General features: G+C 72.2%; 39 protein-coding genes (1 of these 39 only partly in view). 33 read left to right on the forward strand and 6 right to left on the reverse strand.

The features are described from left to right. From AB0D10_RS29890 to AB0D10_RS29960, 15 genes are all read left to right on the forward strand, one after another. Window positions 1–6, forward strand: the 3' portion of a protein-coding gene (locus tag AB0D10_RS29890) for an RNA-binding protein (protein ID WP_030056773.1). It extends 234 nt beyond the left edge of the window; only the last 6 of its 240 coding nucleotides appear in the window; the start codon falls outside the window, past its left edge; its stop codon occupies window positions 4–6. Between the two features lie 267 nt (window positions 7–273). Further along, window positions 274–918: a ribosome maturation factor RimM gene (gene rimM / locus AB0D10_RS29895; RefSeq protein WP_360262062.1), complete on the forward strand. Its 645-nt coding sequence runs from the start codon at window positions 274–276 to the stop codon at window positions 916–918. Window positions 919–956: 38 nt separating this feature from the next. Further along, window positions 957–1,775, forward strand: coding sequence for a tRNA (guanosine(37)-N1)-methyltransferase TrmD (trmD, locus tag AB0D10_RS29900; RefSeq protein ID WP_360262094.1), 819 nt, complete (start codon window positions 957–959; stop codon window positions 1,773–1,775). 154 nt (window positions 1,776–1,929) lie between these two features. Continuing rightward, window positions 1,930–2,280 carry a 50S ribosomal protein L19 gene (rplS, locus tag AB0D10_RS29905; protein WP_030306736.1) on the forward strand — a complete coding sequence of 117 codons (351 nt, stop codon included), beginning with the start codon at window positions 1,930–1,932 and terminating at the stop codon, window positions 2,278–2,280. A 323-nt stretch (window positions 2,281–2,603) separates the two neighbouring features. After that, entirely contained in the window at window positions 2,604–3,326 is a 723-nt protein-coding gene (lepB, locus tag AB0D10_RS29910; RefSeq protein WP_360262063.1) for a signal peptidase I, read from the forward strand. Next, window positions 3,310–4,266 carry a signal peptidase I gene (gene lepB / locus AB0D10_RS29915; protein WP_360262064.1) on the forward strand — a complete coding sequence of 319 codons (957 nt, stop codon included), beginning with the start codon at window positions 3,310–3,312 and terminating at the stop codon, window positions 4,264–4,266. Before lepB (AB0D10_RS29910) ends, lepB (AB0D10_RS29915) begins: the two co-directional genes overlap by 17 nt. A 242-nt stretch (window positions 4,267–4,508) precedes the next feature. After that, the gene (lepB, locus tag AB0D10_RS29920) at window positions 4,509–5,504 is read left to right on the forward strand and encodes a signal peptidase I (protein ID WP_360262065.1); all 996 of its coding nucleotides are present in this window, start codon (window positions 4,509–4,511) and stop codon (window positions 5,502–5,504) included. A gap of 154 nt (window positions 5,505–5,658) precedes the next feature. Further along, complete coding sequence (lepB, locus tag AB0D10_RS29925; protein WP_360262066.1) at window positions 5,659–6,417, forward strand: signal peptidase I; 759 nt, start codon at window positions 5,659–5,661, stop codon at window positions 6,415–6,417. A 112-nt stretch (window positions 6,418–6,529) separates the two neighbouring features. Beyond that, on the forward strand, window positions 6,530–7,009 hold the full coding sequence (locus AB0D10_RS29930; RefSeq protein WP_360262067.1) for an NUDIX domain-containing protein: 480 nt from the start codon (window positions 6,530–6,532) through the stop codon (window positions 7,007–7,009). A gap of 55 nt (window positions 7,010–7,064) precedes the next feature. Next, complete coding sequence (locus AB0D10_RS29935; protein ID WP_030056781.1) at window positions 7,065–7,391, forward strand: DUF2469 domain-containing protein; 327 nt, start codon at window positions 7,065–7,067, stop codon at window positions 7,389–7,391. A gap of 168 nt (window positions 7,392–7,559) precedes the next feature. After that, window positions 7,560–8,078: a YraN family protein gene (locus tag AB0D10_RS29940; protein ID WP_360262068.1), complete on the forward strand. Its 519-nt coding sequence runs from the start codon at window positions 7,560–7,562 to the stop codon at window positions 8,076–8,078. Window position 8,079: 1 nt separating this feature from the next. After that, a complete protein-coding gene (locus AB0D10_RS29945) occupies window positions 8,080–9,789 on the forward strand; it encodes a YifB family Mg chelatase-like AAA ATPase (RefSeq protein WP_360262069.1) in 1,710 nt (569 codons plus the stop codon). Beyond that, window positions 9,786–11,042 (forward strand): DNA-processing protein DprA, encoded by a 1,257-nt coding sequence (gene dprA / locus AB0D10_RS29950; RefSeq protein ID WP_360262070.1) that lies wholly within the window; start codon window positions 9,786–9,788, stop codon window positions 11,040–11,042. The genes AB0D10_RS29945 and dprA overlap by 4 nt, the downstream gene beginning before the upstream one ends. Before the next feature lie 336 nt (window positions 11,043–11,378). Continuing rightward, the gene (gene whiG / locus AB0D10_RS29955; RefSeq protein ID WP_360262071.1) at window positions 11,379–12,317 is read left to right on the forward strand and encodes an RNA polymerase sigma factor WhiG; all 939 of its coding nucleotides are present in this window, start codon (window positions 11,379–11,381) and stop codon (window positions 12,315–12,317) included. Between the two features lie 266 nt (window positions 12,318–12,583). Beyond that, window positions 12,584–13,168 (forward strand): helix-turn-helix domain-containing protein, encoded by a 585-nt coding sequence (locus tag AB0D10_RS29960; protein ID WP_360262095.1) that lies wholly within the window; start codon window positions 12,584–12,586, stop codon window positions 13,166–13,168. A gap of 169 nt (window positions 13,169–13,337) precedes the next feature. Here the strand turns inward: AB0D10_RS29960 and AB0D10_RS29965 are convergent, their stop codons facing one another. Then, a complete protein-coding gene (locus tag AB0D10_RS29965) occupies window positions 13,338–13,778 on the reverse strand; it encodes a M23 family metallopeptidase (RefSeq protein ID WP_360262072.1) in 441 nt (146 codons plus the stop codon). Between the two features lie 860 nt (window positions 13,779–14,638). Between AB0D10_RS29965 and rpsB the strand changes: the two genes are divergently transcribed. From rpsB to rlmN, 6 genes are all read left to right on the forward strand, one after another. Beyond that, window positions 14,639–15,541: a 30S ribosomal protein S2 gene (gene rpsB, locus AB0D10_RS29970; protein ID WP_360262073.1), complete on the forward strand. Its 903-nt coding sequence runs from the start codon at window positions 14,639–14,641 to the stop codon at window positions 15,539–15,541. Between the two features lie 129 nt (window positions 15,542–15,670). After that, window positions 15,671–16,510, forward strand: a complete 840-nt coding sequence (tsf, locus tag AB0D10_RS29975) for a translation elongation factor Ts (protein WP_360262074.1) — start codon at window positions 15,671–15,673, stop codon at window positions 16,508–16,510. A 261-nt stretch (window positions 16,511–16,771) separates the two neighbouring features. Then, entirely contained in the window at window positions 16,772–17,536 is a 765-nt protein-coding gene (pyrH, locus tag AB0D10_RS29980; RefSeq protein ID WP_189923573.1) for a UMP kinase, read from the forward strand. A gap of 98 nt (window positions 17,537–17,634) precedes the next feature. Further along, entirely contained in the window at window positions 17,635–18,192 is a 558-nt protein-coding gene (gene frr, locus AB0D10_RS29985) for a ribosome recycling factor (protein ID WP_360262075.1), read from the forward strand. Window positions 18,193–18,644: 452 nt separating this feature from the next. Continuing rightward, window positions 18,645–19,733, forward strand: a complete 1,089-nt coding sequence (locus AB0D10_RS29990; protein ID WP_360262096.1) for a phosphatidate cytidylyltransferase — start codon at window positions 18,645–18,647, stop codon at window positions 19,731–19,733. A gap of 78 nt (window positions 19,734–19,811) precedes the next feature. Beyond that, window positions 19,812–20,912 carry a 23S rRNA (adenine(2503)-C(2))-methyltransferase RlmN gene (gene rlmN, locus AB0D10_RS29995; protein ID WP_360262076.1) on the forward strand — a complete coding sequence of 367 codons (1,101 nt, stop codon included), beginning with the start codon at window positions 19,812–19,814 and terminating at the stop codon, window positions 20,910–20,912. An 8-nt stretch (window positions 20,913–20,920) separates the two neighbouring features. On the opposite strand, the gene AB0D10_RS30000 is transcribed toward rlmN, so the two are convergent. The 4 genes from AB0D10_RS30000 to AB0D10_RS30015 all read right to left on the reverse strand — a co-directional run bounded on the left by AB0D10_RS30000 (window position 20,921) and on the right by AB0D10_RS30015 (window position 24,967). Further along, window positions 20,921–22,072: a hypothetical protein gene (locus AB0D10_RS30000; RefSeq protein WP_360262077.1), complete on the reverse strand. Its 1,152-nt coding sequence runs from the start codon at window positions 22,070–22,072 to the stop codon at window positions 20,921–20,923. Between the two features lie 27 nt (window positions 22,073–22,099). Continuing rightward, complete coding sequence (locus tag AB0D10_RS30005) at window positions 22,100–22,855, reverse strand: ATP-binding cassette domain-containing protein (protein WP_360262078.1); 756 nt, start codon at window positions 22,853–22,855, stop codon at window positions 22,100–22,102. 247 nt (window positions 22,856–23,102) lie between these two features. Continuing rightward, complete coding sequence (locus AB0D10_RS30010; RefSeq protein WP_360262079.1) at window positions 23,103–24,497, reverse strand: aspartate aminotransferase family protein; 1,395 nt, start codon at window positions 24,495–24,497, stop codon at window positions 23,103–23,105. Then, window positions 24,494–24,967, reverse strand: a complete 474-nt coding sequence (locus AB0D10_RS30015) for an Lrp/AsnC family transcriptional regulator (protein ID WP_030243538.1) — start codon at window positions 24,965–24,967, stop codon at window positions 24,494–24,496. The genes AB0D10_RS30010 and AB0D10_RS30015 overlap by 4 nt, the downstream gene beginning before the upstream one ends. 268 nt (window positions 24,968–25,235) lie before the next feature. On the opposite strand from AB0D10_RS30015, the gene AB0D10_RS30020 reads away from it, so the two are divergent. The 3 genes from AB0D10_RS30020 (at window position 25,236) to AB0D10_RS30030 (ending at window position 29,616) form a co-directional block, all read left to right on the forward strand. Then, window positions 25,236–26,711, forward strand: a complete 1,476-nt coding sequence (locus AB0D10_RS30020; protein WP_360262080.1) for a gamma-aminobutyraldehyde dehydrogenase — start codon at window positions 25,236–25,238, stop codon at window positions 26,709–26,711. A gap of 272 nt (window positions 26,712–26,983) precedes the next feature. Then, a complete protein-coding gene (locus AB0D10_RS30025) occupies window positions 26,984–28,342 on the forward strand; it encodes an aspartate aminotransferase family protein (RefSeq protein ID WP_360262081.1) in 1,359 nt (452 codons plus the stop codon). Window positions 28,343–28,413: 71 nt separating this feature from the next. Continuing rightward, complete coding sequence (locus AB0D10_RS30030) at window positions 28,414–29,616, forward strand: spermidine/putrescine ABC transporter substrate-binding protein (RefSeq protein WP_360262082.1); 1,203 nt, start codon at window positions 28,414–28,416, stop codon at window positions 29,614–29,616. A gap of 52 nt (window positions 29,617–29,668) precedes the next feature. On the opposite strand, the gene AB0D10_RS30035 is transcribed toward AB0D10_RS30030, so the two are convergent. Continuing rightward, a complete protein-coding gene (locus AB0D10_RS30035) occupies window positions 29,669–31,324 on the reverse strand; it encodes a PucR family transcriptional regulator ligand-binding domain-containing protein (RefSeq protein ID WP_360262083.1) in 1,656 nt (551 codons plus the stop codon). Between the two features lie 387 nt (window positions 31,325–31,711). Here AB0D10_RS30035 and AB0D10_RS30040 point away from each other — a divergent pair, with 387 nt between their 5' ends. From AB0D10_RS30040 to AB0D10_RS30080, 9 genes are all read left to right on the forward strand, one after another. After that, window positions 31,712–33,223 (forward strand): gamma-aminobutyraldehyde dehydrogenase, encoded by a 1,512-nt coding sequence (locus AB0D10_RS30040; RefSeq protein WP_360262084.1) that lies wholly within the window; start codon window positions 31,712–31,714, stop codon window positions 33,221–33,223. Between the two features lie 57 nt (window positions 33,224–33,280). Next, window positions 33,281–34,531, forward strand: coding sequence for a spermidine/putrescine ABC transporter substrate-binding protein (locus tag AB0D10_RS30045; RefSeq protein ID WP_360262085.1), 1,251 nt, complete (start codon window positions 33,281–33,283; stop codon window positions 34,529–34,531). A 40-nt stretch (window positions 34,532–34,571) separates the two neighbouring features. Then, the gene (locus AB0D10_RS30050; protein ID WP_360262086.1) at window positions 34,572–35,714 is read left to right on the forward strand and encodes an ABC transporter ATP-binding protein; all 1,143 of its coding nucleotides are present in this window, start codon (window positions 34,572–34,574) and stop codon (window positions 35,712–35,714) included. Continuing rightward, the gene (locus AB0D10_RS30055; protein ID WP_360262087.1) at window positions 35,711–36,637 is read left to right on the forward strand and encodes an ABC transporter permease; all 927 of its coding nucleotides are present in this window, start codon (window positions 35,711–35,713) and stop codon (window positions 36,635–36,637) included. The genes AB0D10_RS30050 and AB0D10_RS30055 overlap by 4 nt, the downstream gene beginning before the upstream one ends. Beyond that, window positions 36,637–37,440 (forward strand): ABC transporter permease, encoded by an 804-nt coding sequence (locus AB0D10_RS30060; protein WP_360262088.1) that lies wholly within the window; start codon window positions 36,637–36,639, stop codon window positions 37,438–37,440. The genes AB0D10_RS30055 and AB0D10_RS30060 overlap by 1 nt, the downstream gene beginning before the upstream one ends. A gap of 61 nt (window positions 37,441–37,501) precedes the next feature. Beyond that, the gene (locus tag AB0D10_RS30065) at window positions 37,502–38,896 is read left to right on the forward strand and encodes an FAD-dependent oxidoreductase (RefSeq protein WP_360262089.1); all 1,395 of its coding nucleotides are present in this window, start codon (window positions 37,502–37,504) and stop codon (window positions 38,894–38,896) included. 214 nt (window positions 38,897–39,110) lie between these two features. After that, window positions 39,111–39,542, forward strand: coding sequence for a bifunctional DNA primase/polymerase (locus tag AB0D10_RS30070; RefSeq protein ID WP_360262090.1), 432 nt, complete (start codon window positions 39,111–39,113; stop codon window positions 39,540–39,542). Window positions 39,543–39,591: 49 nt separating this feature from the next. After that, window positions 39,592–40,488 carry a nucleotidyl transferase AbiEii/AbiGii toxin family protein gene (locus AB0D10_RS30075; protein ID WP_360262091.1) on the forward strand — a complete coding sequence of 299 codons (897 nt, stop codon included), beginning with the start codon at window positions 39,592–39,594 and terminating at the stop codon, window positions 40,486–40,488. A 228-nt stretch (window positions 40,489–40,716) separates the two neighbouring features. Beyond that, a complete protein-coding gene (locus AB0D10_RS30080) occupies window positions 40,717–42,240 on the forward strand; it encodes a CoA-acylating methylmalonate-semialdehyde dehydrogenase (RefSeq protein WP_360262092.1) in 1,524 nt (507 codons plus the stop codon). Window positions 42,241–42,503: the final 263 nt, after the last annotated feature.

Consider the following 42,503-nt stretch of genomic DNA (forward strand, 5'->3'; position numbering starts at 1 on the left):
CGCTGACGCAGCTGCTCGTTCAGCCGTCAGGGCTTGGGGCCGACCGGGACGCATGTCGTCCCGGTCGGCCTTTTCTCGTTTCCCGAACCACCCCGGCGCGGCACCACTGCGTGCCGCGCTCCGCGGCAACGATGGTCGCTGCACCACCCAGCTCCACCCAGCTCCACCCCAGCTCCACCTCGTACCACCCGACCGCACCAGCCCTTCGCACCGGCCCTACGCATTCCGTCGGGCTCTTCGTTTCGGCTCAGGAACTCCAGGAGAACGATCACCGTGCAGCTCGTCGTCGGCAGGATCGGCCGTGCCCACGGCATCAGGGGGGACGTCAGCGTCGAGGTCCGCACCGACGAGCCGGAGCTCCGGCTCGGCCCGGGTGCCGTCCTGCTCACCGACCCCGCGTCGGCCGGGCCGCTGACCATCGAGTCCGGCCGGGTGCACAGCGGGCGGCTGCTGCTGCGCTTCGCCGGCGTGAAGGACCGCAACGCGGCCGAGGCCCTCCGGGGCACACTGCTCATCGCCGAGGTCGACCCGGAGGAGCGCCCAGACGATCCCGAGGAGTTCTACGACCACCAGCTGATCGGCCTGGACGTGGTCCTGCTCGACGGCACCCCGGTCGGCGAGCTGACCGAGGTCGTCCACCTCCCGTACCACGACCTGCTCATGGTGAAGAAGGCCGATGGGACGGAGGTGCTGGTGCCCTTCGTCAGCCAGATCGTGCCGACCATCGACCTGGAGAACCAGCGAGCGGTGATCACCCCGCCCGCCGGGCTGATCGACCCCGACCTGGCCGAGGTCGCCGGTACGTCCGCGGCCGAGGACGCCGACGGTCCGGAGGACGCCGACGCCCCGGATGGCTCCGAGGGGCCGGCGGGCGCCGAGGGTGCCGATCGCGCCGAGGGTCCGGAGGCGTCGCAGTGACCGTCGGTGTCGAGGAGGACGGCGGCGTCCGGAGCGGCATGCGGATCGACGTCGTCACGATCTTCCCGGAGTACCTGGAGCCGCTGGACATCTCGCTGGTCGGCAAGGCCCGTGCGCGCGGCCAGCTGGACGTGCACGTCCACGACCTGCGCGAGTGGACCCACGACGTGCACCGCACGGTGGACGACAGCCCGTACGGCGGCGGCCCCGGCATGGTGATGAAGCCCGAGCCGTGGGGCGAGGCCCTGGACGCGGTGGTCGCCGGCGGGCCCGCTGGCGAGGTGCCCACCCTCGTCGTGCCGACGCCGAGCGGGCGCCCGTTCACCCAGGAACTCGCCCAGGAGCTGGCCGGCCGCCCCTGGCTGGCCTTCACCCCGGCGCGGTACGAGGGCATCGACCGCCGGGTGATCGAGGAGGCGGCCACCCGGATGCCGGTGGTCGAGGCCTCGATCGGCGACTACGTGCTGGCCGGCGGCGAGGTCGCGGTGCTGGTGATGGTCGAGGCGATCGCCCGGCTGCTGCCCGGGGTGCTCGGCAACGCCGAGTCCCACCGCGATGACTCGTTCGCACCGGGCGCGATGGCCGACCTGCTGGAGGGCCCGGTCTACACCAAGCCCGCCGAGTGGCGCGGCCGCACCGTGCCGGACGTGCTGCTCAGCGGCAACCACGGCAAGATCGCCCGCTGGCGGCGCGAGCAGGCCTTCGCCCGCACCCTGGCGAACCGTTCCGACCTGGTCGAGCGCTGGCAGCACGGCGCCTTCGACAAGAAGGACCGGGAGGCGCTCGGCATCCTCGGCCTGGCCTGGGACGAGCGGCTCGGCCGATTTCGGTCCACGGCCGTCGATGTGGAAGAATAGGCCGCTGCTGTCTGTCGCTGGTCCCCTCCCGTAGGGGGCACGTGGACCGGCGCCCTCGCCACGGGGGGATCGCCGTCAGCCGATGCGGCCCGCAGCGAACCCCATTGTGACGATTTTCCGTGGGCGGCCCGTGGCGCCTGCGATGGAGAGCAACATGAGCAACAAGCTCGCTGCTGTCGACGCGGCCTCGCTGCGTAGCGACATCCCGGCCTTCCGCGCCGGTGACACCCTGAAGGTCCACGTCCGGGTCATCGAGGGCAACCGCTCCCGTGTCCAGGTCTTCCAGGGCGTCGTCATCCGCCGCCACGGCGCCGGCATCGGTGAGACCTTCACCGTTCGCAAGGTCAGCTTCAACGTCGGCGTTGAGCGCACCTTCCCGGTGCACACCCCGGTCGTCGAGAAGATCGAGGTCGTGACCCGCGGTGCGGTTCGCCGCGCCAAGCTGTACTACCTGCGTGACCTCCGCGGCAAGGCCGCGAAGATCAAGGAGAAGCGCGACCGCTGATCCACCGGCCCCCGGCCTCGCCGGGGGATCGGAGCGCTCACGGGAGGCGAACGACCGCAAGGTAGGCTCACCCCCCGATGAGCACGCACGAACCACCCGCGGACCGCGACAGCAGTCCCGCACCCACCGGTGCGGACTCGCTGTCGCGGTCCGCGGTCGTTTCCGCTTCCGGGCCCGCTTCCGAGGCCGTTTCCGGGCCCGCTTCCCGGCCCGCGGCGGACGGCCCCGGGGCTCCCGGAGGCGCTCGCGCGGGTGTTCTCGCAGGTGTTCCCGCAGGTACCTCCGAGGGCGTTCCCGAGGAGGCGGCGACCGGTACCCCCGCCGTGCCCGGGGACGCCGCCGAGGGCTCGGAGGAGGACGAGGAGTCCGGCCACTCGCGCTCGCGCGACCTGCTGCTGTTGGCGGGGATCTGCCTGACGGCCTTGCTCCTCGTGAACGCCTTCGTCGCGCGTCCGTTCGCGGTGCCCTCCGGATCGATGGAGAACACCCTGCGCCCGGGTGACCGGCTGGTCGCGAACCAGCTCGCGTACGCCTTCGGCGGTCACCCCCGGCGGGGCGACGTGGTGGTCTTCGACGGGACGGGCTCCTTCCTGCGGGAGTCGGCGAAGCCGCAGGGCTTCTGGGACGGCGCGCGTTCGCTCGCCAAGGACCTCGGGCTGGCCCCGGCCGGGGACACCGTGTACGTCAAGCGCGTGATCGGCGTCGGCGGCGACCGGGTGACGAGCACCGGCCCGGGCACGCCGATCACGGTCAACGGCGTGCCGGTGGACGAGACCTCCTACCTGGCGCCGGGGGACGACCCGTCGAGCGTGGCCTTCGACGTGGTGGTGCCGGCCGGCGAACTGTGGGTGATGGGCGACCACCGCAGCGCCTCCCGTGACTCCCGCGACCACCTCGGCGAGCCCGGCGGTGGCTTCGTGCCCGAGGACAAGGTGATCGGCCGGGCGGACTGGGTGGTCTACCCGTTCTCGCGCTGGACCGGTCTCGACCGGCCCGCGGCCTTCGCCGCGACTGCGGGGACGGGTGGTCATGGGAACCAGGGGTAGGGGCCGGACCGCCGACCGCCCGACCCGCGAGCCGGACGACCGCGAGCCGGACGACCGGGGGCCGGAGGATGCCGGGCCGGCGGGTGCCCCGGCGGTGCGCGGCCGGGCCGAGCGCCGCCGCAGCGCCCGGCGGGCGGCCCGTCGGCGCAAGCGGTCGCTGGTCCGCGAAGTCCCGATGATCATCCTGGTGGCCCTGCTGGTTGCGCTGGTGATGAAGACCTTCCTGATCCAGGTGTTCGTGATCCCCTCGGGTTCGATGGAGCAGACCATCCGGATCGGGGACCGGGTACTGGTGGACAAGCTGACCCCCTGGTTCGGCAGCGAGCCGCAGCGCGGCGACGTGGTGGTGTTCAAGGACCCGGGCGGCTGGCTGGAGAACGACCACAAGCCCTCCGACGACGGCCCGGTACTGGGCGGGGCCAAGCAGGTGCTGACCTTCGTCGGACTGCTGCCGTCCGACAACGAGCAGGACCTGATCAAGCGGGTGATCGGTGTCGGCGGGGACACCGTCGAGTGCTGCGACGCGCAGGGGCGGTTGAGCGTCAACGGACACCCGGTGGACGAGACCTACCTCGCGCCCGGCAATCCGCCGTCTCGGCAGCCCTTCAAGGTGAAGGTGCCCCAGGGGCGGCTGTGGGTCATGGGCGACCACCGGGACGTCTCCGCCGACTCCCGCTTCCACATGGGCAATCCGGGCCAGGGCACCATCCCGCTGAGCGGCGTGGTCGGTCGAGCGTTCGTGATCGCCTGGCCGCTGGACCGCTTCCATCAACTCGACGTGCCGGGTTCACTCTCCTCTCTCGACCGGGCTCCCCAGGCCGGTGGAACTGCCGCGGAATCCGTGGGCGTTGGGCCGGTTCCTGTGGAACCTCCGCTCGTTATGGGTGTGTTGGGCATCCTTCCGTTCCTCGGCCGTAGGCCTGGGCGGCCTCCGGAGTGAGTCGTGCCGGCCGCCGAGCGGCCGTGCCTCGCGTGTGGGACCGCGAGCCGGATGCCCCGGAGTGATAGAGAAGTGCAGGTGCGGCCGGGAGTGCTCCCGGCCGCGAGTCGAGGCCGTGCTGGTGTCAGGGGAGCCCCCGGTGGGCAGCCCTGAGGCGTTCATGGTCGTGGCGAGCGTGGTGCCCGCTGTGCGGCACTCTGAGCGCGGGCGCGCGGGCGTCCGCACAGCAGGGAGGAGACGTTGTGGGGGATTTGGTGATCGGCGCCCGCTCGGGTGCCGGAGAGCCCGAAGGCCAGGGCCGTCGGGCGGCCCGGTCCGCCGAGCCGTCGGCACCCTCGGCCGCGGTCGACGACGCCGCGGCCCAGACCGCCGACGAACAGGGCGCCGGGGCCGAGGACTCGCCGGAACCCTCGCAGCCGGAGACCGGGTCGGTGGACGGGTCGGAGTCGGAGGCTGCGGGCAAGCCGCGCAAGCCGCGCTCCTTCTGGAAGGAACTGCCGATCCTGGTCGGGATCGCGCTGATCCTCGCGCTCGTGATCAAGACCTTCTTCGTCCAGGCGTTCTCCATTCCGTCGGAGTCGATGCAGGACACGCTGCAGGTCGGCGACCGCGTCCTGGTCGACAAGCTGACCCCCTGGTTCGGGGCCGAACCCGAGCGCGGCGAGGTCGTGGTCTTCCACGACCCGGGCGGCTGGCTGAGCGACGAGCCGACCTCGCAGAGCAGCAACTCCTTCCTGCGCGGCGTCCAGGACGTGCTCGGCTTCGTCGGTCTGATGCCGTCCGCCAACGAGAAGGACCTGATCAAGCGGGTCATCGCGGTCGGCGGGGACACCGTCGAGTGCGAGGGTGACGGGCCGGTCAAGGTCAACGGCGTCGCGCTCAACGAGCCGTACATCTACCCGGGCAACACCCCCTGTGGTGACCACCCCTTCGGGCCGGTCAAGGTGCCCAAGGGGCGGATCTGGGTGATGGGCGACCACCGCGCCAACTCGCTGGACTCCCGCTTCCACATGGACCAGCCGGGTGGCGGCACCGTCCCGGTGGACAACGTGATCGGGCGCGCCTTCGTGGTGGCCTGGCCGATCAACCACTGGGCGACGCTGCCGGTGCCGGCCACCTTCGACCAGAAGGGCCTGGCTGCGGCCGCGCCGATGGCGCCCCCCGTGGCCGGTGCGGTGGGGGCCGTCGCCCTGCTCCCGCTGGTGCGTCGGGTGCGGGGCCGGGTGGAGCGCCGGTAGGAGTCCTGAGCCCCACCGGGTTGCCCCCGGCTCTTGCGCGGGCCGTGGTACCGACGAGTAATCTGCTCGGACGTGCCACGGCCCGTCGGCGTTCCCGCCGGTGCCTCCGGCGTGCCAGTGGTGTTCTCCGGTCGGCCAGAGGTGGACGGTGTCGATGACCAGTGTCGTGGAGCAGTCGGCCGACCGCGCGCCCGCGCCCGCCCGTGAGCGCCGCCGGCCCGCCGCAGTGCTGCAGGGCGTCGCGCTGGCGCTCGGGCTGGTGCTGATGATCGGCGGCTTCGCCCTCATCGCGGTCGACTACCGGCCGTACAACATCCCCACCGCCTCGATGCACCCGACGCTCCAGATCGGGGACACCGTGCTTGCCCGCAAGGTCGGCGGCGGGGCCGTCGGCCGGGGCGACGTGGTGGTCTTCCGGGACCAGTCCTGGGGCGGCAACGAGCTCATGGTCAAGCGGGTGGTCGCGGTCGGCGGGGACACCGTCGCCACCAGCGGGGACAACCGCCGCCTGACGGTCAACGGACAGCCGGTGGACGAGCCCTACCTCGCGGCCCAGGGCCGCCAGGGCGAGTCGTTCAGCGTGACGGTGCCGCAGGGCCGGCTGTTCCTGCTCGGCGACAACCGGGTCGGCTCGCTCGACTCCCGCACCCACCTGGAGGTCGACGGCGGGACCGTCCCGGCCGAGGCCGTCGAGGCCAGGGTCGAGGCCACCCTGAAGCCCTTCGGCCGGACGGGCCTGCTCGCCCGGACCACCGCCTTCGACGGCTTCGCGGGGCCGGGGGCGTCGAAGCCCGGCCCGCTGGAGCCCGCCGCCTACGCCACCGTCGCCGGCGCGGCACTGATCCTGCTGACGTCGGCGGTGGGCGGGGTGGCCGGCCTGGCCCGCCGGCTCCGCCGGGGGAGCGGCTCCTGAGCGGGGCCGTCGCGGTGCGGGCCGCTCTGCCGAACATCGCCCCGGACGGGGGCGCCGGGTGGCAGGATCGGTAGTGCCACCGATGCGAACGGAAGGAGCGTGGAGCGCCGCCATGACAGCACAGCGCCGCAGGGCGGCGCGGATCCTGTTGCTGGACGGGCTGGACCGCATCCTCCTCTTCCTGGGCACCGACCCGGCGGTCCCCGGGGAGACGTGGTGGTTCACGCCCGGAGGCGGCTTGGAAGCCGGAGAGGACGTGCGCGAGGCCGCCGAGCGCGAGCTCGCGGAGGAGACCGGCTTGCGGGGCGTGGACCTGGGGCCCTTGGTGGCGTACGGCACGGTGTCGTTCTCCTTTCGGGGACAGCGCTACGAGCAGGAGCAGTGGTTCCACCTGGCCCGGACCACGGAGACGGACCCGGCCCTGGACCACTCCGACACGGGCGCGGACGAGCACGCCCAGCTGCTCGCGGCGCGCTGGTGGACTGTCGAGGAACTGAGGGGGACCGGCGAGACGGTGTATCCGGCCGGCCTGGCGGACTTCCTGGAACGGCTGCTGGTCGAGGGCCCGCCGGTGGATCCGGTACGGCTCTGACCGTGGGTGCGGTGGTCCACAATGGGTGGACGTGACAAGTTGAGGGGACGCCTGGATGAGTGCCGAAGATCTCGAGAAGTACGAGACCGAGATGGAGCTCAAGCTCTACCGGGAGTACCGGGACGTCGTCGGCCTGTTCAAGTACGTGATCGAGACCGAGCGACGGTTCTACCTCACCAACGACTACGAGCTGCAGGTGCACTCGGTCCAGGGCGAGGTGTTCTTCGAGGTGTCGATGGCGGATGCGTGGGTCTGGGACATGTACCGGCCGGCCCGGTTCGTCCGCAAGGTCCGGGTGCTGACCTTCAAGGACGTGAACATCGAGGAACTCGCGAAGAGCGACCTGGAGCTGCCCTCGGACGAGTCCGGCTTCGGGAACTGACGTTGGACGACTCCGTCCCGTGTTGTCCAGCCGAATTTCGCGGGATCGGGGCTTCTCACCCCTGCGGGTGACAGGAGTTGTCCACAGGCCCGGGTTATCCACAGGGAAACGGAAAGTCCGGGCCCGGACGGGCGCGGTGGTGCAGCCTCCTCGGCGGAGGTGGTCACCATGCAGCACACCGTCGTGCAGGACCAGGCCGTACCGGACACGGCCGCAGCCGGGAAGGAGTCGCCCGGTACCCCGGACCGCGGCAACCCGGCCCGCAGCACCAGGACCGGGCTCGGCCGCTACGGGGAACGGGTCGCCGCCCGCCGCCTCACCGAGGCCGGGCTCCGCATCCTGGACCGCAACTGGCGCTGCGTCGAGGGCGAGCTGGACATCGTCGCCCTCGACGGCGACACCGTGGCGGTCTGCGAGGTGAAGACCCGCTCCGAGCGGAGCTTCCAACAGCCCACCGAAGCCATCGACCGGGCCAAGGCGGCCCGGCTGCAACGCCTCGCCGAGCGTTGGATGGCCGAGCGCTGGCCCGGTCATTTCGCCCGGCTGGCCGGGGCCGACGACGAGGTGGCGCCGACGGATCCGCACTGGCCCCCCGCCCCGCCGGGCGGGGTGCGGATCGACCTGGTCGCCGTGGTCAACCGGGCGCGGGGTGCGGCCCTGGTCGACCACCTGCGGGGGGTGGTCTGAGATGGCCTTCGCCCGTACCTGTTCCGTCGCGCTGGTCGGCGTCGACGGGGTGATCGTCGAGGTCCAGGCCGATCTGGAGCCCGGGGTGGCCGCGTTCACCCTGGTCGGCCTGCCCGACAAGGCGCTCACCGAGGCCCGAGACCGGGTCCGCGCCGCGGTGGTGAACAGCGGCGAGGCCTGGCCCCAGCGCAAGCTGACGGTCGGCCTCAGCCCCGCCTCGGTGCCCAAGAGCGGTAGCGGCTTCGACCTCGCGGTGGCCTGCGCCGTGCTGGCCGCCGCCGAGCGGCTCGACCCCTCCGCCATCGCCGACCTGCTGATCATCGGCGAGCTGGGGCTGGACGGCCGGGTGCGGCCGGTCCGCGGGGTGCTGCCGTCGGTGCTGGCGGCCGCCGAAGCCGGCTACGAACGGGTCGTGGTCGCCGAGCAGACCGCGCCCGAGGCCTCGCTCGTCCCCGGGGTCACGGTCATCGGCGTCCGCAGCCTGCGCCAACTGGTCGCGATCCTGACCGGCGGGACGGCGCCGGAGGAGCCGCCCGACCCGGTCGGGGGCCGGCCGGATCCGCTGATGGCCGGGCTGATGCTGCCCTGCGCGAGTGTGCGGGGCCTCTCCGAGGACAAGGCCTCCCGCCTCGACATGGCCGACGTGGCCGGCCAGTACGAAGCACGGCGAGCCCTGGAGATCGCCGCCGCCGGAGGACACCACCTCTACCTGAAGGGCCCGCCCGGCGCGGGCAAGACCATGCTGGCGGAGCGACTGCCCGCGCTGCTCCCGCCGCTGACGCAGAAGGAGGCACTGGAGGTCACGGCCGTGCACTCGGTGGCGGGCCTGCTCCCGGTCGGTCGGCCGCTGATCGACACCGCGCCCTACTGCGCCCCGCACCACTCCACCACGATGCCCGCGATCGTCGGCGGCGGCAGCGGACTGCCGAGGCCGGGCGCGGTCTCGCTGGCCCACCGAGGCGTGCTGTTCCTGGACGAGGCGCCGGAGTTCCCGGTCCGGGTGCTCGACGCGCTGCGCCAGCCGCTGGAGTCGGGCGAGGTGGTGATCGCCCGTTCGGCCGGATCGCTCCGGCTCCCGGCCCGCTTCCTCCTCTGCCTGGCCGCCAACCCCTGTCCGTGTGGTCGGCACTCCCGGCGCGGCGAGGGCTGCGAGTGCACGCCGGTGATGGTCAACCGCTACCAGGGGCGGCTCTCCGGGCCGCTGCTCGACCGGGTCGACCTCCAGGTCCAGGTCGCCCCGGTGACGAGGATCGAACTCATGGAGCGGGACGCCACGGCGGAGAGCACCGAAACCGTCGCGGCCCGGGTGCGGGCCGCACGGGAGCGGGCGGCGGCCCGGCTGGCGAACACCCCGTGGCGGACCAACGCGGAGGTCCCGGGCCACGAGTTGCGCACGCGCTGGCAGCTCGCGCCCGGCGCGCTCAACGACGTCTCACGCCAGCTGGAACGGGGGGTGTTGACCGCCCGGGGCCTGGACCGGGTGCTCCGGGTCGCCTGGACGGTCGCCGACCTCGCCGGTCGCGACCGGCCGGACCGGCGGGACGTGCGCACGGCCCTGGTCCTGCGCACCGGGGTGGAGCAGGGGCTGCCGCCGATCGAGCGGACCTTCGGCAGGCTCGGGGGCATCCCGGCCCAGCGCGGCGGCCCGCCGGACGTGGGTCGGCGGGGGGCACCAGAGGAGCCCGCGGAGCGGACGGAGGACGGGACATGACGCAGCAGGTGGGACACCCCCACGACGTGGTCGGGGCCACCGCCGACCCCACCGGTACCGTCGGCACCACCGTCCCTGCGGGCACCACCGTCCCTGCGGGCACCACAGGCCCTGCGGGCCCCGCGGCGGCGACCGAGCCCGAGCGCCTGGCCCGCGCCCTGCTCTGCCGGCTCAGCGAACCCGGGGACGCGGTGGTCGGCCGCTGGCTCGGCCGGCTCCCCGCCGTCGACGTGGTCCGGGCGATCCGGGACGGGACGGTGCCGGACCACCCGGGGCTGGATTCCGCCCGGCTGGCCGGTTACCAGGCGAGACTCCCGGGGCTGGACCCGGAGACGGACCTGAAACGGGTACGGCGCGCCGGCGGACGGTTCATCATTCCGGGGGACACGGAATGGCCCAGCCAACTCGACGACCTGGGAGACGGGCGCCCCGTCGGTCTCTGGACGACGGGCACCGGCTCGCTGAGGCTGCTCGCGCTGCGCTCGGTCTCGGTGGTGGGCTCCCGGGCCTGCACGGCGTACGGCGCCCACGTCGCCGGAGAGCTGTCGGCCCAACTCGCCGAGCGCGGCTGGGTCGTGGTGTCCGGAGCCGCCTACGGGATCGACGCGGCAGCCCACCGCGGCGCGCTCGCCGTCGGCGGGATGACCGTGGCGGTGCTGGCCTGCGGGGTCGACGTGCCCTACCCGAAGGGGAACGCCGAACTGATCCGGCGGATCGGCGTCCAGGGCCTGCTGATCAGTGAACTCCCGCCCGGCGAGCACCCGAACCGGTTCCGCTTCGTCCTCAGGAACCGGGTCATCGCGGCACTCACCCGGGGCACCGTGGTGGTCGAGGCGGCCGTCCGCAGCGGAGCCCTGAGCACGGCCAGGCGGGCGCGGGACCTCAACCGCCACACCATGGGCGTCGCCGGCCCGGTGACCTCGGAGCTCTCGGCCGGGGTGCACGCCCTGATCCGCAGCGGCGCCGCCACCCTGGTCACCGACGCGGCCGAGATCACCGAGCTGATCGGAGCGATCGGGGACGACCTGGCCCCGCAGCGCAGCGGGCCGGTGCTGCCGCGCGACCTGCTGGAGCCTCCGGTGGCCCGGGTCCTGGAGGCCGTGCCGGCGACGGCAGCGGGCGCGCCGGTCGAGCGGCTGGCCCGTCAGTCCGGCCTCCCGCCGGACGAAGTGCTCCAGCGGCTCTACGAGTTGGGCTCGCTCGGCTACGTCGAGCGACACGGCGCGCACTGGCGCATGGTGCGGAGGAGGTGAGTATCCGGACGGAGAACAGGCGTGCGCCGGGGGAGGGCGTGTCCGAACCGCCCGGCTGACCTGCTGATCCGGTTCTTCCGCTCGCGTGCCCGGATCCGGTGAGTCAACGCCACCGGATCGGGGGACGACCGAGTGGTGGTAGCGCTTTGCAGCGAGTCGGTCACGCTACGCTCCACATGCCTTCCCTATCAGCACATGACTCGGCAGAACGGCGCAGACCAACGCATGCCCACACACATTCCCGGACACAGAGTGACCGGTGGCGCTCGGTCCTCGGGAGGGCCGCGGACCGAGCGGCGCCCCGCGACCGAGTTCCCGCCCAAGTCGGCGGGGACGATGGGAGGCCTGTCTCGTCAGGGCGGCCGGCCGACGGTGGTCCCGGGCCAGCCCGCGGACACGGCCCGGGGTGCCGAGGCGGTCCGGGCCGCTGACGCGCCGGCGGACGTACCCGTCGGCGCGCCGGCCGGCTCACCCGAGGACGCCGGACGGGCCGGGCGGGACACCGCGGCCCAGGGGCGCAGCGCGCTCGAGGAACTCTGGCGCTCCTACAAGGAGAGCAGCGACCAGCGACTGCGCGAGCAGCTGATCCTCCACTACTCACCACTCGTCAAGTACGTGGCGGGCCGGGTCGGGGTCGGCCTGCCCTCCAACGTCGAGCAGGCGGACTTCGTCTCCTCCGGGGTCTTCGGGCTGATCGACGCGATCGAGAAGTTCGACATCGACCGCGCCATCAAGTTCGAGACCTACGCGATCAGCAGGATCCGCGGCGCGATCATCGACGAGCTGCGCGCCCTGGACTGGATCCCGCGCTCGGTGCGGCAGAAGGCGAAAGCCGTCGAGCGGACGTACGCGACGCTGGAGGCCCGGCTGCGCCGGACGCCGCACGATCCCGAGGTCGCGGCGGAGATGGGCATCGCGATCGAGGACCTGCACGCCATCTTCAGCCAGCTGTCGCTCGCCAATGTGGTGGCCCTGGATGAGCTGCTCCACCCGGTAGGGGAGGGTGGCGACCGGCTGAGCCTGATGGACACCCTGGAGGACCACGGCGCGGACAACCCGGTCGAGGTGGCCGAGGACCGCGAGCTGCGCAGGCTGCTGGCCCAGGCCGTCAACACCCTCCCCGAGCGGGAGAAGACCGTGGTGACGCTCTACTACTACGAGGGCCTCACCCTCGCCGAGATCGGACAGGTGCTGGGGGTGACGGAGAGTCGGGTGAGCCAGATCCACACCAAGTCCGTCCTCCAGCTGCGCGCCAAGCTCTCGGACGTTCGGTAGCGCGGGGGCTCGGAGCCGCACCCGCCCGGTGGTCCGCGGGCCGCTCGCCCGTCTGTCCGTGTGCCCGCCCGTCCGCAGGCCCGCCGGCCCCGGCCCGCACGCACGCCCCCGGTCCCGGGCGTCCGGCGCAGCAGGGTTCGCCCGCCCGGCCCGGCCGCCCGGCGGGCCGCGCGGCCGGGCCGTGCCGGCTCCTCATGCGCGGCGCCTTATCAGCCGTCGGTAGGGCTCCGTACAGTGGGAGCGTGCCGAAGATCCGAGCGGCCACGGTGGCCGAGCATCGCCAGCTGCAGCGCGCAGCCCTCCTCGACGCTGCCCGCAGCCTGCTCACCGAGGGCGGCAAGGAGGCGCTGACCTTCCCCGCGCTCGCCGCGCGGACGGGGCTGGCGCGCTCCTCGGTCTACGAGTACTTCCGCTCCCGCGCCGCCGTGGTCGAGGCGCTCTGCGAGGTGGACTTCCCGCTCTGGGCCGCCGAGATCGAGGCCGGGATGGAGAGCCGCGACACTGCCGCCGAGCGGATCGAGGCGTACGTCCGGGGCCAGCTGGCGCTGGCAGCCGACCCGCGTCACCGCGCGGTCGTGGCGATCTCGGCGCTGGAGCTCGACGGGGCCGCGCGCGAGCGGATCCGGGCGGCGCACGGCAGGCTGGCCGGTCTGGTCGTTCGGGCGCTGGAGGACCTGGGCCACGAACGGCCCCGGCTCGCCGCGGCGCTGTTGCAGGGCGTGGTGGAGGCCGCCGTCCGTCGAGCCGAGCAGGCGGTCGCGGGTGAGCGCACCGGGTGCCTGGCCGAGAACCCCGAGGAGATCGCGGATGCCGCCGTCGCCCTCGCGCTGCACGGCCTGAGCCGAGCGTGACCGGCAGTGCCTGACCGACCGGGCCTGATCGACCGGGCCTGACCGACCGGCTGCCCGTTGTCGGCCGATCGCTCGTCGGCCGGTAGCTCGACGGCCGCCTGCCGCTGACCGACGCCCCGCTGCCCACCGACGCCCCGCTGCTGACCGACGCCCCGCCGCTCGCCGCGCGTCAGCCGCCCGTCGGCCGTCCGTCGTTCGCCGGCCCGGGGCCCAGCGGCAGCAGGCGGGCCCGGCCTGTGCCGAACAGGGTCAGCGGGTCCAGGTAGCGGCGTCCGCGCAGCAGCCCCCAGTGCAGGCAGTCGCCTGCGGTGCAGTGCCGTCCCTCCGGGGCGAGCCGGCCGATCACCTGTCCGGCGGCTACCGCGGTGCCGACCGGGAGGGAGCCGGTGACCGGTAGGTAGGTGGTCCGGAGCGGGGGAGACCCCGAACCGGGGTGGGAGACGGTCACCACCGGACGCCCGGCCACCGATCCGGAGAACGCGATCACCCCGGCGGCCGCCACCCGTACCTCCGCCCCGGGCTCGGCGGCGAGGTCCACGCCCCGGTGCCCGGCGGCCCAGGGCGCGGTCGGCGGTTCGAACCGTCCCAGGAGTCCGGGGGCTCCGCCCACCGGCCAGGCCCGTGTGCCGCTCCGGCCGGGTCCCCCGCCGGAGCCGCCCGCCGCACCCGCCGTGGCCCCCACCGCCCCAGCCCCGGCCCCGGCCACCCCCCTTGTGCCCGCTTGCGTTCCCGCCCGTAGTCCCGCCGGGTCCGTCACCCCGGCGGCCCCGGCCCGGGGCACCCCGAGTGCCCCCACCACCCCCAGCACCACCCCCACGGCGACCAGCCCCCGAATTCCGACGAACCACGCACGAGCAGTCATGCGCGAAGGTTGGCCGTCCGCCCGCGGCCGCACCACCCGCATCCGGATTCCTGTGGACAAACCGCCCCCGTGCCCGATCGCCGTCCCTCCGGCGGGTGTACGGGCGCCGCCATCCGGTGTATGTGCGGCATACCGGTGACGATCCGCGGGCAGGCAGCCGACCGGCGCACGCACGCTCCCGCACGCCACCGGAACCGGCCGGGGCGCCCGCGGGCGGCACTCGCCGCCGCCCTGCGCCGACCCGCCCGTCCGGGCCGATCCCGGACTCTTCCCAGGTCCCCGGCAGGCCCCCGGCCGCTCGTGAAGTCGCCCGCCGCTCGGCGCTTCCCGTACACTTCACACGCGACCCGGTCCGCCGGGTCGACTTCGCACGCCCCGCCACCGGTGGTCGGACACGGTTCTTCCGCGGCCCCGCCAGGTGCGAGTGCCGCTCGGTCCGCCGAGCCCGACCGGCCCCGGCCGAGCGGGTGGAAAGCGGCTCGGCACGTTCGGGGCGTCAGGCGTGGCTGTCACCTGGCCGCCACGGAAACCGAGCCTGACCCGGCTGCGGACGGTCGTCACTGCGACGAGCCGCCACCGCCGGGCCGTAACACCTGAGGAGCACGGCTATGGCCGTCGTCACGATGCGGGAGCTGCTGGAGAGCGGCGTCCACTTCGGTCACCAGACCCGCCGCTGGAACCCGAAGATGAAGCGCTTCATCATCACGGAGCGCAACGGCATCTACATCATCGACCTCCTGCAGTCGCTGAACTACATCGACCGCGCCTTCGAGTTCATCAAGGAGACCGTTGCCCACGGCGGCAGCGTCCTCTTCGTCGGCACGAAGAAGCAGGCCCAGGAGGCCATCGCCGAGCAGGCCACCCGCGTGGGCATGCCCTACGTGAACCAGCGCTGGCTCGGCGGCATGCTGACCAACTTCTCGACCGTCTACAAGCGTCTGCAGCGCCTCAAGGAGCTCGGCGAGCTGGACTTCTCGGACGTGGCCGGTTCCGGCCTCACCAAGAAGGAGCTCCTGGTCCTCCAGCGCGAGCACGACAAGCTGGAGAAGACCCTCGGCGGTATCCGCGACATGCAGCGTGTTCCCAGCGCCGTCTGGATCGTGGACACCAAGAAGGAGCACATCGCGGTCGGCGAGGCCCGGAAGCTCAACATCCCGGTCGTCGCCATCCTCGACACCAACTGTGACCCCGACGAGGTCGACTACAAGATCCCGGGCAACGACGACGCGATCCGCTCCGTCACCCTGCTGACCCGCGTGATCGCCGACGCCGTCGCCGAGGGCCTGAAGTCCCGCGCCGGTGTCGCCAAGGGCGACGCGAAGGCCGAGCCGGGCGCCGACCAGCCGCTGGCCGACTGGGAGAAGGACCTCATCGAGGGCGAGAAGAAGGCCGAGGAGGCCCCCGCCGCCGCCGAGGCCCCCGCCGCCGAGGATCCGGCCGCCGAGGCCCCCGCTGCCGAGGCTCCCGCTGCCGAGGCTCCCGCCGCCGAGGCGCCGGCCGAGCAGGCCTGACGTACCAAGGGTGAGGGGCACCCACCGGTACGACGCCGGTAGGTGCCCCTCTCTCCCGCGCCGGGACCGAACCATCGGTCCCGGCGCATCCCCACGCAGACACGCGAGACGCGAGAAGAGATTCACACCATGGCGAACTTCACCGCCGCGGACGTCAAGAAGCTCCGTGAGCTCACCGGCGCCGGCATGATGGACTGCAAGAAGGCCCTGGACGAGGCCGAGGGCAACGTCGAGAAGGCCGTCGAGCTCCTGCGCATCAAGGGCCAGAAGGGCGTTGCCAAGCGCGAGGGCCGTGACGCCTCCAACGGCGCCGTCGCCGCCCTGATCGCCGAGGACAAGAAGTCCGGCGTCCTGGTCGAGCTGAACTGCGAGACGGACTTCGTCGCCAAGGGTGACAACTTCGTCCAGGTCGCCGACGCCATCGCCGCCCACGTCGCCAAGACCGTCCCGGCCGACCTGGACGCCGCCCTGGCTTCCGAGATCGAGGCCGGCAAGACCGTCCAGCAGTTCGTGGACGAGGCCAACGCGACCCTGGGCGAGAAGATCGTCTTCCGTCGCTTCGCCCAGTTCGCCGGTGACGGCTTCGTCGCGGTCTACCTGCACAAGACCAGCCCCGACCTGCCGCCGGCCGTCGGCGTCCTGGTCGAGCTGGACAAGGAGAACGCCGAGGTCGCCAAGGACGTCGCGCAGCACATCGCCGCCTTCGCCCCGAAGTACCTGTCCCGCGAGGACATCCCGGCCGAGGACCTCGAGAACGAGCGCCGCGTCGCCGAGGCCACCGCTCGCGAGGAGGGCAAGCCCGAGGCCGCCCTGCCGAAGATCGTCGAGGGTCGCGTCACCGGCTTCGTGAAGGAGCACTCCGTCCTGGAGCAGGCCTTCGCCAAGGACAACAAGAAGACCGTCGCCAAGGTCCTCGAGGAGAACGGCGTCGCCCTCAAGCGCTTCGCCCGCTTCCGCGTCGGCGCCTGAGCCACGTTCCACCTGGTCCCCGGTCCCTTTAGGCTGGGAACCGCCCCCGCCCGCTGACCAGGGCGGGCGGAACGCCGAACGGGCTCACCCAGCGCCAACCGCCCACGGGCGGGCTCGCGTCGGCACCATGAACGACGAGGAGGCCATTGCCGTGCAGGACACCGAACCGGTTCCCGCGGCAGTGGCCTCCTCGCGTGTACGCGCAGGCGGGGCATCCGCACACCCGCGCCTGTGACCAGTAGGTGCAAAAAGGAGAAGTCCATGCAGGAGACGCAGGAGACCGCGCAGGACCCCAAGGACGGCTCGCGCCGCCGGGTGCTGCTCAAGCTGTCCGGTGAAGCCTTCGCCGGTGGTGGCGGGCTCGGCGTCGACCCGGACGTCGTGCACGCGATCGCCCGGGAGATCGCCACGGTCGTCCGCGCCGGTACCGAGGTCGCGGTGGTCATCGGCGGAGGCAACTTCTTCCGGGGCGCCGAGCTGCAGGTCCGCGGGATGGACCGGGCCCGCTCCGACTACATGGGCATGCTCGGCACCGTCATGAACTGCCTGGCGCTGCAGGACTTCCTGGTCAAGGAAGGCATCGAGACCCGGGTCCAGACCGCCATCACCATGGGCCAGGTCGCGGAGCCGTACCTGCCGCTGCGGGCCGTCCGGCACCTGGAGAAGGGCCGCGTGGTGATCTTCGGCGCGGGTATGGGCATGCCGTACTTCTCCACCGACACCACGGCCGTCCAGCGCGCGCTGGAGATCCACGCCGACGTCCTGCTGATGGGCAAGAACGGCGTGGACGGCGTCTACGACTCCGACCCGCGGACCAACCCGGACGCGGTCAAGTTCGACGCGCTGGAGTACTCCGAGGTCATCGCGCGCGACCTCAAGGTCGCCGACCTCACCGCGATCACGCTGTGCAAGGACAACAACCTCCCGATGCTGGTCTTCGAACTGCTGGCGGAGGGCAATATCGCGCGTGCGGTGAAGAGTGAGAAGATCGGCACACTCATCAGCCAGGATTCTGTCCGGGCCTGAGCAGCAACCAGTTGTACGGAACGGCGCGGGAGCCGCGACCGGCGACCGCGCCGGCACCGGTCGGAACAACAGCAGATGAACCGGACAGGGAGACCACAGTGATCGAAGAGACCCTCCTCGAGGCCGAGGAGAAGATGGAGAAGGCCGTCGGCGTCGCCAAGGACGACCTCGCGGCCATCCGCACCGGCCGCGCGCACCCGGCGATGTTCGCCAAGATCGTCGCGGAGTACTACGGCGCCATCACGCCGATCAACCAGCTGGCCTCGTTCTCGGTGCCGGAGCCCCGGATGGCGGTCGTCTCGCCGTTCGACAAGACCGCGCTGAAGGCCATCGAGCAGGCGATCCGCGACTCCGACCTGGGCGTCAACCCGTCGAACGACGGTTCCATCATCCGCGTGGTGCTGCCCGAGCTGACCGAGGAGCGCCGCCGGGAGTTCATCAAGATCGCCCGGACCAAGGGCGAGGACGCCAAGGTCTCGATCCGGGCCGTGCGCCGCAAGGCCAAGGACGCCATCGACAAGCTCGTCAAGGACGGCGAGGTCGGCGAGGACGACGGCCGCCGCGGCGAGAAGGAGCTCGACGACACCACGGCCAAGTACGTGGCCCAGGTCGACGAGCTGCTGAAGCACAAGGAATCCGAGCTGCTCGAGGTCTGATGAACGACGCCCCTGACGCCCCTGGCTACTGGGGCCCGTCCGACCAGCAGTTCCAGCCCTACCGCCCGGCGCCGCACCCGCAGCAGCAGGCACCCCGTACCCCGGCCCACCCGGCGCCGGGGTACGGCGAGCCGCCGGCGCCGGTCCAGGGACACCCCGGCCACCCGGGCGGCCCGATGGTGCCCCCGGGCGCGCCGGGTGCCGTCCCGGCCGGCCGGGGCCTCCGTTCGGATCACTCGCAGCAGCCTCCGGTGTACTGGGGCGGCGACGCGGAGGAGACTCAGGTCATGCCTCCCGTACCGGCCGACCCCGGCCCGCCCCCCGGTGTGCCCGGCCGCACCCGGCCGACCGGTCACGGCCCGGCCTCCTCGGGCGGTCAGCCCGGTCAGCCCGGTCAGCCCGGTCAGCCCCGCCGCCCCGCTCCCGGTGGCCCGGCCGACCCCGCCGCGGGGCTGGCCAGGGAGGCCGGCCGGCTGAGCGGGCCGCTGTTCCGGGACGAGCAGCCCGAGGCCGCGCCGCCCGGTGTGACGGAGACGGTCGTGCTGCGCGCGATACCCGACGACACCGCCCCCGCCCCGGGCAGCCCGCCGCACCCGGGGGCACCGGTGCACCCCGCGCCGCCGCTCAGCCACCCGGCGGCCGGGCATCCCCACTTCGTGCCGTCGTCCCACCCAGGGCAGGAGACACCCGTGGCCGCCCAGCCCGACCCGCAGCCGCAGCCGCGCAAGCAGCGCGGTGGCCGTAACCTCCAGGCCGCCATAGGCGTCGGGGTCGGCCTCGGCGCGGTGATCGTCGCCTCGCTGTTCGTGGTGAAGGCGTTGTTCCTGGTCGTCGTGATGGCCGCGGTCGCGGTCGGCATCTGGGAGCTGACCAGCCGGCTCGCCGAGCGCAAGCAGATCAAGGCACCGCTGATCCCGCTGGTAGTGGGCGGCATCGCCATGGTTGCCACCGGCTACTGGTCCGGGGTCCAGTGGGCCGCGGCCTCGCTCGCGCTGACCGGGCTGGCGGTGATGGTCTGGCGGATGGCCGAGCCACCGGAGGACTACCTGCGGGACATAACGGCAGGGGTGTTCACCGCCTTCTACGTGCCGTTCCTGGCCACCTTCGTGGCGATGATGCTGGCGGCCGACGACGGCCCCCAGCGGATCGTGCTCTTCCTGATCGTCACGATCTGCAGCGACACCGGCGCCTACGCCGTGGGCTACAAGTTCGGCCGGACCAAGCTGGCCCCGACGATCAGCCCCGGCAAGACCCGCGAAGGCCTGGCCGGCGGCATCGCCCTGTCGATGCTGGCGGGCGCGGTGCTGATGCAACTGATCATTGACGACGGCAGCTGGTGGCAGGGCCTGATCCTGGGTGGCTGCGCGGCGGTCACCGCGACGCTTGGCGACCTGGGCGAGTCGATGATCAAGCGCGACCTCGGGATCAAGGACATGGGCACGCTGCTGCCCGGCCACGGCGGCATCATGGACCGGCTGGACTCGCTCCTGCCGACCGCTCCGGTGGTCTGGCTGCTGCTGGCGGCCTTCGTCGGCAGCTGACCCGCCCCACGTGCACGAAGGAGGGCCCCGGACGCCTGGCGTCCGGGGCCCCCGCGCGTCTGCGACACTGGAACAACCATGCCTAAGCCCGGAGAACTCACCTTTGTCGCGCCGCGCGGCGCCAAGCCCCCGCGACACCTCGCCGATCTGAGCCCCGCCGAGCGCAAGGAGGCCGTCGCCGAGCTGGGCGAGCAGCCGTTCCGCGCCAAGCAGCTCTCCAACCACTACTTCGGCCGGATGTCGAACGACCCGGAGAGCTGGACGGACATCCCCGCCGCCAGCCGGGAGAAGCTCACCGGGAGCCTGCTGCCCGAGCTGATGTCGGTGGTGCGGCACGTCTCGTGCGACGACGACGCGACCCGCAAGACGCTGTGGAAGCTCTTCGACGGCACGCTCGTGGAGTCCGTGCTGATGCGCTACCCGGACCGGGTCACCATGTGCATCAGCTCGCAGGCCGGCTGCGGCATGAACTGCCCGTTCTGCGCGACCGGCCAGGCCGGACTGACCCGCAACCTCTCCACCGGCGAGATCGTCGAGCAGATCGCGGCCGGGATGCGCTCGCTGAAGTCCGGTGAGATCCCGGGCGGCGAGGCGCGGCTGTCCAACGTGGTCTTCATGGGCATGGGCGAGCCGCTGGCGAACTACAACCGGGTGCTGGCCTCGATCCGTCGGCTGACCGACCCGGCGCCGGACGGCTTCGGCCTGTCCCAGCGCGGCATCACGGTGTCGACCGTCGGGCTCGTCCCGGCGATGCACCGTTTCGCGGACGAGGGGCTCAGCTGCCGCCTGGCGCTGTCCCTGCACGCCCCGGACGACGAGCTGCGCGACGAGCTGGTGCCGGTGAACACCCGGTGGAAGGTCGCCGAGGTGCTGGACGCGGCCTGGAACTACGCGGAGAAGTCCGGTCGCCGGATCTCCATCGAGTACGCGCTGATCAAGGACATCAACGACCAGGCCTGGCGTGCCGACCTGCTCGGCCGGCTGATCAAGAACCGCCGGGTGCACGTCAACCTGATCCCGCTGAACCCGACTCCGGGTTCCAAGTGGACCGCCTCCCGGCCCGAGGACGAGCGCGAGTTCGTCCGCCGGCTGCAGTCGCACGGCGTGCCGACGACCGTCCGCGACACCCGAGGCCAGGAGATCGACGGCGCCTGCGGCCAGCTCGCCGCAGCGGGTTAGTCCGGAGGTCAGCGCAGGCCGGCGGCCGCCAGTGCGGCGGTCGCCCCGCCGGTCAGCAGCAGTGCGGTGCCGACCGCCAGGGTGCGCAGCGCGACGGCGCCGAACAGCAGCCGGGGCGAGGCACCGAGGCGCAGCAGCGCGTCGGTGACGTTCCGGCGGTCGGAGCGCACCTCGGCCAGCCGGGTGGCCACGGCGGCGGCCGCGCAGCCGAGCACCAGGCAGGCCTCGACGGCGGGCAGCGCGTCGGCGCTGCCGGGGGTGCCGATCCAGTAGCGGATGGTGGTGAGCACCAGCGCGACGGCGAGGGTGAGGACGGCCAGCGGCGCGCCGAGGCGCGGGGCCTGGGCGGTGAGGCCGCGTCCGGCGAGCAGCCGCAGCGGGGTGGGCCGGCCGAGGGCGAGCAGTCGTCCGGTCCAGGCCAGGAGGGGGCCGGTGAGCAGGGCGAGGCCGAGGGCGCTCGCGGCCCAGCCGCCGAGTGCGGCGGTGCTGGTGGTGCCGAGCCCGGCGGGCAGGTGGACCGGGCGGCCGTCGACGGCGGCGCCGGGCCGCAGGGCGATGAGTTCGAGGGCGGTGCCGATCACGCCGAGGCCGACCGGCAGGGCGATCCGCCAGGCGCCGAAACCGGTGCCGCGGCGGGCACGGCCGCCGGGCAGGTGCTCGGTGACGGAGACGGCGCAGGCCGCGGCGGTGCCGGCGGTGAGCGGGACCAGGGCGAGCAGGGTGACGGGCGCTGCGGCCGGCAGGGGCACGCCCATGCCGAGGTCGGGGGCGAGCGAGGGCCCGGCGATGTCGTTGCGCAGCACCAGGAAGACCAGCAGGGTGAGCACGCTGCCGAGGGTGCAGGCGAGGGCGACCTCGCCTGCGATCAGGGTCCGGATCCGGCGGGAGCCGGCGCCGGCGGCGGTGAGGCCGGCGATCCGCTCGGGGCGCCGGGCGGGTACCGCGCGGGCGGCGACGGCCGCGAACCAGGCGACGGCGGCGAGCGGGGGGAGGCACCAGAGCAGCCGGACCAGGGGGTCGGTGCCGCCGAGCGGGCCGCTCATCGCCCGGCCGAGGGAGCGCAGCAGGAAGGCGGCGACCACGGCGGCGGCCAGCGCGGTGAGCAGCCAGCGGCCGAGGTCGGGCACCCGGTAGCCCCGGGCCAGACGGAGATAGAACACGTCGACTCTTTCAGCGGCTCGGCGTCGTCAGCGGCGGGTGGCCGTGACGGCGGACGCTCCGGAGGCTCCGGACGCGGCGGGGCCGCGCGGGACGGGGGCGGCGGGGGCGGCGAGCCGTCCGTCGACGAGGGCGACGGCGCGGTCCGCGAACCGGACGAGCTCGGGGTCGTGGGTGGCCAGGACGAGGGTGAGCTGGTGCGAGCGGGCCGCACTGGTCAGTATCCGCAGGACCTGGTCGGCAGCCTCGCGGTGCAGCGGGGCGGTGGGGTCGTCGGCGAAGACGACGGGCGGCAGCGGGGCCAGGGCGCGGGCGACGGCGACGCGCTGGCACTGGCTCTGGACCAGCCAGTCGGGGCGCTGCTTGGCGAAGTCGCCGACGTCGAGGCGCTCCAGCCACTCGTCGGCGGCGGTGTAGGCGGCCTTGTTGCCGGCCCCGGCGAGCAGCAGCGGGAGGGCGACGTTCTCGCGGGCGGTGAGCTCGGGGACCAGGTGCGGTTCGGAGCCGACGAAGCCGAAACGGTCGCGGCGCAGTCGTTCGCGGCCGGCCCGGGTGAGGGTGTGCACGGGGGCGCTGTTGAACCAGACCTCGCCGTCGTCGACCGGGAGCTGGGCGGAGAGGCAGCCCAGCAGGGTGCTCTTGCCGGAGCCGCGCGGGCCGGTGACGGCGAGGACCTCGCCCTCGCGGACGCCGATCGAGATGCCGCGCAGGGCGGGGGTGCCGTGATGGGACTTGACGATCCCTCGGGCCCACAGCACGTCGTTGTCAGGCGGTGCCGCTGACATGAGGTTCCATCCTGGGAGCCGCAGGGATATGACAGTCGTCAGATTAGAACGACCGGGGCGGGGCGCGGTTGCGGCGCACTGGTCCATCACGGGCAAATCACCCGCATTCAGGCATGTTTGGTCCTGTGACTGTGATGTTCCGGTTTGGTCGTACGACCGCGGTGTTCCGGCGTGGGGACGCCGAAGGGCGGCCCCGCGGGGAGCGGGGCCGCCCTTCGGCGGAGGGTGGGGAAGGAGGATCAGGAGGTCAGATCTTCGCCCACGCGTCGGTGAGGCTGGTCCGCAGGATCTGCTCGATCTCGTCGAAGGTCGACTGGTCGGAGATCAGCGGCGGGGCCAGCTGGATGACCGGGTCGCCACGGTCGTCGGCGCGGCAGTACAGGCCGTTGTCGAAGAGGGCCTTCGACAGGAAGCCGTAGAGCACGCGCTCCACCTCGTCGTCGTTGAACGACTCCTTGGTGACCTTGTCCTTCACGAGCTCGATGCCGTAGAAGTACCCGTTGCCGCGGACGTCGCCGACGATCGGCAGGTCGCGCAGCTTGTCCAGGGTGCCCAGGAAGGCGGCCTCGTTGTCGAGGACGCGCTGGTTCAGGCCCTCGCGCTCGAAGATGTCGAGGTTGGCCAGCGCCACGGCGGAGGAGACCGGGTGGCCGCCGAAGGTGTAGCCGTGCAGGAAGGTGTTGTCGCCCTTGTAGAACGGCTCGGCGAGGCGGTCCGAGATGATCGTGGCGCCGATCGGGGAGTAGCCCGAGGTCATGCCCTTGGCGCAGGTGATCATGTCGGGCTGGTAGCCGAACTTGTCGGCGCCGAACATGGTGCCGAGGCGGCCGAAGGCGCAGATGACCTCGTCCGAGACCAGCAGCACGTCGTGGCGGTCGCAGATCTCGCGCAGGCGCTGGAAGTACCCGGGCGGCGGCGGGAAGCAGCCGCCGGCGTTCTGCACCGGCTCGACGAAGACGGCGGCGACGGTCTCGGCGCCCTCGTTGAGGATGGCGACCTCGATCTCGTCGGCGCACCAGCGGCCGTACGCCTCGGGGTCGACCGTGCCGTCCGGGCCCTCGAGGAAGGCCGGGGCGCGGTAGATGTTGGTGTTCGGGGCCTTGTGGGTGCCCGGCACCAGCGGCTCGAACGGGGCCTTCAGGCCCGGCAGGCCGGTGATGGACAGCGCGCCCTGCGGGGTGCCGTGGTAGGCGACGGCGCGGGAGATGACCTTGTACTTGGTCGGCTTGCCGGTCAGCTTGAAGTACTGCTTGGCGAGCTTCCAGGCGGTCTCGACGGCCTCGCCGCCACCGGTGGAGAAGAAGACCTTGTTCAGGTCGCCGGGGGCGTAGTTGGCCAGGCGCTCGGCCAGCTCGACGGCCTTCGGGTGGGCGTAGCTCCACACCGGGAAGAAGGCGAGCTCCTTGGCCTGCTTGGCGGCGGCCTCGGCGAGCTCCTCGCGGCCGTGACCGGCCTGGACGACGAACAGGCCGGCGAGGCCGTCGAGGTACTTCCGCCCCTTGTCGTCCCAGACGTAGGTGCCCTCGCCCCTGACGATCGTCGGCACGGGGGAGTTCTCGTACGACGACATGCGGGTGAAGTGCATCCACAGGTGGTCGTAGGCGGTCTTGGAAAGGTCCTTCTGCGCCGGGTCGGCTGTCATCGGGTGCCCCAGGTGTAGGTCTGTTTCCGGAGCTTCAGGTAAACGAAGCTCTCGGTGCTCCGCACGCCGGGAAGCGCGCGGATGCGCTTGTTGATCAGTTCGAGCAGGTGCTCGTCGTCCTCGCAGACCAGTTCGGCCAGGAGATCGAACGAGCCTGCGGTGCAGACGACGTAGTCGACCTCGTCGAGGGCGGCCAGCGCGTCGGCGACGGGCTCGATGTCACCCTCGACCCGGATCCCGACCATCGCCTGGCGGGTGAAGCCGACGGTGAGCGGGTCCGTGACGGCGACGATCTGCATCACGCCCTGGTCGAGCAGCTTCTGGACGCGCTGTCGTACGGCTGCCTCGGACAGGCCGACGGCCTTGCCGATGGCGGCGTACGGGCGGCGCCCGTCCTCCTGGAGCTGCTCGATGATCGCCTTGGAGGCGGCGTCGAGGGGAACGCTGGCGTTCCGGTCGCGGTTGGCCACGCGGCCACTGTGCCTGATCGCTCCCGCGTTCGCAAGTGTGGAAGCTGCTGATTTCGTCGTGATCCCGGATGACACGTACGGATTTCATTGCTTGCGCGCACTTACCCTGTCGATACCAGCAGTCCTGCGGCTACCCTGGCACGGTACGCGCGCGGCCCCGCGAGGTGCCGTGCGTACCGCCACCAGTGGACCGCGCCGATTCGGGGCCGTCCACTCGGCACCCTTCGTGCGTCGGATCTGCCGACGTACCATGGCGCCGGAATCTGCAATGCCGCAGGCCCAGACCGAGGAGAGATCCGTGAGCGACCTTCGCACGCTGCGCAACTACATCAACGGTGAGTTCGTCGACGCGGCTGACGGCCGCACGCTCGACATCGTCGACCCGACCACCGGCGAGGTGTACGCGACGTCGCCGCTGTCCGGCGCCGCGGACGTGGACGCCGCCATGGCCTCCGCCGCCGCCGCGTTCCCGATCTGGCGGGACGCCACCCCGAGCACCCGGCAGAAGCTGCTGCTCAAGATCGCCGACGCGGTCGAGGCCCGGGCCGACGAGATCGTCGACGTCGAGGTGCGCAACACCGGCAAGCCCCGCGCGCTGACCCTCTCCGAGGAGATCGGCCCGATGGTGGACCAGATCCGCTTCTTCGCCGGTGCCGCCCGCCTGCTGGAGGGCAAGGCCGCCGGTGAGTACATGGACGGGATGACCTCGATCGTCCGCCGCGAGCCGGTCGGCGTCTGCGCCCAGGTCGCGCCGTGGAACTACCCGATGATGATGGCCGTCTGGAAGTTCGCCCCGGCCCTCGCCGCGGGCAACGCCGTCGTCCTGAAGCCCTCGGACACCACCCCGGCCTCCACCGTGCTGCTCGCCGAGATCATCGGCGGCGTCCTCAAGGACCTGGACCTGCCGGCCGGCGTCTTCAACGTCATCTGCGGCGACCGCGAGAGCGGCAAGCTGATGGTCGAGCACAAGACCCCGGCGATGGCCTCCATCACCGGTTCGGTCCGGGCCGGCATCCAGGTCGCCGAGTCGGCCTCCAAGGACGTCAAGCGCGTCCACCTGGAGCTGGGCGGCAAGGCCCCCGTCGTGGTCTTCGACGACGCCGACATCGCCGAGGCCGTCGAGGGCATCTCGGTGGCCGGCTACTTCAACGCCGGCCAGGACTGCACCGCCGCCACCCGCGTGCTGGTGCACGAGTCGATCCACGACGCCTTCGTCGAGGCGCTGGCCAAGGCCGCGGCCGAGACCAAGACCGGTGGCGTGGACGACGAGGACGTGCTGTACGGCCCGCTGAACAACGCCAACCAGCTGCAGCAGGTCAGCGGCTTCATCGAGCGGCTGCCCGCCCACGCCAAGGTCGAGGCCGGTGGCCACCGGGTCGGCGACAAGGGCTACTTCTACGCCCCGACCGTCGTCTCCGGCCTGAACCAGGACGACGAGATCATCCAGAACGAGGTCTTCGGCCCGGTCATCACCGTGCAGAAGTTCACCGACGAGGAGCAGGCCGTCGAGTACGCCAACGGCGTCGAGTTCGCGCTGGCCTCCTCGGTGTGGACCAAGGACCACGCCCGCGCCATGCGGATGTCGCGCCGCCTGGACTTCGGCTGCGTCTGGATCAACACCCACATCCCGCTGGTCGCCGAGATGCCGCACGGCGGCTTCAAGAAGTCCGGCTACGGCAAGGACCTGTCGGCGTACGGCTTCGAGGACTACACCCGCGTGAAGCACGTCATGACCGCGATCTAGCGGGTCATGACCGATCGGTGGGGTATGACCGCGATCCAGCGGGTCGTGACCGATCGGTGGGGTATGACCGCGATCCAGCGGGTCATGACCGATCGGTGGGGTATGACCGCGATCCGGTGAGTTCAGGGCGTGCTGCGCGTCGTACGAACCGACCACAGGGCCCGGGTCCTTCCGACCCGGGCCCTGTGCCTTTGCACCCTGTCGACGGATCGCGCGACCGACTGACAGGATGGATCTGCACTTCGCGGTCGGCCCGCCCTAGCCTTACCGGCATGAGCATCCCCACCGCTGACTCAGCCGCCGGCCAGGCCGTAAAGGCCGCCGACCGCGCGCACGTCTTCCACTCGTGGTCCGCCCAGGCGCTGATCGACCCCCTCGCGGTGGCCGGCGCCGAGGGCTCGTACTTCTGGGACTACGACGGCAACCGCTACCTGGACTTCTCCTCGCAGCTGGTCAACACCAACATCGGCCACCAGCACCCGAAGGTGGTCGCGGCGATCCAGGAGCAGGCGGCGAAGCTCTGCACCATCGCGCCCGGCTTCGCGGTCGAGTCGCGCAGCGAGGCCGCCCGGTTGATCGCCGAGCGCACCCCGGGCGACCTGGACAAGGTCTTCTTCACCAACGGCGGCGCCGAGGCCAACGAGAACGCCATCCGGCTGGCCCGGCTGCACACCGGCCGGCAGAAGGTCCTCTCCACCTACCGCTCGTACCACGGCGCCACCGCCAACGCGATCGCCCTCACCGGCGACCCGCGGCGCTGGGCCAACGAGACCGGTGTCTCCGGCGTGGTGCACTTCTGGGGCCCGTACGCCTACCGCTCCAACTTCCACGCCGAGAACGAGGCGCAGGAGTGCGAGCGCGCGCTGCGGCACCTGGAGGAGGTGATCGCGTTCGAGGGGCCGGGCACCGTCGCGGCGGTCATCCTGGAGACCGTGGTCGGCACTGCGGGCGTCCTGGTCCCGCCGCCCGGCTACCTGGCCGGGGTGCGGGAGATCTGCGACCGCCACGGCATCGTGTTCATCCTCGACGAGGTGATGGCCGGCTTCGGCCGCACCGGCGAGTGGTTCGCCGCCGACCACTGGGGCGTCACCCCGGACCTGCTGACCTTCGCCAAGGGCGTCAACTCCGGCTACGTGCCGCTGGGCGGCGTGGCGATCAGCGCCGAGATCGCGGCCACCTTCGCCGAGCGCGCCTTCCCCGGCGGGCTCACCTACTCCGGCCACCCGCTGGCCTGCGCCTCCGCGGTGGCGACCATCGACACGATGGCGGAGGAGGGCATCGTCGAGAACGCCAAGCACATCGGCGAGACCGTGCTCGGCCCCGGCCTGCGCGAGCTGGCCGAGCGGCACCCGTCGATCGGCGAGGTCCGCGGCCTGGGCGTGTTCTGGGCGCTCGACCTGGTGAAGGACCGCGGGACCCGCGAGCCGCTGGTGCCGTACAACGCCGCCGGTGCCGCCAACGCGCCGATGGCCGAGCTGGCCGCCGCCTGCAAGCAGCGCGGGCTCTGGCCGTTCGTCAACATGAACCGCTTCCACGTCGTCCCGCCGTGCACCGTCACCGAGGAGGAGGCCAAGACCGGCCTCGCGGTGCTGGACGAGGTGCTGTCGCTCACCGACGCGCACACTGTCTGACGTACCTACCAGGACGGCCCCGGGCACCCGTGCGTGTGTCCGGGGCCGTCCCACGCTCCGGAAGGTTCCCCATGCCCAGCAGCTCCACCCTGACCCGTCGTCCGTCCAACCCGCTCTCCCTGCGCCGGCGTTCCGTGCTCGGCGGGGCCACGCTGCTCGGTGCCGGCACGCTGACCGGCTGCGGGATCCCGTCCGCGTACGTCGCCGAGGACCGCCGCTCGGCACCGGACCGGTCGGAGAGCGACAAGCGGCTCGTCTTCTCCAACTGGACGCAGTACATCGACACCGACGACCGGGGCGGGCGCCCGACCCTGGACGCCTTCAGTGAGCAGAGCGGGATCGAGGTCGCCTACACCGAGGACATCAACGACAACGACGAGTTCTTCGGCAAGATCAGCCCGGTGCTCACCCAGGGTGCCGACCCCGGCCGCGACCTGATGGTGATCAGCGACTGGATGGCCGGCCGGTACGTCTCGCTGGGCTGGGTGCAGGCCATGGACCGGGCCAACCTCCCCAACGTCGGCGCCAACCTGGACCCGCAGCTCGCGAACCCGGCTTTCGACCCCGGGCGCCGGCGCAGCGTGCCGTGGCAGTCCGGGATCACCGGCATCGCGTACAACCGCAAGGCCCTCGGCCGGGAGATCAGGTCCACCGCCGACCTGTGGGCGCCCGACCTCAAGGGGCGGGTCACGCTGTTCGCCGGCCTGGACGAGGCGCTCGGGCTGCTGATGCTCTCCCAGGGCGCGGACATCGCGGCGTTCACCGACGACGACGCGGACAAGGCGATGGACCTGGTGCAGAAGATGGTGGACACCGGCCACGTCCGCCGCTTCACCGGCAACGACTACACCAGCGACCTCGCCTCCGGCGCGGCGCTCGCCTGCCAGGCCTACTCCGGCGACGCGGTCCAGCTCACCGCCGAGAACCCGGACATCGAGTTCGTGGTGCCGGAGGAGGGCGGCGAGCTGTGGGCGGAGAGCCTGATGATCCCCAACCGCGCCGTCCACAAGCGCAATGCCGAGCTGCTGGTCGACTACTACTACCGGCCCGAGGTGGCCGCGGAGCTCGCCGCGTTCGTCCAGTACATCTGTCCGGTGCCGGCCGCCCGCGAGGTACTGGCGGCCAGCGGCGACAAGGAGAAGGCCGAACTCGCCGAGAACCCGCTGGTCTTCCCGACCGAGGAGATGCGCGCCCGGCTGCGCACCATGCGCGACGTCACCTCGGCCGAGCGGCCCCGACTGCACAAGGTCTGGGGGCGCATCACCGGGGTGTGAGGACGCGGGGCGTGCCGACCGCGGACGGGAGGACCGCGCGGGCGCGCCACCGCTAGCGCCGCACGGCGTCCAGGGCGAGCAGGGCGACGTGCAGGGAGAGGCAGGACTCGACCTGGTCGAGGTCGACGCCGAGGATCCGCTCGACCTTGTGCAGCCGGTCGTAGAAGGACGGCCGGGACAGGTGCGCGGCGTCCGCCGCGGCCGACTTGTTCCGGCCCTGCTCCAGGTAGATCCGCAGCATCTGCACCAACTGGCCGTTGTGCTCGGCGTCGTGCGCCAGCAGCGGGCCCAGCTCGCGCTCCACGTAGGTCTGCAGCCGGGCGTCGTCGCGCAGCAGGTGGAGCAGGCCGCGCAGCCGCACGTCCGGCAGCCGGTAGTAGGAGGAGCTGCGGCCGCCGCCGGGCACGTCGTGCAGGGCGGCGTCGGCGACCTGGGTGGCCTCCAGCAGGGTGCGCCGGGCGTCGCGGACCGAGCCGACCGATGAACCGACGGCGACCACCGGACCCGCCGGGTCGGCGCCCTCCCGGCCGGCCTCGGCGGACATCCGGCGCAGGGCGGCCGAGAGGGAGTCCAGCGCGGCGTGCTCGTCCTGCTGGGGGCCGAGCGCGATCAGCAGTCCGACGGCCTCGTCGTCCAGCGCGCCGACCAGCGCGGAGAGCCGGCAGGCCCGGACCGCGCCCGCGGCCAGCTCGGTGAAGTCGCGCAGCCGGGCCTGGGCCTCCAGCGCGGCCGGGATCGGCCCGCGCCGCTGCCGCAGCACCACGCCGACCAGCCGGCGGCCCTCCAGCGGGACGCCGAGCGCCTGGGCGCGCAGCGCCGCCTCGGAGACGGTCAGCGCGTGGGTGAGGATGCCGGAGAGCAGGGTGCGGTGGGTCTGCCGCTCCAGGCTCTCCCGGTCGCGGACCACCAGCCGGTTGAGTGCCAGCGCGGAGGCGCCGCGCTCCAGCAGCATGGTGTGCGGGTGGGCCTCGCCCTCGGGCAGCGGGCCGGGATCCTGGACCAGCACCAGCCGGCCCCAGTCCTGGCCGCGGGCGCCGACGGTGGTGACCAGCCAGCCGCTGCGCGGGTCGTGGCCGGTCCGTCCGGCCGGACGGACCCCGCGCGAGCGGCGCTCCCAGTCCTCCAGTACCTCGGCCTCCGGACGCCCGGCGGCGTCGTGGGCGAGCACCTGGTGGGCCAGGTTCTCCAGGACGACCGGCCCGCCCGCCATCCGGGCCACCTGCCGGATCACCTCGGGAGGCTCGGCGCCCTCCACCACCAGCTCGTTGAAGACCTGGTGGACGGACTCCGACACGCGCAGCTGCTCCAACTGGGCGTTGACCACCAGGGCGTGCACGGCCTCGGTGACGGCGACGAACCGCAGCTCGCGGCGGAGCGTGATCAGCGGCAGCCCGCGCTGTTCGGCGGCGTTCACCAGGGCGCGGGGGAGCGCGTCGAAGTAGCGCCGCCCGAACTCGACGACCAGGCCGGCCACCCCGACCTCGTCCAGGTCGTGGACGTAGCGGGCCAGGCCCGCGCGGTCCTCGGGCAGCGCGATGCCGGTGGTCAGCACCAGCTCGCCGCCCCGGAGCATCCCGGCGACGTCGGGCAGTTCGCTGACGTGGACCCAGCGGACCGGCCGCTCCAGGTGGTCGGCGCCGGCCACGACCTGGGGGAGGCCGCGCCGCATCACCTCCAGGTCGAGTACTCGGGCGACGGTGGGGAGCATCGCGGGCCTCCATGGCCGGGGGGCCGGAGTGGGGACGGGGTGATCAGAGTGTCAGGTGAATCATCCATCCCCGCGACGACCTGTCGCCCTGCCGGGACCCTTGCACCCTGTAAGGCCCTTCGTGTCGAGATTGTCGCAGTGACCCTTGTCACGCCCCGGCGGCACCGGGCATGGTCAGCGGGTCGGCTGTGGCGGAAAACCGACCCCACGCCGGATTCCGTCGCGGTGACCGGAACGCAACCGTGGAATCCCTTGTCCGGTGCCAGCCGGACTGCCAGGATCGCGCAACCCCGATGATCGACAGGACGGACTCCCGCCCCCGCAGAGCCCCACCTCGGAGGCGGCGCTCCGTCGCTCAGTCGTACCACCGGCACTTGGAGGAACCAGATGGACCTGACCGACTTCGGCGCCGGGGCGCAGCACATCGCGGGCCGCCGGACCCGGGGGCGCGGCGAGCCCTTCCAGGTCGTCAACCCCGCCGACGGCAGCGTGGTCGAGCAGGTCGCCCTGGCCACCACCGAGGACGTCGACGCGGCCGTCGCCGCCGCGAGGGCGGCCCTGCCCGGCTGGTCCTCGGCCACTCCCGGGGCGCGCTCCGAGGCGCTCACCCGGCTGGCTGCCGTGCTGACCGACGCCTGCGGCGACCTCGCCCGGGTGGAGACCGCGCAGACCGGCAAGCCGGTCAAGCTGGCCACCGAGTTCGACGTCCCCGGCACCATCGACAACGCCGCGTTCTTCGCCGGCGCCGCCCGCAACCTGGAGGGCAAGGCGGCGGGGGAGTACTCCGGCGACCACACCTCGTACGTGCGGCGCGAGGCGGTCGGCGTCGTCGGCTCGATCTCGCCGTGGAACTACCCGCTGCAGATGGCCGCCTGGAAGATCCTCCCGGCGATCGCCGCGGGCAACACCATCGTCCTCAAGCCCGCCGAACTGACCCCGCTGACCTCGCTGATGTTCGCCGAGGCGTGCACGGCGGCGGGCATCCCGGACGGCGTGGTCAACGTGGTCACCGGCGCCGGCCGGACCGCCGGCGAGCACCTGGTCGGGCACCCGGACGTCGCGATGGTCTCCTTCACCGGCTCCACCGCGGTCGGCAGGCGGGTCGCCGAGATCGCCACCGCGAGCGTCAAGCGCACCCACCTGGAGCTCGGCGGCAAGGCCCCGTTCGTGGTCTTCGACGACGCCGACCTGGACGCCGCCGTGCACGGCGCCGTCGCCGCCTCGCTGATCAACGGCGGCCAGGACTGCACCGCCGCCACCCGCGCGTACGTCCAGCGCCCGCTGTACGACGCCTTCGTGGCGGGGGTGGCCGAGCTGTTCGCGGCGATCCGGATCGGCGACCCGCTGAACCCGCACACCGACCTCGGCCCGCTGGTCTCGTACACCCACCGGGACCGGGTGGCCGGCTTCGTGGAGCGTGCCCGCGGCTACGCCACCGTCGTCACCGGCGGCCGGGTGCCGCAGAAGGGCCACGACGGCCACGACCTCACCCGGGGCGCGTACTACCCGCCCACCCTGATCACCGGTGCCGCCCAGGACAGCGAGGTCGTCCAGGGAGAGGTCTTCGGCCCGGTGCTGGTCGTGCTCCCCTTCGACGGCGACGACGAGGGCATCCGGCTGGCCAACGACACCCCCTACGGCCTGGCCGCCTCCGCCTGGACGAGCAACGTGCACCGCTCGCTGCGCGCCACCCGGGAGATCGCGGCCGGGTGCGTGTGGGTCAACGACCACATCCCGATCATCAGCGAGATGCCGCACGGCGGCTACAAGGCGTCCGGCTACGGCAAGGACATGTCCCAGTACTCGCTGGACGAGTACACCCAGGTCAAGCACGTCATGTTCGACACCACCGCGGTGGCCCGCAAGGACTGGCACCGCACCGTCTTCGGAGACAGATAACCCCCGGACCGGGGCACTTCCCCCACGCCCCCCTTCTCCCCCCAGGAGGCCCGTTCCATGGCGTTCAACGAGCTCACCGACGGTCTGCCCGACCCGGTCCGCAGGGCCTGGGAGCGCAGCCTGACCAGCGGCCGGGCCGCACTCGGCCGCCGCACCCTGCTGCGCGCCGCCGCCCTCACCGCCGGGGCGGGCACCCTGGCCGCCTGCGGGATCCCGGCGGCCCCCCGGGCGACCGGCGACTCCACCGCGAACGCCGCCAAGGACCTCTCGGACACGGAGAAGGAGGTCGCCTTCTCCAACTGGCCGCTCTACATCGACACCGACGAGAACGACAAGGAGAAGCACGGCACCCTGGAGGCCTTCACCCAGGCCACCGGGATCAAGGTCAAGTACAACGAGGACGTCAACGACAACGTCGAGTTCTTCGGCAAGATCAAGCCGCAGCTCGCCTCCGGCCAGGACACCGGCCGCGACCTGATGGTGCTCACCGACTGGATGGCCGCCCGGCTGATCCGGCTCGGCTGGGTGCAGAAGCTCACCCCGGCGAACGTGACCACCGCCATCACCACCGTCGACCCGCGCTTCCGCGCCCCCGACTGGGACCCGGGCCGGCTCTACTCCTACCCGTGGGCCGGCATCCAGACCGTCGTCGCCTACAACAAGAAGGCGACCAAGGGGAAGGAGGTCACCAGCGTCTCCCAACTGCTGGACGACCCCGAGCTCAAGGGCCGGGTCACCTTCCTCTCCGAGATGCGCGACAGCGTCGGGATGGTGCTGCTGGACCAGGGCAAGGACTCGGCGAAGTTCACCGCCGACGACTTCGACGCCGCGATCGCCCGCCTGCAGAAGGCCGTCGACAGCAAGCAGATCCGGCGTTTCACCGGCAACGACTACGGCCAGGAGCTCTCCTCCGGTGACATCGCCGCCTGCATCGCCTGGGGCGGCGACCTGATCCAACTGCGCGCCGACAACCCGGACATCGAGTTCGTCATCCCGGAGAAGGGCTTCCTCTCCTCGACCGACAACATGCTGGTTCCGGCCAAGGCGCAGCACAAGGCGAACGCGGAAAAGCTGATCGACTTCTACTATCAGCCGAAGATCGCGGCGCAACTGGTCGCGGGCATCGGCTTCGTCTCCGCCGTCACCGGGATGAACGACGAGCTCGCCACCCTCGCCCCGGACACCGCGGCCAACCCGCTGGTCGTACCCACCCCCGAGATGGCGGCCAAGGCACACGTGTTCCGCACGCTCACCGAGAGCGAGGAGAGCGACTTCGAGCAGAAGTTCTCCAAGCTCATCGGCGCCTGACCCCCACCCCCGGCCGAGAACCCCAGGAAGACACCACCCCATGACAGACCAGCAGCGCGACGCGGCCGTCGGCGGCGACGTCCGGCTCACCGGCATCGGCAAGACCTACGGCTCCTTCACCGCCGTCCACCCCCTCGACCTGACCGTCCCCCAGGGCTCCTTCTTCGCCTTGCTCGGCGCCTCAGGCTGCGGCAAGACCACCACCCTGCGCATGATCGCCGGCCTGGAGGAGCCCACCAGCGGCACCGTCCTGATTGGCGGCCAGGACGTCACCGCCCTGCCCCCGTACAAGCGGCCGGTGAACACCGTCTTCCAGAGCTACGCGCTCTTCCCGCACCTGGACATCTTCGAGAACGTCGCCTTCGGCCTGCGCCGACGCGGCAGGAAGGACGTCAAGAAGCAGGTCGAGGACATGCTGGAGCTGGTCGAACTCGGCCAGTACGCCCGGCGCAAGCCGCACCAGCTCTCCGGCGGCCAGCAGCAGCGCGTCGCCGTCGCCCGCGCGCTGATCAACCACCCGCAGGTGCTGCTCCTGGACGAGCCGCTCGGCGCGCTCGACCTCAAGCTCCGCCGCCAGATGCAGCTGGAACTCAAGCGGATCCAGACCGAGGTCGGCATCACCTTCGTGCACGTCACCCACGACCAGGAGGAGGCCATGACCATGGCCGACACCATCGCGGTGATGAACGGCGGCCGGGTCGAGCAGCTGGGCGCGCCCGCCGAGCTGTACGAGAACCCCGCCACCACCTTCGTGGCCAACTTCCTCGGCCAGTCCAACCTGCTGCCCGCCGAGGTCACCGGCACCGAAGGAGGCGACCTGCTGCTGAGCGCGGCCGGCGCCCGCCTCACCGTGCCGAAGGCGCGCTGCGCCACCGACGCCAAGCGCGTCCACCTCGGCGTCCGACCCGAGAAGATGACCATCACGCACGCTTCCGAGCAGGTCGCCGACGGCCGCAACCAGCTGGCCGGCACGGTCCTCGACTCCAGCTTCATCGGCGTCTCCACCCAGTACGTGGTGCGCACCGACGGCGGCCAGGAGGTCACGGTCTTCGAGCAGAACATGGAGCGCGACGCCCGGATAGTTCCCGGCGCCGCCGTCCGACTGCACTGGAACCCGGCGCACTCCTTCGCCCTGGACGCCTCACAGGCGATCGACGCGGGCACCGGGGAGGAGGCCGCATGACCGCCACCGTCCCGGCCGCGCCGCCCCAAGTCATCCCGTCGGTGGCGGAGCGCAAGCCGAAGCGCAAGCTCACCGCGTACTGGCTGCTGCTGCCCGGCATCGCCTGGCTGGTCGTCTTCTTCGCCGTCCCGATGGTCTACCAGGCGTCCACCTCGCTGCAGACCGGTTCGCTCGAAGCGGGCTTCAAGGTCACCTGGCACTTCTCGACGTACTGGGACGCCCTGGTCGAGTACAAGTGGCACTTCGTCCGGTCGTTCTCCTACGCCGCCGTCGCCACCGTGCTCTGCCTGGCGGTCGGCTACCCACTCGCCTACACGATCGCCTTCAAGGCGAGCAAGCGCTGGCGCAACGTCATCCTGATCCTGGTCATCGCGCCGTTCTTCACCAGCTTCCTGATCCGCACGCTGGCCTGGAAGACGATCCTGTCCGACGGCGGCCCGGTGGTCGGCGCGCTGAACGCCCTGCACGTCCTCGACCTCACCAACCTGGTCGGCCTCACCTCCGGCGACCGGGTGCTGGCCACGCCGCTCGCGGTGGTCTGCGGCCTGACCTACAACTTCCTGCCGTTCATGATCCTCCCGCTGTACACCTCGCTGGAGCGGATCGACCCGCGCCTGCACGAGGCGGCCGGCGACCTCTACGCGCGGCCGTTCACCACCTTCCGCAAGGTCACCTTCCCGATCTCGCTGCCGGGCGTGGTCGCGGGCACCCTGCTGACCTTCATCCCGGCCTCCGGCGACTACATCAACGCCCAGCTGCTGGGCTCGCCGAGCGAGCAGATGGTCGGCAACGGCATCCAGAAGCAGTTCCTGAACGTGCTCGACTACCCCACGGCGGCTGCGCTGAGCTTCATCCTGATGGCCCTGATCCTGGGCATGGTGACGGTCTACATGCGCAAGGCCGGGACGGAGGATCTGGTCTGATGTCCCGAATCCTGAAGTGGGTCCGCGCCCACCTGGTCGTCCTGGCCGGCGTGCTGGCCCTCGCCTACCTGGTGCTGCCCAACCTGGTCGTGCTCGCCTTCTCGTTCAACAAGCCGGTGGGCAAGTTCAACTACGAGTGGAACGAGTTCTCCACCGACGCCTGGACGAACCCCTGCGGCGTGGCCGACATGTGCCAGTCGCTCTCGCTCAGCCTGCAGATCGCCGTGCTCGCCACGATCGGCGCCACCGTGCTCGGCACCATGGTCGCCTTCGCGCTGGCCCGCTACCGCTTCCGCGGCCGCTCGGCCACCACCGCGATGATCTTCCTGCCGATGGCCATGCCCGAGGTGGTCATGGCCGCCTCGCTCGGGACGCTCTTCCTCAACATGCGCATCCCCTTCGGCTTCACCACCATCCTCATCGCGCACATCATGTTCTGCCTCAGCTTCGTGGTGACGGCGGTCAAGGCGCGCGTGATGAGCATGGACCCGAGGCTCGAACAGGCCGCCCAGGACCTCTACGCGACCCCCACCCAGACCTTCCTGCGGGTCACCCTGCCGCTGGCGGCGCCCGGCATCGCGGCGGGCGCGCTGCTCAGCTTCGCGCTCTCCTTCGACGACTTCATCATCACCCAGTTCAACTCGGGCCCGACCACGGTCACCTTCCCGATGTTCGTCTGGGGCGCCTCGCAGCGCGGCATCCCGGTGCAGGTGAACGTCATCGGCACCGCGATGTTCCTCGCCGCCGTCGTGCTGACCGTCGTCGGTCAGTGGCTGGGCAACCGCAGGAAGGCCACCGCCTGACGTACGGTCGGTCAGCGGTGGCCCGTAACGACATCTATCCGTAGAAAGTGGCTGATAATGCATGGACTCCGCCCGCGCACTCAGTGACGCCAGGCCCACCCCCTTCTGGCTGGAGGACCCGGGCCGGCCGGCGGCGCTGCCCGCCCTGGTCGGCGACACCACCTGCGACCTGCTGGTCGTCGGCGGCGGCTACTCCGGCCTGTGGACCGCCCTCATCGCCAAGGAACGCGACCCCTCGCTGGACGTCGTGCTGGTCGAGGGCAACGAGGTCGGGTGGGCCGCGTCCGGGCGCAACGGCGGATTCTGCGCGGCCAGCCTCACCCACGGCTTCGGCAACGGCCTGGACCGCTGGCCGTCCGAACTCGCCCGGCTGGAGCGCCTCGGCGCCGCCAACCTCGACGACATCGAGGCCACCCTCAAGCGCTACGGCATCGACGCCGAGTGGGAGCGCACCGGCGAGATCGACGTCGCCACCCGGCCCCACCAGGTCGAGGAACTCCACGAGGTCGCCGAGGCCGTCGCCCGTTACGGCCTCGACGTCACCGTCCTGGACGCCGACGAGGTGCGCGCCGAGGTGGACTCGCCGACCTTCCTCGGCGGTCTCTGGGACAAGGAAGGGGTGGCGATGGTCCACCCCGCCAAGCTCGCCTGGGGCCTCAAGGAGGCCTGCCTGAGCCAGGGCGTGCGGATCCATGAGCACACCCGGGCCACCGACCTGCGGGAGCACGGCAGCGGCATGGCCGCCCGCACCCCCTACGGCCGGATCTTCGCCCGCCGGGTCGCGCTCGGCACCAACGTCTTCCCGTCCCTGCTCAAGCGGGTCCGCCCGTACGTCGTGCCGGTGTACGACTACGCGCTGATGAGCGAGCCGCTCAGCGACGAGCAACTCGCCTCGATCGGCTGGCGCGGGCGCCAGGGCCTCGGCGACAGCGCCAACAAGTTCCACTACTTCCGGCTCTCCGCCGACAACCGGATCCTCTGGGGCGGCTACGACGCGGTCTACCACTACGGCGGCCACGTCCGGCACGAGTACGACCAGCGGCCGGAGACCTTCCGCACCCTCGCCGGCAACTTCTTCCGCTGCTTCCCGCAGCTGGAGGGCCTGCGCTTCACCAACGCCTGGGGCGGCGCGATCGACACCTGCAGCCGGTTCTCGGCGTTCTTCGACACCGCGTACCGGGGCAAGGTCGCCTACGCGGTCGGGTACACCGGGCTCGGCGTCGGCGCGACCCGCTTCGGTGCCGAGGTGATGCTCGACCTGCTGGCCGGCGAGCGCACCGAGCGCACCTCGCTGGAGATGGTCCGCAGCAAGCCGCTGCCGTTCCCGCCCGAGCCGGTGCGCTGGGCCGGGATCGAGATCACCACCCGGTCGCTGGAGCGGGCCGACCGCAACGGGGGCCACCGCAACCTCTGGCTGCGCACGCTCGACCGCCTGGGGCTGGGCTTCGACAGCTGACCCGTTCGGCCGTCGACCCCGTTCGGTCCTCGACACCGTTCGGCCGTCGGGCCCGTGCAGCCGGCTCCGTTCGACTGCCGGCGCCGTGCAGCCGACCCGTCGGTGCCCGGACCCGTGTAAGAGGGACCCGCCGTCCGCCTCTCCTTGGTGACGGCGGGTCTCGGTCTTCCCCGCCGTGCCCGAACAGGACGAACGGCAAGGAGCGGGGACAGACATGGAGAGCACCGGACTGCACTGGCTCGCCCAAGCGGCACCGGACCCGGACTCCCTCCGGGAACAGTGGGAGCGCACCGGGCTGGGCCTGATGCTGCTACCGGCCGGCCGCCGCTGGGACGTGCTGTCCGTCCCCGGCCGGCTCGGGCGCCCGGCGCTGGACGTCCTGGCCACCGGCATCCGCGGCCCGGTCCTCACCGACTTCGGCGAGGAGCACGTCACCTTCCTGGTACCGGTCGGCACCGCCGCCCGCTGGGTCGGCACGGGCGTGCGCGGCGCGGGCGACGGCACCTGGATCGTCGTCCCGCACCCCGAGCGCAGCAGCCGCGGCGTGCGCTGGCTCGTCCCGCCGGACGGCTCCGGGCGGCTCAACGACCCGGTGCTGCTGGAACTCGCCCTGCACGAGGCGGCGGCGGGCCTCGGCGGGTGGTGAGCGCGGCGGCGGTGGCGCGCCGGGCGGGCGGTCGCGTCAGACTGGAGGCGTGACCACCGCCCCGCACACCGTCGACGCGGCCCTCCGCCCGGGCCCCGCCCAGCTGCGACTGGCCGGCCTGGCCGCGCCGGTCTGCGTCCGGTACGGCCTCGCCCTGGCCGGCGGGCACGCGCTGCGCGCCCACGGCGTCACGGCCTGCACACAGGACGGGCTCACCCTGGCGACCGGCGGCGCCGACCTGCCGGAGGTCGCCGACGCGCTGTCGGAGGCGTACCGGGCGGCCGGCGGCGGGGTGGCCGAGCGCCCGGGCACCCCGCGGCTGGAGCAGCTCACCGTCCGGCTGGCGCTGGGCGGCCGGACGCACTCGGTGGAACTGCGCAAGGAACCGCTGGGCCACCGGCCGGTCCGCCTCGACCTCGGCGCGCCCGGGCCGGACGAGCCGCCGGTGGTGCTGCCGGTCGTCGCCCTGGAGGACGCCGCGGCACTGACCACCGCGCTGCTCGTGGACCGGGGCATGCCGCGCGACCTGGTCGACGTCCACGCCCTCACCCGCTGCTACCGGGAGGGTGAACTGATCGCCCTGGCAGGCGAGTTGGACCAGGACCTCCAGCTCGCGGCGCTCGCCGACCGGCTGGAGACGCTCGCCGAGGCGGCGGACGGGCGGTTCCGCGCCCGGGGCGTCCCGGCCGGGGAGGTGGACGGGCTGAAGCGCTGGGCGCTGGCGTGGGCACAGGACCTGCGGCTGGACCTGCTGGAGACCCAGGAGGCGGCGGACGGCCTGCACGATCCGTACCTGGAGGAGTCGGTGCAGGACGATCTCTCGCCGGACGATCCGTTCTCTGCTGGCGCGTTCGAGGGCCGAACCCGGGAGGGCCCGTCGCGGGAGGGCCGGTCGTCGGAGGGCCGGTCGTCGGACGGCCGGTCGTCGGAGGACGAAGAAGCCTGAGCCGCGTTCCGGTCGGGGCGGAGAGGCGTTCGGAGTAGCGACCGGACGACCTGTAAGGCTGAATCCGAGATCCCCGTCAGCCTGTTCGTTGAGCCGGGCCGGAACCGGGACCACACTGGGAGAAGAGCGCGGTAGCCCCGTGAATTTCCGTCGCCCGGCCCACCCGCGGGCGGCGCCAGACCGGACCGGTGGCAGGACGCCGCCCGGGACTTCGGAGGCAGACGGACCTTGAGCAAGCACATCATTCACTGGATCGGCGGCAAGCCGGTCGCCACCGCCGGCGCGGCGCCCCGTCGTGGTGACATCTTCGACCCGGCCACGGGCCAGGTCGCGGGCCAGGTCGACTTCGCCGGCATCGCCGAGGTCGACCAGGCCGTGGCCGCCGCCGCCTCGGCCTTCGCCGAGTGGCGCACCGCCTCGGTCGCCAAGCGGTCGACGGTGCTCTTCGCCTTCCGCGAGCTGCTGAACGCCCGTCGCGACGAGCTGGCCTCGATCATCGTGGCGGAACATGGCAAGGTGCACTCCGACGCCCTCGGCGAGATCGCCCGCGGTCTGGAGGTCGTCGAGTACGCCTGCGGGATCCCCCAGCTCATCAAGGGCGGCTTCACCGAGCAGGCCTCCACCGGCATCGACGTCTACTCGATCCGCCAGCCGCTCGGCCCCGTCGCGATCATCTCGCCGTTCAACTTCCCGGCCATGGTGCCGATGTGGTTCTTCCCGATCGCCATCGCGGCCGGCAACACCGTCGTGGTGAAGCCCTCGGAGAAGGACCCGTCCGCCGCCAACTTCCTCGCCGGACTGTGGAAGGAGGCCGGCCTGCCGGACGGCGTCTTCAACGTCGTCCACGGTGACAAGGCCGCCGTCGACCGCCTGCTGGAGCACCCGGACATCAAGTCCGTCAGCTTCGTCGGCTCCACCCCGATCGCCCGCTACGTCTACGAGACCGGCACCCGCTACGGGAAGCGCGTGCAGGCCCTCGGCGGTGCCAAGAACCACATGCTGGTCCTGCCCGACGCCGACTTGGACCTCGCCGCCGACGCCGCCGTCAACGCCGGCTTCGGCGCGGCCGGCGAGCGCTGCATGGCGGTGTCCGTCCTGGTCGCCGTCGACCCGATCGGCGACGAGCTGGTCGAGAAGATCAAGCAGCGGGTCGCCACCCTCAAGGTCGGCCCCGGGTGCAACGGCGACTCCGAGATGGGCCCGCTGGTCACCGGCCAGCACCGCGACAAGGTCACCTCCTACGTGGAGTCCGGCGTCGCCGACGGCGCTGAGCTCGCCGTGGACGGCCGCAAGCACCCGGTCACCGCCGAGGACAAGGACGGCACCCCGACCGCAGACGGCTTCTGGCTCGGCCCGACGCTGTTCGACCACGTGAAGCCCGGCATGTCCGTCTACAACGACGAGATCTTCGGCCCGGTCCTCTCGGTCGTGCGCGTCGCCTCCTACGACGAGGGCCTGGCACTGATCAACGCCAACCCGTACGGCAACGGCACCGCCCTCTTCACCAACGACGGAGGCGCGGCCCGGCGCTTCCAGTTCGAGGTGGAGGTCGGCATGGTCGGCATCAACGTGCCGATCCCGGTGCCGGTCGCCTACTACTCCTTCGGCGGCTGGAAGGCCTCGCTGTTCGGTGACGCCCACGCGTACGGCCCGGACGGCGTCCAGTTCTTCACCCGGGGCAAGGCCGTGACCCAGCGCTGGCTGGACCCGTCGCACGGCGGCATCAACCTCGGCTTCCCCACCAACAGCTGAGCCCGAGCCTCGCCGGCCGGACCCCTCTCCCCGGGGCCCGGCCGGCGTTCGTTTGCCTGCCGTTTGCATCCCGGTGCCGAAGCGCGTAGAGTTCTTCGAGCTGCTCGGCAGGGAGCACCGGACACGCGTATGCGCGGACGGTCCCGGGGTGGCCAATCCTCTGAAACACCACTTCCCAGGTTCGGGCTGGGTTGCGTTCGCATTTCTGCGTCGCGGCTCGGTTCCTGTTTGGCGTGTTCGTTTTATCGGATTGCGGCGGATTC

This window comes from Kitasatospora sp. NPDC048545, assembly GCF_040651155.1.
Lineage (GTDB): Bacteria > Actinomycetota > Actinomycetes > Streptomycetales > Streptomycetaceae > Kitasatospora.

Bases quoted from the DNA above. Each gene is read 5' to 3' on its own strand.
- AB0D10_RS30050 (WP_360262086.1), top strand. From the start codon at position 34,572: ATGACAGACCAGCAGCGCGACGCGGCCGTCGGCGGCGACGTCCGGCTC.
- rplS (WP_030306736.1), top strand. From the start codon at position 1,930: ATGAGCAACAAGCTCGCTGCTGTCGACGCGGCCTCGCTGCGTAGCGAC.
- AB0D10_RS29930 (WP_360262067.1), top strand. From the start codon at position 6,530: ATGACAGCACAGCGCCGCAGGGCGGCGCGGATCCTGTTGCTGGACGGG.
- AB0D10_RS30030 (WP_360262082.1), top strand. From the start codon at position 28,414: ATGCCCAGCAGCTCCACCCTGACCCGTCGTCCGTCCAACCCGCTCTCC.
- AB0D10_RS30005 (WP_360262078.1), bottom strand. From the start codon at position 22,855: ATGTCAGCGGCACCGCCTGACAACGACGTGCTGTGGGCCCGAGGGATC.
- AB0D10_RS30070 (WP_360262090.1), top strand. From the start codon at position 39,111: ATGGAGAGCACCGGACTGCACTGGCTCGCCCAAGCGGCACCGGACCCG.
- pyrH (WP_189923573.1), top strand. From the start codon at position 16,772: ATGCAGGAGACGCAGGAGACCGCGCAGGACCCCAAGGACGGCTCGCGC.
- rlmN (WP_360262076.1), top strand. From the start codon at position 19,812: ATGCCTAAGCCCGGAGAACTCACCTTTGTCGCGCCGCGCGGCGCCAAG.
- AB0D10_RS30060 (WP_360262088.1), top strand. From the start codon at position 36,637: ATGTCCCGAATCCTGAAGTGGGTCCGCGCCCACCTGGTCGTCCTGGCC.
- whiG (WP_360262071.1), top strand. From the start codon at position 11,379: ATGGGAGGCCTGTCTCGTCAGGGCGGCCGGCCGACGGTGGTCCCGGGC.
- AB0D10_RS29945 (WP_360262069.1), top strand. From the start codon at position 8,080: ATGGCCTTCGCCCGTACCTGTTCCGTCGCGCTGGTCGGCGTCGACGGG.
- lepB (WP_360262064.1), top strand. From the start codon at position 3,310: ATGGGAACCAGGGGTAGGGGCCGGACCGCCGACCGCCCGACCCGCGAG.
- AB0D10_RS30010 (WP_360262079.1), bottom strand. From the start codon at position 24,497: ATGACAGCCGACCCGGCGCAGAAGGACCTTTCCAAGACCGCCTACGAC.
- AB0D10_RS30065 (WP_360262089.1), top strand. From the start codon at position 37,502: ATGGACTCCGCCCGCGCACTCAGTGACGCCAGGCCCACCCCCTTCTGG.
- AB0D10_RS29940 (WP_360262068.1), top strand. From the start codon at position 7,560: ATGCAGCACACCGTCGTGCAGGACCAGGCCGTACCGGACACGGCCGCA.
- rpsB (WP_360262073.1), top strand. From the start codon at position 14,639: ATGGCCGTCGTCACGATGCGGGAGCTGCTGGAGAGCGGCGTCCACTTC.
- trmD (WP_360262094.1), top strand. From the start codon at position 957: ATGCGGATCGACGTCGTCACGATCTTCCCGGAGTACCTGGAGCCGCTG.
- dprA (WP_360262070.1), top strand. From the start codon at position 9,786: ATGACGCAGCAGGTGGGACACCCCCACGACGTGGTCGGGGCCACCGCC.
- AB0D10_RS29935 (WP_030056781.1), top strand. From the start codon at position 7,065: ATGAGTGCCGAAGATCTCGAGAAGTACGAGACCGAGATGGAGCTCAAG.
- lepB (WP_360262066.1), top strand. From the start codon at position 5,659: ATGACCAGTGTCGTGGAGCAGTCGGCCGACCGCGCGCCCGCGCCCGCC.
- AB0D10_RS30020 (WP_360262080.1), top strand. From the start codon at position 25,236: ATGCCGCAGGCCCAGACCGAGGAGAGATCCGTGAGCGACCTTCGCACG.
- AB0D10_RS30040 (WP_360262084.1), top strand. From the start codon at position 31,712: ATGGACCTGACCGACTTCGGCGCCGGGGCGCAGCACATCGCGGGCCGC.
- AB0D10_RS30055 (WP_360262087.1), top strand. From the start codon at position 35,711: ATGACCGCCACCGTCCCGGCCGCGCCGCCCCAAGTCATCCCGTCGGTG.
- tsf (WP_360262074.1), top strand. From the start codon at position 15,671: ATGGCGAACTTCACCGCCGCGGACGTCAAGAAGCTCCGTGAGCTCACC.
- AB0D10_RS30035 (WP_360262083.1), bottom strand. From the start codon at position 31,324: ATGCTCCCCACCGTCGCCCGAGTACTCGACCTGGAGGTGATGCGGCGC.
- AB0D10_RS30025 (WP_360262081.1), top strand. From the start codon at position 26,984: ATGAGCATCCCCACCGCTGACTCAGCCGCCGGCCAGGCCGTAAAGGCC.
- AB0D10_RS30045 (WP_360262085.1), top strand. From the start codon at position 33,281: ATGGCGTTCAACGAGCTCACCGACGGTCTGCCCGACCCGGTCCGCAGG.